At 48.6% G+C, this 57,257-nt stretch carries 57 protein-coding genes (2 of these 57 cut by a window edge); 30 read left to right on the top strand and 27 right to left on the bottom strand.

Features of this window, described 5'->3' with window-relative positions:
• The 4 genes in view from M2371_RS20280 to yihU are tightly spaced (at most 35 nt apart) and all read right to left on the bottom strand, a layout consistent with a single transcriptional unit that may run on beyond the window.
• Positions 1-1,851, bottom strand: the 5' portion of a protein-coding gene (locus M2371_RS20280) for an alpha-glucosidase (protein ID WP_259268564.1). It extends 189 nt beyond the left edge of the window; only the first 1,851 of its 2,040 coding nucleotides appear in the window; it begins with the start codon at positions 1,849-1,851; its stop codon lies off the left edge, out of view.
• 35 nt (positions 1,852-1,886) lie between these two features.
• A complete protein-coding gene (gene yihS, locus M2371_RS20275; RefSeq protein WP_259268563.1) occupies positions 1,887-3,128 on the bottom strand; it encodes a sulfoquinovose isomerase in 1,242 nt (413 codons plus the stop codon).
• 16 nt (positions 3,129-3,144) lie between these two features.
• Entirely contained in the window at positions 3,145-4,020 is an 876-nt protein-coding gene (gene yihT, locus M2371_RS20270) for a sulfofructosephosphate aldolase (protein ID WP_172896016.1), read from the bottom strand.
• Positions 4,021-4,040: 20 nt separating this feature from the next.
• Positions 4,041-4,931, bottom strand: coding sequence for a sulfolactaldehyde 3-reductase (gene yihU, locus M2371_RS20265; RefSeq protein ID WP_259268562.1), 891 nt, complete (start codon positions 4,929-4,931; stop codon positions 4,041-4,043).
• A gap of 196 nt (positions 4,932-5,127) precedes the next feature.
• Here yihU and M2371_RS20260 point away from each other — a divergent pair, with 196 nt between their 5' ends.
• The 6 genes from M2371_RS20260 (at position 5,128) to fabY (ending at position 9,948) form a co-directional block, all read left to right on the top strand.
• Positions 5,128-6,024, top strand: a complete 897-nt coding sequence (locus M2371_RS20260; RefSeq protein ID WP_259268561.1) for a sugar kinase — start codon at positions 5,128-5,130, stop codon at positions 6,022-6,024.
• A gap of 36 nt (positions 6,025-6,060) precedes the next feature.
• Positions 6,061-6,852 carry a DeoR/GlpR family DNA-binding transcription regulator gene (locus M2371_RS20255; RefSeq protein ID WP_172896013.1) on the top strand — a complete coding sequence of 264 codons (792 nt, stop codon included), beginning with the start codon at positions 6,061-6,063 and terminating at the stop codon, positions 6,850-6,852.
• A 210-nt stretch (positions 6,853-7,062) separates the two neighbouring features.
• Positions 7,063-7,659, top strand: coding sequence for a glucose-1-phosphatase (yihX, locus tag M2371_RS20250; protein ID WP_259268560.1), 597 nt, complete (start codon positions 7,063-7,065; stop codon positions 7,657-7,659).
• Positions 7,656-8,528 carry a virulence factor BrkB family protein gene (locus M2371_RS20245; RefSeq protein WP_034499965.1) on the top strand — a complete coding sequence of 291 codons (873 nt, stop codon included), beginning with the start codon at positions 7,656-7,658 and terminating at the stop codon, positions 8,526-8,528. The genes yihX and M2371_RS20245 overlap by 4 nt, the downstream gene beginning before the upstream one ends.
• Positions 8,525-8,962 (top strand): D-aminoacyl-tRNA deacylase, encoded by a 438-nt coding sequence (dtd, locus tag M2371_RS20240; protein ID WP_034499967.1) that lies wholly within the window; start codon positions 8,525-8,527, stop codon positions 8,960-8,962. Before M2371_RS20245 ends, dtd begins: the two co-directional genes overlap by 4 nt.
• A gap of 44 nt (positions 8,963-9,006) precedes the next feature.
• Positions 9,007-9,948 (top strand): fatty acid biosynthesis protein FabY, encoded by a 942-nt coding sequence (fabY, locus tag M2371_RS20235; protein WP_034499970.1) that lies wholly within the window; start codon positions 9,007-9,009, stop codon positions 9,946-9,948.
• 11 nt (positions 9,949-9,959) lie between these two features.
• On the opposite strand, the gene M2371_RS20230 is transcribed toward fabY, so the two are convergent.
• Both M2371_RS20230 and M2371_RS20225 read right to left on the bottom strand, forming a co-directional pair.
• Positions 9,960-11,642, bottom strand: a complete 1,683-nt coding sequence (locus M2371_RS20230) for an AsmA family protein (RefSeq protein ID WP_259268559.1) — start codon at positions 11,640-11,642, stop codon at positions 9,960-9,962.
• A gap of 126 nt (positions 11,643-11,768) precedes the next feature.
• A complete protein-coding gene (locus M2371_RS20225; protein WP_034499973.1) occupies positions 11,769-13,160 on the bottom strand; it encodes an NCS2 family protein in 1,392 nt (463 codons plus the stop codon).
• A 229-nt stretch (positions 13,161-13,389) separates the two neighbouring features.
• Between M2371_RS20225 and gltS the strand changes: the two genes are divergently transcribed.
• Positions 13,390-14,592, top strand: a complete 1,203-nt coding sequence (gene gltS, locus M2371_RS20220) for a sodium/glutamate symporter (protein ID WP_172896008.1) — start codon at positions 13,390-13,392, stop codon at positions 14,590-14,592.
• A gap of 3 nt (positions 14,593-14,595) precedes the next feature.
• On the opposite strand, the gene recG is transcribed toward gltS, so the two are convergent.
• The 5 genes from recG to gmk are packed head-to-tail and all read right to left on the bottom strand — an operon-like array spanning position 14,596 to position 20,459.
• Positions 14,596-16,677, bottom strand: coding sequence for an ATP-dependent DNA helicase RecG (gene recG, locus M2371_RS20215; protein WP_259268558.1), 2,082 nt, complete (start codon positions 16,675-16,677; stop codon positions 14,596-14,598).
• Between the two features lie 4 nt (positions 16,678-16,681).
• The gene (gene trmH, locus M2371_RS20210) at positions 16,682-17,371 is read right to left on the bottom strand and encodes a tRNA (guanosine(18)-2'-O)-methyltransferase TrmH (RefSeq protein ID WP_034499977.1); all 690 of its coding nucleotides are present in this window, start codon (positions 17,369-17,371) and stop codon (positions 16,682-16,684) included.
• A 4-nt stretch (positions 17,372-17,375) separates the two neighbouring features.
• Complete coding sequence (gene spoT, locus M2371_RS20205) at positions 17,376-19,487, bottom strand: bifunctional GTP diphosphokinase/guanosine-3',5'-bis pyrophosphate 3'-pyrophosphohydrolase (protein ID WP_259268557.1); 2,112 nt, start codon at positions 19,485-19,487, stop codon at positions 17,376-17,378.
• Between the two features lie 18 nt (positions 19,488-19,505).
• Positions 19,506-19,781: a DNA-directed RNA polymerase subunit omega gene (rpoZ, locus tag M2371_RS20200; protein ID WP_034499980.1), complete on the bottom strand. Its 276-nt coding sequence runs from the start codon at positions 19,779-19,781 to the stop codon at positions 19,506-19,508.
• A 54-nt stretch (positions 19,782-19,835) separates the two neighbouring features.
• Positions 19,836-20,459 (bottom strand): guanylate kinase, encoded by a 624-nt coding sequence (gmk, locus tag M2371_RS20195; protein ID WP_034499981.1) that lies wholly within the window; start codon positions 20,457-20,459, stop codon positions 19,836-19,838.
• Positions 20,460-20,714: 255 nt separating this feature from the next.
• On the opposite strand from gmk, the gene ligB reads away from it, so the two are divergent.
• Entirely contained in the window at positions 20,715-22,403 is a 1,689-nt protein-coding gene (gene ligB / locus M2371_RS20190; protein WP_259268556.1) for an NAD-dependent DNA ligase LigB, read from the top strand.
• On the opposite strand, the gene M2371_RS20185 is transcribed toward ligB, so the two are convergent.
• Positions 22,400-23,017, bottom strand: a complete 618-nt coding sequence (locus tag M2371_RS20185; RefSeq protein ID WP_034499983.1) for a trimeric intracellular cation channel family protein — start codon at positions 23,015-23,017, stop codon at positions 22,400-22,402. The genes ligB and M2371_RS20185 overlap by 4 nt on opposite strands.
• Before the next feature lie 236 nt (positions 23,018-23,253).
• Positions 23,254-24,117 carry a YicC/YloC family endoribonuclease gene (locus tag M2371_RS20180; protein WP_034499984.1) on the bottom strand — a complete coding sequence of 288 codons (864 nt, stop codon included), beginning with the start codon at positions 24,115-24,117 and terminating at the stop codon, positions 23,254-23,256.
• A 124-nt stretch (positions 24,118-24,241) separates the two neighbouring features.
• Between M2371_RS20180 and rph the strand changes: the two genes are divergently transcribed.
• Both rph and pyrE read left to right on the top strand, forming a co-directional pair.
• Entirely contained in the window at positions 24,242-24,958 is a 717-nt protein-coding gene (rph, locus tag M2371_RS20175) for a ribonuclease PH (protein WP_115631686.1), read from the top strand.
• Positions 24,959-25,096: 138 nt separating this feature from the next.
• Positions 25,097-25,738, top strand: coding sequence for an orotate phosphoribosyltransferase (gene pyrE / locus M2371_RS20170; protein WP_259268555.1), 642 nt, complete (start codon positions 25,097-25,099; stop codon positions 25,736-25,738).
• 30 nt (positions 25,739-25,768) lie between these two features.
• On the opposite strand, the gene slmA is transcribed toward pyrE, so the two are convergent.
• The 3 genes from slmA to coaBC form a co-directional block, all read right to left on the bottom strand.
• Positions 25,769-26,365, bottom strand: a complete 597-nt coding sequence (slmA, locus tag M2371_RS20165; RefSeq protein ID WP_172896001.1) for a nucleoid occlusion factor SlmA — start codon at positions 26,363-26,365, stop codon at positions 25,769-25,771.
• 120 nt (positions 26,366-26,485) lie between these two features.
• Entirely contained in the window at positions 26,486-26,944 is a 459-nt protein-coding gene (gene dut, locus M2371_RS20160; RefSeq protein ID WP_034499988.1) for a dUTP diphosphatase, read from the bottom strand.
• A complete protein-coding gene (coaBC, locus tag M2371_RS20155; RefSeq protein ID WP_259268571.1) occupies positions 26,922-28,133 on the bottom strand; it encodes a bifunctional phosphopantothenoylcysteine decarboxylase/phosphopantothenate--cysteine ligase CoaBC in 1,212 nt (403 codons plus the stop codon). Before coaBC ends, dut begins: the two co-directional genes overlap by 23 nt.
• A 177-nt stretch (positions 28,134-28,310) precedes the next feature.
• On the opposite strand from coaBC, the gene radC reads away from it, so the two are divergent.
• From radC to mutM, 4 genes are all read left to right on the top strand, one after another.
• The gene (gene radC, locus M2371_RS20150) at positions 28,311-28,976 is read left to right on the top strand and encodes a DNA repair protein RadC (protein WP_259268570.1); all 666 of its coding nucleotides are present in this window, start codon (positions 28,311-28,313) and stop codon (positions 28,974-28,976) included.
• A gap of 216 nt (positions 28,977-29,192) precedes the next feature.
• Positions 29,193-29,429: a 50S ribosomal protein L28 gene (rpmB, locus tag M2371_RS20145; RefSeq protein ID WP_034461465.1), complete on the top strand. Its 237-nt coding sequence runs from the start codon at positions 29,193-29,195 to the stop codon at positions 29,427-29,429.
• A 13-nt stretch (positions 29,430-29,442) separates the two neighbouring features.
• Positions 29,443-29,610, top strand: coding sequence for a 50S ribosomal protein L33 (rpmG, locus tag M2371_RS20140; protein WP_002208990.1), 168 nt, complete (start codon positions 29,443-29,445; stop codon positions 29,608-29,610).
• 72 nt (positions 29,611-29,682) lie between these two features.
• The gene (mutM, locus tag M2371_RS20135) at positions 29,683-30,492 is read left to right on the top strand and encodes a bifunctional DNA-formamidopyrimidine glycosylase/DNA-(apurinic or apyrimidinic site) lyase (RefSeq protein WP_172896000.1); all 810 of its coding nucleotides are present in this window, start codon (positions 29,683-29,685) and stop codon (positions 30,490-30,492) included.
• On the opposite strand, the gene coaD is transcribed toward mutM, so the two are convergent.
• Both coaD and waaA read right to left on the bottom strand, forming a co-directional pair.
• A complete protein-coding gene (coaD, locus tag M2371_RS20130) occupies positions 30,493-30,972 on the bottom strand; it encodes a pantetheine-phosphate adenylyltransferase (protein WP_172895999.1) in 480 nt (159 codons plus the stop codon).
• Positions 30,973-30,980: 8 nt separating this feature from the next.
• Positions 30,981-32,258, bottom strand: a complete 1,278-nt coding sequence (waaA, locus tag M2371_RS20125) for a lipid IV(A) 3-deoxy-D-manno-octulosonic acid transferase (RefSeq protein ID WP_034499995.1) — start codon at positions 32,256-32,258, stop codon at positions 30,981-30,983.
• Between the two features lie 401 nt (positions 32,259-32,659).
• Here waaA and rfaQ point away from each other — a divergent pair, with 401 nt between their 5' ends.
• The 8 genes from rfaQ (at position 32,660) to M2371_RS20085 (ending at position 40,963) form a co-directional block, all read left to right on the top strand.
• Complete coding sequence (gene rfaQ, locus M2371_RS20120) at positions 32,660-33,733, top strand: lipopolysaccharide core heptosyltransferase RfaQ (protein WP_172895998.1); 1,074 nt, start codon at positions 32,660-32,662, stop codon at positions 33,731-33,733.
• Positions 33,730-34,854: a glycosyltransferase family 4 protein gene (locus M2371_RS20115; protein ID WP_259268554.1), complete on the top strand. Its 1,125-nt coding sequence runs from the start codon at positions 33,730-33,732 to the stop codon at positions 34,852-34,854. The genes rfaQ and M2371_RS20115 overlap by 4 nt, the downstream gene beginning before the upstream one ends.
• Positions 34,847-35,644 carry a lipopolysaccharide core heptose(I) kinase RfaP gene (gene rfaP, locus M2371_RS20110; RefSeq protein WP_259268553.1) on the top strand — a complete coding sequence of 266 codons (798 nt, stop codon included), beginning with the start codon at positions 34,847-34,849 and terminating at the stop codon, positions 35,642-35,644. Before M2371_RS20115 ends, rfaP begins: the two co-directional genes overlap by 8 nt.
• A gap of 14 nt (positions 35,645-35,658) precedes the next feature.
• On the top strand, positions 35,659-36,675 hold the full coding sequence (gene waaO / locus M2371_RS20105; RefSeq protein WP_259268552.1) for a lipopolysaccharide 3-alpha-galactosyltransferase: 1,017 nt from the start codon (positions 35,659-35,661) through the stop codon (positions 36,673-36,675).
• 15 nt (positions 36,676-36,690) lie between these two features.
• Positions 36,691-37,686, top strand: a complete 996-nt coding sequence (locus tag M2371_RS20100; protein WP_259268551.1) for a glycosyltransferase — start codon at positions 36,691-36,693, stop codon at positions 37,684-37,686.
• A gap of 132 nt (positions 37,687-37,818) precedes the next feature.
• Positions 37,819-38,850 carry a glycosyltransferase gene (locus M2371_RS20095; protein WP_259268550.1) on the top strand — a complete coding sequence of 344 codons (1,032 nt, stop codon included), beginning with the start codon at positions 37,819-37,821 and terminating at the stop codon, positions 38,848-38,850.
• A 42-nt stretch (positions 38,851-38,892) separates the two neighbouring features.
• Positions 38,893-39,666: a glycosyltransferase family 25 protein gene (locus tag M2371_RS20090; protein WP_259268549.1), complete on the top strand. Its 774-nt coding sequence runs from the start codon at positions 38,893-38,895 to the stop codon at positions 39,664-39,666.
• A gap of 118 nt (positions 39,667-39,784) precedes the next feature.
• A complete protein-coding gene (locus M2371_RS20085; protein WP_404979416.1) occupies positions 39,785-40,963 on the top strand; it encodes an O-antigen ligase family protein in 1,179 nt (392 codons plus the stop codon).
• A 35-nt stretch (positions 40,964-40,998) separates the two neighbouring features.
• Here M2371_RS20085 and rfaC read toward each other — a convergent pair whose 3' ends face one another.
• The 3 genes from rfaC to rfaD are packed head-to-tail and all read right to left on the bottom strand — an operon-like array spanning position 40,999 to position 43,962.
• Positions 40,999-41,964, bottom strand: a complete 966-nt coding sequence (rfaC, locus tag M2371_RS20080; RefSeq protein ID WP_259268547.1) for a lipopolysaccharide heptosyltransferase RfaC — start codon at positions 41,962-41,964, stop codon at positions 40,999-41,001.
• Positions 41,964-43,013, bottom strand: a complete 1,050-nt coding sequence (gene rfaF, locus M2371_RS20075; protein WP_259268546.1) for an ADP-heptose--LPS heptosyltransferase RfaF — start codon at positions 43,011-43,013, stop codon at positions 41,964-41,966. The genes rfaC and rfaF overlap by 1 nt, the downstream gene beginning before the upstream one ends.
• A 16-nt stretch (positions 43,014-43,029) precedes the next feature.
• Entirely contained in the window at positions 43,030-43,962 is a 933-nt protein-coding gene (rfaD, locus tag M2371_RS20070; protein WP_259268545.1) for an ADP-glyceromanno-heptose 6-epimerase, read from the bottom strand.
• A gap of 217 nt (positions 43,963-44,179) precedes the next feature.
• Here rfaD and kbl point away from each other — a divergent pair, with 217 nt between their 5' ends.
• The 3 genes from kbl to M2371_RS20055 all read left to right on the top strand — a co-directional run bounded on the left by kbl (position 44,180) and on the right by M2371_RS20055 (position 47,451).
• Positions 44,180-45,376, top strand: coding sequence for a glycine C-acetyltransferase (kbl, locus tag M2371_RS20065; RefSeq protein ID WP_259268544.1), 1,197 nt, complete (start codon positions 44,180-44,182; stop codon positions 45,374-45,376).
• Between the two features lie 10 nt (positions 45,377-45,386).
• Positions 45,387-46,412: an L-threonine 3-dehydrogenase gene (gene tdh / locus M2371_RS20060; RefSeq protein WP_259268543.1), complete on the top strand. Its 1,026-nt coding sequence runs from the start codon at positions 45,387-45,389 to the stop codon at positions 46,410-46,412.
• Positions 46,413-46,503: 91 nt separating this feature from the next.
• Positions 46,504-47,451, top strand: coding sequence for a glycosyltransferase (locus tag M2371_RS20055; protein WP_259268542.1), 948 nt, complete (start codon positions 46,504-46,506; stop codon positions 47,449-47,451).
• A gap of 29 nt (positions 47,452-47,480) precedes the next feature.
• Here M2371_RS20055 and M2371_RS20050 read toward each other — a convergent pair whose 3' ends face one another.
• From M2371_RS20050 to gpmM, 3 genes are read right to left on the bottom strand one after another with little or no spacing between them, the layout of a single operon-like run.
• Positions 47,481-48,437, bottom strand: coding sequence for a divergent polysaccharide deacetylase family protein (locus M2371_RS20050; protein WP_404979414.1), 957 nt, complete (start codon positions 48,435-48,437; stop codon positions 47,481-47,483).
• Between the two features lie 3 nt (positions 48,438-48,440).
• Positions 48,441-49,724 carry a murein hydrolase activator EnvC gene (envC, locus tag M2371_RS20045; protein ID WP_259268540.1) on the bottom strand — a complete coding sequence of 428 codons (1,284 nt, stop codon included), beginning with the start codon at positions 49,722-49,724 and terminating at the stop codon, positions 48,441-48,443.
• Positions 49,725-49,733: 9 nt separating this feature from the next.
• Positions 49,734-51,281 (bottom strand): 2,3-bisphosphoglycerate-independent phosphoglycerate mutase, encoded by a 1,548-nt coding sequence (gene gpmM / locus M2371_RS20040; RefSeq protein ID WP_034500026.1) that lies wholly within the window; start codon positions 51,279-51,281, stop codon positions 49,734-49,736.
• 245 nt (positions 51,282-51,526) lie between these two features.
• Between gpmM and M2371_RS20035 the strand changes: the two genes are divergently transcribed.
• The 5 genes from M2371_RS20035 to cysE all read left to right on the top strand — a co-directional run bounded on the left by M2371_RS20035 (position 51,527) and on the right by cysE (position 54,822).
• The gene (locus tag M2371_RS20035; RefSeq protein WP_034500027.1) at positions 51,527-51,958 is read left to right on the top strand and encodes a rhodanese-like domain-containing protein; all 432 of its coding nucleotides are present in this window, start codon (positions 51,527-51,529) and stop codon (positions 51,956-51,958) included.
• Between the two features lie 25 nt (positions 51,959-51,983).
• Positions 51,984-52,235, top strand: a complete 252-nt coding sequence (grxC, locus tag M2371_RS20030; protein WP_259268539.1) for a glutaredoxin 3 — start codon at positions 51,984-51,986, stop codon at positions 52,233-52,235.
• Positions 52,236-52,295: 60 nt separating this feature from the next.
• On the top strand, positions 52,296-52,769 hold the full coding sequence (gene secB, locus M2371_RS20025) for a protein-export chaperone SecB (RefSeq protein ID WP_034461441.1): 474 nt from the start codon (positions 52,296-52,298) through the stop codon (positions 52,767-52,769).
• Positions 52,769-53,788, top strand: coding sequence for an NAD(P)H-dependent glycerol-3-phosphate dehydrogenase (gpsA, locus tag M2371_RS20020; protein ID WP_034500030.1), 1,020 nt, complete (start codon positions 52,769-52,771; stop codon positions 53,786-53,788). The genes secB and gpsA overlap by 1 nt, the downstream gene beginning before the upstream one ends.
• A gap of 212 nt (positions 53,789-54,000) precedes the next feature.
• On the top strand, positions 54,001-54,822 hold the full coding sequence (gene cysE, locus M2371_RS20015) for a serine O-acetyltransferase (RefSeq protein ID WP_034500031.1): 822 nt from the start codon (positions 54,001-54,003) through the stop codon (positions 54,820-54,822).
• Here the strand turns inward: cysE and trmL are convergent.
• The 3 genes from trmL to cpxR all read right to left on the bottom strand — a co-directional run.
• Positions 54,819-55,292: a tRNA (uridine(34)/cytosine(34)/5-carboxymethylaminomethyluridine(34)-2'-O)-methyltransferase TrmL gene (gene trmL, locus M2371_RS20010; RefSeq protein ID WP_034500032.1), complete on the bottom strand. Its 474-nt coding sequence runs from the start codon at positions 55,290-55,292 to the stop codon at positions 54,819-54,821. The genes cysE and trmL overlap by 4 nt on opposite strands.
• A gap of 89 nt (positions 55,293-55,381) precedes the next feature.
• Positions 55,382-56,752 (bottom strand): envelope stress sensor histidine kinase CpxA, encoded by a 1,371-nt coding sequence (gene cpxA / locus M2371_RS20005; RefSeq protein WP_259268538.1) that lies wholly within the window; start codon positions 56,750-56,752, stop codon positions 55,382-55,384.
• Positions 56,749-57,257 carry the 3' portion of an envelope stress response regulator transcription factor CpxR gene (cpxR, locus tag M2371_RS20000; RefSeq protein WP_034461436.1) on the bottom strand. Its footprint extends 190 nt past the window's final position, so the window shows 509 of its 699 coding nt (coding positions 191-699); its start codon lies beyond the right edge, outside the window — the gene reads right to left on this strand; its stop codon occupies positions 56,749-56,751. Before cpxR ends, cpxA begins: the two co-directional genes overlap by 4 nt.

Genomic DNA, 57,257 nt, shown 5'->3' with positions numbered 1-57,257 from the left:
CGGTGCGACCAGTAAATCGCGGCCAAACAGATACTGGTATTTCAGGATGTAGGTTTGCGGGTCGTCTTCGTAATGGAGGAATAACGGGCGCATCACGGGTAGGCCGCTTTGAGAGTTAAGCGCTACGGCGTGTTTGATATAAGGCTTAAGCGTGGTGAATACCGTCGTCATGCGGGCAAATTGCGCGATAATGTCGCTATCGTTGTCGAATTGCACATTATCGCCCGGACGGTTACCTTCATGTGTGCGCATCATCGGCGTGAAGGCGCTAAATTCGCACCAGCGCATCAGCAACTCTTTACTGCGCTTCATATCGAACAGCGTGGTGTAACCTCCGATATCGCTATGATGCAGACCGTGTCCGGTCATAGCCAACGACAACGCAGCCGGGATCACTGACGCCAGACCATCGTCCAGGCTCCAGTCCACGTTCTGATCACCAGCCCACATCATCGTCGAGTATTTCTGGCTGCCGGTATAACCCGCACGCATAAAGAACAGCACCTCGCCCAGCTTGCCGGTTTCTTCAAGCGCTTCGTAATTACACTTCGCCCACAGCGAAGGCCACGCGTTATGCATGACTTCAGCGCTAACGCCGTTATGCAGCACGGTATCGGTTGGTAAATACTCGCCAAAATCTGCCATCCAACCACCAAAACCAAGCTCGATCAGGTTGCGTTTGATGAGTTCTTTGTACCAGTCGTAGGCTTCGGGATTGGTTAAGTCGATAACGCCCGCGTAAAACTCGCCGAACTCGACGTGGTAATCCTTTCCGTCATGAGTTTTGGTCAGATAGCCGAGCTTCGATGCTTCTTCGCACTGGTCGCGATCGCTTGCCACATAAGGGTTGATGTAGGAAAGAAAACGCACGCCTTCGGCCTGCCATTGTTTGATGCGCGTATTCAGCTCAGGGTATAAATCGCCATTCCAGCGCCAGTTCCACATCACGCGTTTGCCAAACGACGTCATGCGAATACCCGACCAGTCCTGCGCCCAGATACCGTTAACTTTGACGCCGCCTTTGCGCATTACATCGAGTTTTTGCTGGCAAACTTCGGTGCCACCCTGCACGCCGAGCGTCACACCGTCATAAATCCAGTCCGGCATTTCTGGCTGGCGGCCTAATAAACCGGTGAGTTTTTCCAGCAACCGAATGTAGCTGTCGGCACATTCAAAGCGCAGCACCGCCTGGTCTTGCCAAATTGCCAGTTCATGGAAGTCTGGCGCGCTGAAATCGAAATTCATGTAGCAGCTGTTTTCAACGTGGCAGTAATACTTCTGGGTGCTGATGAACGTCGGCTGTGGGAAAAACGTCCAGTAATAATCGCCGCCCGCGTTTTCTTTGCAGTCGGCCTGCCAGGTCACATAAGTCTGTTTATTGCGCCCGACACCTTGCTCGCTGGTCCACAACGGGAACGGCTTGCCACGTAAATCGAAGTAAGAGAACTGCTCGCCACAACCATAGATATGGTCTTCTGGCTTCGCGGCAAGGCGCAGCCAGATGCGGTTATGGCTGACGCTGTCGTTTTTGAGTTTCAGCTCAAGGCGGCCTTCGGCATCGATGCCGATATGCAGCGTGGCATTCACGGTATCGCCACGTGTGAAGCGGACATTCCAGCCCGCATCTTGTGGGATGACGGCGGCTTCGGTCAGGGCAATCTTTTCATCCAGTTTGTCCTTGATGCTGAAATTGCCACGGAACATATCAATATCGGCTTCACCCGCGCCCACCCATAAGCAAGGCGTTTGCGTGGTGTGCCGCAAAATCAGGCGATTCTGCCAGCTCAGGGCAAAGCCATCATTCAACGTGGTGAGTTCAAGGCTTTCTAAATTTTGTTGTGATAAGGCCATTATTAACTCCGTAAATGTAGGGTACGTGTTGTGGTTTATTTGGCGTTGCAATCCAACAAACCAGCGGCCACGGCGGGCGCTAAACCCGGCGCTAGCGGCAGTCTTGGGATCACCAGGCAATGCAATAGATGGTAAATATCCTGCTTGCCATCCCAGACCCTGGTGGTCACTTCATTGTTGGTATCCAGCTCCTGCCACCACGAACCGTTCTCGTAATCCATCAGGTACTTAATGCAGTAATCCCACCATTTCTGATACCAGGCTTCGTACTGTGCATCTCCGGTTACGGTGAATAGCGCATATGCCGTTCCCATGGCTTCAACGATTGGCCAGCGCACACGTTCACGAACAATTGGCTCACCATCCCAACCCACGGAATATACGAAACCTTCTGCACCGTCGGGTGCCCAGGCATCGCGGATGGTCGCGTTGAACAAGCCTTTGGCGTCTTCTAGCAACCAGGCTGGAGGTGTTTCAAAACGAGCTTCAAGTGCGGCGTGAAGATGCAGCATCAGGCGGCCCCACTCAATCCAGTGGCCTGGGGTGCCGCCGTAGGCACGGAAGCGGTGAGCAGGATTGTCTTTGTTGTAATCGCGGATTGGGTTCCAGTCGGCGTCGAAATGTTCATTGACGCGATATTCGCCGCTGCGAGCCACATCATGAATAATCACCGAGGCAATTCTTTGCGCACGGTCGAGCCATTTGCGGTCATGTGTGACGTCGTAAACAATTAAAAACGCTTCTACTGCGTGCATGTTGGCGTTGCCGCCACGGTATTCTTCCGTCTTGCTGAACGCTTCGTCCCATGACTCCAGGCACATTTGTTCCTGTTCGCTCCAGAAGTACTTTTCGATGACATCGATGGCGTCATCCAGCAGTTTGCGTGCCTGAGGGTGGCCAGTGGTTACCGCACTTGCCGCGCCTAGCAACACAAAGAAATGCTGATAACCCTGCTTCGAGGCATCAATGACACCTTCGTCATTTACGCAGGCATACCAGCCGCCGTATTGCTTATCGCGCAGCGCACCATTGAGCGCGTTGATGCCATGCTCAACCAGTTGATAAGCGCCAGGACGGCCCATTGACGCAGCGACGGCGTAAACGTGCAACATACGAGCGGTGACCCACAAATGTGTGCCCATGTCCGTTTTCACCAGACCGGTATTACCGAGCCAACCAAATCCCGTTGGCACCACGGATTTGCGGCCAAAATCGAAAATGCGGTCAGTTTCTTGCTCGAGCCAGCGGTTGTGGCTCAGTGTGTTAAACCATTTCATCGTCACATTCCCTCGGTTAACGGCGAGCCATCATTTCGTCGACGATTTCGCCCAGGCGCTGCAATTTCGGTACTGAAATATCACGCAGCATCATTTCGGTATCCGGTAAACCTACAACCGATGACCAGACGGCGCGACCGGCTAAAAACCCTGATGCTCCAGCAGTCATGGCAACACTCACTGCTCGTGGGAAAAGCTTTTCATCGATGCCTGAAGAAAGGATCACCCACGGCATGTTGATTTGTTCATTGAGGAGTTGAGAAGCTTTGAGGAGTTCAGGGCGTGAGCCTTTTCCTGACAGTGGCATTTCCACTTTATAGAGATCGGAACCGCTGTCGCCTAGCTCCCTGGCGGCGTCGATAATCGCTTGTTCGCGGTCGAACTTGTCGCCACGGCGAGGTGGGCGAACAACAGGCTCAATGATGCTCAGCAGGCCGTTAGCATGGCACAACTGGTTAAAGTCCTTCACCATTTCAAGGCGTTGCTGCGCATCTTCATCGCTACGCCACAACACCAGCAGTTTTAACGCTTTGCCGCCGTTACGTTTAACGGCTTGCGGATCGACTGATTTATCAATCACCACGCTATCGACGGGAATGCCGTTACCAGGGATAAACTCATCGGCTGCAACAATCATCGCGCAGCTTTGCGCCAGCGCGTTTTGCTCAACCACCTGGCGGTAGCAAAATTGCTGGTCGACGAGAATTGCGGAGGCATAAGGAGATAAAATTTTGGCGGCGTTAACTTTGAAATCCGTTAAAACCTGGTCGGCAACCGGTGATTTACTGCCAGCGGCGGCAAACATCAGACGCATCGCTTCGCGTTGATCGACTGCCAACATGGCGAAACCGCCGCTCGGCCGGGTAATGTCTTTAAGCGTGTAGTGATTCATTTTCTATCCTTATGAAATAACTAGTTTTTGTGATTAAGCCCGGCACTGTTACGTACCTGCTCTAAAATTGCGCTCCAGTCCTGGCGGCCACGTCCGGCGGCGCGAGCCTGGTTGTAAACTTCGCGGGAGGCCGCGCCCAACGGCATCGGCACATGCAGCTGGTTGGCGACATCTAGCGCGATACCCAAATCTTTATGGGCGAGGTCAATCATGAAGGCGGGAGTGAGGTCGCCTTTCAGCACTTTGTTCGGCCAGGAAGTGGTGAAATGACCTTTGCCCGCAGGTGTTCCGCTCATGACTTGCATCGCCACTTCGAAGGAAAGACCGAGGGCCTCGCAAAGTACGGCGGCTTCGGCGGAAAGTGCATTCAAGGCGATGCTCATGTAGTTGTTGATGAGTTTCACGCGGATACCCATGCCTGGCCCGCCAGCTTCGATAAGCTCGGAACCCATCGCCATCAGCAGCGGTCTGGCGCGTTCGACTTGTTGTGGTGTGCCGCCAGCCAGTAGCAAAAGCGTTCCGGCGATGGCGTGATCGGAAGTGCGACCCACGGGTACATCCATCATGCTGAAACCACGGCTGGCTAAATCGGCAATTAGGTGGTCGGTTTGCAGTGGGTGAATCGTAGACATATCAATGATTAATGCTGATTTACACAACGTCTGACTCACACCGTTCTCGCCTAATAGCGTTTCACGAACCAGGTCGCCGTTTGGCAGCATGGTTATTACGAATTCGGCATCTTGCGCGGCCTCGGCGGCATTTTTACTGACGGTGGCACCAACCTGAACCAGTGCGTCCACGGCCTCGGCGTTTAAATCGAACACCGCTAACCGATGCCCCTGTTTGAGCAAATTGCGCGCCATTGGCGCACCCATCTGCCCTAAACCTATAAAAGCGACACTGCTCATGTATCCTCCTGGGTGAATGTCATTTTTTGTTGGTCATTGTCATTATCTGTGTCTGTTTTTGATCGTATTTGTAATTTATGGTTAAAAAATTGACAGCGATCACTTTTTTAACAATTGATGGAATTACAATAAGCCCCATGTGATCGGCGGTTGATTTATGCGCTGTCGAAGTGAAAAACAGCGAAAGGAAAGCGATGTGATTCGAATAGCGTGCGTGGGAATTGCGGTACAAGACCGGCTCTATTACTTGAACCGATTACCTGATTGCGGTGGGAAATATGTGGCGCAGCATTATCGTGAAGTGGGCGGTGGTCCAGCAGCAACAGCGGCAGTGGCTGCGGCAAGGCTCGGGGCGCATGTCGATTTCATCGGGCGCGTGGGCGATGACGCAACGGGGAAAGCTCTGTTAGATGAACTGGAGAATTGGGGGGTAAACACGGCATTTTCCCGGAGCTGTAAAAATGCCAACTCATCGCAATCAGCGATTCTGGTAGATGAACAAGGCGAGCGGATTATCGTGAATTACCCAAGCCCTGAACTGCCGGAAGACGCAAGCTGGCTGCATGAGATTGATTTCACGGTTTACGACGTGGTGTTAGCAGATGTGCGCTGGCATCAGGGAGCGAAAACAGCATTCACTTTGGCGCGGTCTGCGGGAGTCACAACGGTTCTGGATGCTGATATTACCCCGCAAGATATCTCTGAGCTGGTGGCGTTGGCGGATCACGCGGCGTTTTCTGCGCCGGGCCTGCAACGCCTGAGTGGTGAAGGTGACCTACTATTGGCACTAAAACGCGCACAAGCGATCACAAATGGACATGTTTATGTCACCCAGGGTAAATCTGGCTGTTATTGGTTAGAAAATAATGAGTTGCGCCATCATGCTGGGTTTCGGGTTGAAGTGGTGGACACGACCGGAGCCGGAGACGTATTCCACGGCGCGTTAGCAGTAAAATTAGCACAACGCATTGAGATATATGAATCGATACGCTTTGCCAACGCGGTTGCGGCACTGAAATGCACCCGTCCTGGCGGGCGGGCAGGAATTCCCGACTGTGATCAAACTGACTCTTTCATGTCACTTTTTGTATAAAATACAAATCGAGGCGGTCACTTTAGGAGAATGTGCATGAGCATCACCGAGTTAACCGGCAATCCGCGCCATGACCTGTTATTACAACTGATTGCCGAACGCGGCTATATGAATATCGACGAGCTGGCGCAATTGCTGGATGTATCCACCCAAACTGTGCGCCGGGACATTCGTAAGTTGAGCGATCAGGGGCTGATTACTCGTCATCATGGTGGTGCAGGGCGCGCATCAAGTGTTGTTAATGTGGCATTCGAACAACGTGAAGTGTCGTTGACGAGTGAGAAAATGGCCATCGCAGAAGCGATTGCTGACTACATTCCAGATGGTTCGACGGTGTTCATCACCATTGGTACCACGGTTGAACATATTGCGCGGGCATTAATGAACCATGATCGGCTGCGCATCATTACTAATAGTCTACGCGTGGCACATGTCTTGTATAAAAATCCGCGTTTTGAAGTGATGGTGCCGGGCGGTACTTTGCGTCCGCATAATGGCGGTATTGTCGGGCCAGCGGCGACCACCTTTGTGGAAGGTTTTCGTGCAGACTACCTGATAACCAGCGTGGGCGCGATTGAGCCAGATGGTGCGTTGCTGGATTTTGATGTGAACGAAGTCAGCGTGGTGAAAGCGATGATGAAGCATTCACGACATGTTTTGGTGGCGGCAGACTCGACTAAATTCCATGCGTCAGCTGCGGTAGAAATTGGCAATGTGAAACAAGCCACTGCGTTATTTACCGACCAAATCCCAGCGGCTTCATTTAAAACATTGCTGGAAAATGAGCATGTTGAGCTGGTGGTTTCTGAGTTGGGAGGGCAGGAATAGCCCGACTAACCGAGTAAGCGTCGCGAAGGTTAAAACCTGGCGACGTAACCACAAAATATCAGGTACTGGCTTTATAGCGGGGTTATCTTGCGGTCACGTTTCACTGATTAACGATCTGGCTCGCATTCGTTGAGCTGTTGTTGTAACACGCACTATCCACCTTCTTCTATTACCGCTACAGTTATTTGTCCATGCGCAAAGGAGAGGCTTATGCTGTATATCTTTGATTTAGGTAACGTCATTGTTGATATCGACTTCAACCGCGTGATGGGGGTCTGGAGCGATTACAGCAGGGTGCCACTGGCTAATTTGCAAAAAAATTTTGTGATGGGGGATGCTTTCAAGCGCCACGAACGTGGGCAGATTACCGACGAAGAATTCGCCGCAGCGGTATGTGACGAAATGGGTATGGCGCTAAGTTTTGATCAGTTCTCTGCTGGCTGGCAGGCAATTTTTGTTGGCTTGCGTCCGGAAGTTATCGCCGTCATGAACAAACTTCGTGAACAGGGGCACCGTGTCGTGGTGCTCTCTAACACCAACCGCTTACACACTTATTTCTGGCCCGGTGAATACCCGCAAATCGCCGAGGCGGCAGATAAAATCTATCTGTCTCAGGAAATGGGAATGCGCAAACCGGACGTTGAGATCTACCAAAAACTTCTCGAAACAGAAGGTTTTTCTGCGAATGAGGCGGTCTTTTTTGACGACAACGCCGATAATGTAAAGGGAGCTCAGCAGTTGGGTATCACCAGTATTTTGGTGACCGGAAAAGATACGGTGCCCGGATATTTTGCAAAAAACCTATGATAAAAGACGTTCATCGCAAAACGAGTAACCGCCTCAGGCCATGTATCGCCTGGGGTAAGTTGCTCTGGCATCGCATCGACCAGGACAATATGACCACGCTTGCGGGGAACCTTGCTTACGTGTCATTACTCTCACTGGTGCCTTTGGTTGCGGTGGTGTTTGCGCTGTTTGCGGCTTTTCCGATGTTTGCCGACGTCAGTGTTCAACTCCGGCATTTTGTTTTCTCAAATTTTCTGCCTGCCACAGGCGATATCATCCAGCGCTATATCGAACAGTTTGTTGCTAACTCCAACAAGATGACCGCGGTGGGTGCCTGTGGGCTTATCGTCACCGCTTTGCTGTTGATGTATGCCGTTGATAGCGCGCTCAATACCATCTGGCGCAGTACGCGTACGCGGCCAAAAATCTATTCGTTTGCCGTCTACTGGATGATTTTAACGCTTGGGCCATTGCTGGCGGGCGCGAGCCTGGCGATTAGTTCGTATCTGCTCTCACTGCGATGGGTGACGGGGTTTAACAGCACGATTGATATCGTGTTACGTGTTTTCCCGTTGCTGCTATCCTGGCTATCATTCTGGATGTTGTACAGCATCGTCCCCACTACTCGTGTCCCGGTGCGCGACGCACTGGTTGGCTCGCTGGTAGCGGCTCTTTTGTTTGAGCTTGGGAAGAAGGGCTTTGCCCTCTACATCACCATGTTTCCCTCTTACCAATTGATTTACGGCGTGTTAGCCGTGATCCCCATTTTATTCGTCTGGGTCTACTGGACCTGGTGTATCGTGTTGCTCGGCGCCGAAATTACTGTCACTCTCGGCGATTACCGAAGACTTCGCATAGAAGCTCAGCAGGAAGAATTGGAAGAACCATGATCGCATTAATTCAGCGCGTCACCCACGCCAGTGTCACCGTGGCGGGTGAAGTAACGGGTGAAATTGGCCCAGGACTTTTAGTGTTATTGGGTGTCGAAAAAGAAGATAACGAACAAAAAGCGAATCGTCTTTGCGAGCGGGTTTTGGGTTATCGTATTTTTGGCGATGAAAACGACAAGATGAATCTGAATGTTCAGCAAGCGGGTGGCAGTGTGCTGGTGGTGTCGCAGTTTACCCTCGCCGCTGATACCGAACGCGGTATGCGTCCGAGCTTTTCTGGCGGAGCAGCACCGCAACTAGCCGAAGAACTATATGAATACTTTGTTCAACGTTGCCGCCAGCAGGGCATTGTGGCCGAAACAGGGCGCTTCGCCGCCGACATGAAAGTCAGCCTGACCAACGATGGCCCGGTGACGTTTTGGTTACAGGTCTGAATTCGCAACTTACACGGTCCCGCGTAACAAGAGAGAGTACATGTATGTATCACCTTCGCGTACCGCAAACCGAAGAAGAGCTTGAGCTCTATTACCAGTTTCGCTGGGAGATGCTGCGTAAGCCGCTGCATCAACCTAAAGGCTCCGAACGCGATGCGTGGGATGCCATGGCCCATCACCAGATGGTGGTGGATGAAGAAGGCAATCCAGTCGCCATTGGTCGCTTGTATATCAACGCTGATAACGAAGCCGCTATCCGTTTTATGGCGGTTCACCCCTCGGTACAAGATAAGGGGCTGGGCACGCTGGTGGCGATGACACTAGAGTCTGTCGCGCGCCAGGAAGGTGTGAAACGTGTGGTGTGTAGCGCACGTGAAGATGCCGTCGAGTTCTTTGCCAAATTGGGATTTGAGAATCAGGGCGAAATCACCACGCCTTCGACCACGCCGATTCGCCACTATTTGATGATAAAACCCGTCGCTTCGCTGGACGACATTCTCCATCGTGCAGACTGGTGCGCTCAGTTACAGCAGGCCTGGTATGAACACATTCCATTAAGTGAAAAAATGGGCGTGCGCATCCTGCAATACACCGGGCAGAAATTCATTACCACCATGCCCGAAGCGGGTAATCAAAATCCCCATCAAACCTTATTCGCCGGTAGCCTGTTTTCGCTCGCTACGCTGACCGGTTGGGGGCTGATCTGGCTGATGCTGCGCGAGCGTCATCTTGGCGGCACGATTATTCTTGCCGATGCGCATATCCGATATAGCAGCCCGATCACCGGAAGGCCTGGAGCCATTGCTGACTTAGGCTCGTTGAGTGGCGATCTCGACCGCCTGGCGCGTGGCCGCAAAGCTCGCGTCGCGTTGCAAGTTGAGCTTTTTGGCGATGATACGCAAGGTGCTGTTTTTGAAGGGGTGTATCTGGTACTGCCAGCTAAACCTTTTGGCCCGCTTGAAGAGGGCGGGAACGAAGAAGAATAATAGCCCGGCACTCAAGTGCCGGGGATTTCCCCATTCTGCATGGTCTGCTGTACTTGTTTTCCGTCGGCGCTGGTGGCCTGTAATGTTCCGTTCACCGTGGGTTTCAGTGGTGTTTGAGCTGCAAGGTTACCGGTCACTGAAAGCTGCAAATTACCGTTGCCCTCAAGCGGCAACGCTGGCCATCCCCATTGCTGCAATACATTTACTGGTACCGCGCGCCCGCGCAGATTCATTGCCGCATTGCGTTGCGGAGCCTGCGAAATAGCACCCGTCGCTTCCAGCATACCTTCACCAGCAAAAGCACTAAGTTCTGTAATAGATATTTGGCTGTCAGCAGCACTCAATGAAATAGACGGTCTGCGAACATCCACACGGTTAAACGTGGCAGCTGCTGCATTAAGGGTTAAGTTTCCGCTCCACACACCCCACTGGTGGTTGCGCACCACTTCGATATTATTCGCTGTGCCGTCCAGCGCCGTGAGCTGGAACGGGAAGGCAGGATCGATATCAATAACCAGGTTTCTGTTCGCCGTGAGTTTTTTAATCGATACTGAGTTTAGCCATTCCGGTAAAGGCTCCATCCAAAGCGCTTTCCAGTCGGCAGGCAACGTATATTCCAGTCCTGCAAAAACCAGCTCGTCGAGCGCGAGTTTTTTCTCATTGCGTTGCCACTCGCCTGAAGCGCGAACCATGCCTCTTTCCCAGCGGGAAGTGAACTGGCGTAGCGAAGCGGTTTGCTGATTAAAATCGACGTTCACGATGGGGTCGTTCAAATGCAATGCGCCAATAATGAAATCACTGGCGTTCATTGACAGCCGTCCGTCATCACTTTGCCATCCGCCTTTTGCCAGCGTCAGGTTGCGCAAACTCAGATCTAAATCGGTTACTGCCCAATCCTTCCCTTCCAGTCGCGCGTCGGTGACTTCCAGGTTATCGATTTTCAGCGAAGGAACGGTGGTAAGCGGGGCCAGGAAATCGGTAATTGATTTTTCAGTTTGCAGACGAATATCGTTCAAACGCAGGCTACCAATTTGCCATGAACCGTCAGCAAGGCGATTGGCGTTACCGGTGAGCGAGCCGCGAGCCATATCTGCCCCGATAGTTGAAAGCGTCACCTGCTCGTTATTAATCGCACCCTGCAGTAACACGTTGGTCGCTGGAACACCGTTGAGCGTCATGGACCCGGCACTAAACTGAATATCTGCGGTACTTCCCAGCACTTTACCTTTCGTCGGTTGCCAGGGCTTTACACCCCCGTTGACGCGTTGGGCATGTAAATCCCATTCGGTGTTTGGGCTGTTGAGTGCCATATCACTTAATTGCAGCATGTCGGCCTGGAATGGCAGCGGGGCGGCGTCAGGGCTGATGTTTAACGTTCCGTTTTGCAACAGAATATTGTCGACGTGCATAGGCTCTGAGAACTGACGTGAGCTAAGCCCAATATCAATATTCTTTGCGACCAGCGTCGCCGGTTGGCCTTTGCGCCCGAAGGTGACATTCGTCAGAGTGACGTGCGTGGGTGATGCCCAACGATGATCCATCTCTTCAAAAGAGAAATTGTAATCACTCTTCTCATTAACCCAACTGCTAACCTGGGCGGCGCCCCAACGGGTTTGCAGTAAAAGATAAGCAGCAAGAAGCAGTACAAGTACGACAACCAATAACGCAATGATTAGCTTTCCGAGAAATTTCATTGTCTTCCGTCCCATGAAGTTTCGGTAAAGGGTTTTATGCCCCATTTACCGTTATAGCTCAAGGATGGGATTGTCAGGAGGGGTAACACGCGCTGATGAGAACAAATCACCAGCGCGTGAGATACATCAATTTTTTTCAGGCGGGAAAATCAGGTTCAAAACGATAGCGGTGATACCACCAGCTGCAATGCCAGATGAGAGCAAGGTTTTCAACCAGTCAGGCGCAAACTGCAAAATCAGCGGTTGCTGAGACACACCCATACCGACCGCCAGGGACAGCGCAATAATCATAATTGCGCGGCGGTTCAGGGGTTCACGAGAAACAATACGCACGCCGGATGCGGCGATGGTGCCGAACATCACGATAGTTGCGCCGCCCAGAACTGGTTCGGGAATGTGTTGAACAAATCCACTTACTGCCGGGAACAGGCCCAGCACAATCAGCATCAGCGCAACGACAAAACCGACATAACGGCTGGCAACGCCAGTAAGCTGAATCACGCCGTTGTTCTGGCCGAAGCAAGAGTTAGGGAAGGTATTGAACACGGCGGAAACGCAGGAATTCAGGCCGTTCGCCAGCACGCCACCTTTCAGGCGCTTCATATACAGCGGGCCAGAAACCGGCTGTTCGGAAACGTCAGACGTTGCCGTAATATCGCCGATGGTTTCCAGGGACGTCACCATAAACACCAGCATCAGCGGGATAAGCAGATTCCAGTCAATGCCCAGGCCGTAGTAGAGCGGGGTTGGCACCATGATCAGGTCTGTATTGGTTGATGGCGCGACGTTCGGCAGCATGCCCATCGCCCAAGCCAACGCATATCCTACAGCCATCGCGATAACAAGAGACGCCACACGTAAGTAAGGGTTTCGCTGGCGGTTAAGCAAGATAATGACCAGCAGCACGGCACCTGCCAGCAGCAGATTTTTCGGCGCGCCAAAGGTGTGGTCGCTCATTGCGCCGTAGCCACCGCCAATAGATGTCAAGCCAACCTGAATCAGCGACAGGCCGATAATCATCACCACTACACCAGAAACCAGTGGCGTAATAATGCGACGAGCCAGATGCAGAAAGCGCGACAACAGCATCTCTGTGCAGCTTGCCAGCATCAACGTGCCGAAAAGTGCGGCCATCATGGTCGGGACATCGGCACCGCCATTTTTCAATGCCATGCCGCCCATAATCAACGGTGAAACAAAGTTAAAACTGGTGCCCTGAATAGACAGAAGCCCAGAACCAACCGGGCCCCAGGCTTTAATCTGGATGATCGATGCTACGCCTGAGGCGAACAAAGACATGCTGATAATGTGTTGGGTATCTTCAGCCGGAAGTCCCAGCGCCTGGCAAATCAACATCGCAGGCGTGATAACCGCTACAAACATCGCTAACAAGTGCTGTCCAGCAGCAAAAAGAGTTTGTGGAAGAGGCGGGCGATCCTCGAGGCGGTAGATCAATTCACTGGAATGAGTCTTGGCAATCGGTTGCGCATCGTCTGACTCAACAGCATTAACAGACATCGGAAATTATCCCCAGGAGAAAAAACGGTGATTTTAGCGGACTGAATGGTAAAAGCAAACGTTTGCTACCGAAGTTTCATAAGATAAAAAGTGTATATAACGAGCTTTTTATATAACTTTCAGCTGTTTTTTGGTTAAAATCCAGCTGCTGACTTTTCTAAACCCTGAAATTCCAGTGAAGGATAATTAAAAGCGTCTGTGAGAAATATGCGCAAACAGGAGCACTTCTATGTTTTATCTCGACACACTTTCTACGCTTGTTGCCGCAACTCTCGTGCTGTTACTGGGCCGTAAAATGGTCCATACCATTCCGCTGTTAAAAAAATACACTATCCCTGAACCGGTGGCGGGTGGACTCTTAATCGCTCTGGCCTTGTTGGTGCTCAAAAAGAGCGTCGGCTGGGAATTTGAATTTGATATGAGCCTCAAAGACCCTTTGATGCTCGCCTTCTTTGCCACCATCGGCCTTAACGCTAATCTTTCCAGCCTGCGTGCGGGCGGCAAAGTTGTCGGTATTTTCCTGGTTGTGGTTGTTGGTTTGTTGGTGATGCAAAACGCCATCGGTATCGGTATGGCGAGCTTGTTGGGTCTTGATCCATTAATGGGATTACTGGCAGGTTCTATTACGTTATCAGGCGGGCATGGTACGGGAGCGGCCTGGAGTAAACTGTTTACCGAGCGCTATGGCTTCCAGAACGCCACTGAAGTTGCGATGGCTTGCGCAACGTTTGGTTTAGTGTTGGGCGGTTTGATTGGCGGGCCGGTGGCGCGTTATCTGGTCAAACACTCATCCACGCCAAATGGCACACCTGAAGATAGCATTGATCCCACCGCTTTTGAAAAACCGGCTGTCGGGCGCATGATCACCTCCATGGTGATGATTGAAACCATTGCGATGATTGCTATCTGCCTTACCGTGGGTAAGTTTGCGGCCCAGCTTATTCAAGGCACGAGCTTTGAATTACCGACGTTTGTTTGCGTGTTATTTGTTGGGGTTATCCTCAGCAACACACTCTCACTGCTCGGCTTCTATCGGGTATTTGAACGTGCAGTTTCCGTGCTGGGGAACGTCTGTTTGTCACTGTTCCTCGCTATGGCGCTGATGAGCCTGAAGCTGTGGGAGCTGGCTTCTCTGGCGTTGCCAATGCTGGCGATTCTGACGGTGCAGACCATCTTTATGGCACTGTATGCCATCTTCGTGACGTATCGTTTGATGGGCAAAAACTACGATGCCGCGGTACTTGCTGCGGGGCATTGTGGTTTTGGCCTGGGCGCAACGCCTACAGCAATCGCTAACATGCAGGCGATTACTGAGCGCTTTGGCCCGTCACACATGGCGTTCCTGGTGGTGCCAATGGTTGGCGCGTTCTTTATTGATATCGTCAACGCGTTGGTGATCAAGATGTATCTGATGCTGCCAATCTTTGGCTAAGCATCAGGCATTTGAATAGCGTTCCGTTTCAGGCATCCAGCGTTCAATGAGCGCGGTTGCCTGCTCGGGATAGCGTTCATGGATATGGCGCGCAAGGCGCTGTACTTCTGGAATCATCGCCTGATCGCGCAGCAAATCAGCTACTTTAAACTCGGCATTCCCCGTCTGGCGCGTGCCGAGTAATTCACCTGGCCCACGAATTTCTAAATCCTTTTGTGCAATCACAAAGCCATCATTGCTATCGCGCAACACCTGCAATCGCAGCTGCGCCGTTTTCGATAGCGGCGATTTATAAAGCAACACGCAGTGGGATGCGACGGCACCACGGCCAACACGGCCACGAAGCTGGTGGAGTTGCGCAAGACCGAGACGTTCCGGGTTTTCAATAATCATCAGGCTGGCATTCGGCACATCGACACCCACTTCAATAACGGTTGTGGCAATCAACAGATGAATCGAGCCTTCTTTGAAAGCCTGCATCACGGCCTGCTTTTCTTGAGGCTTCATGCGGCCATGAACCAGGCCAACGTTCAGATTCGGCAGGGCAGCTTTTAACTCATCCCATGTGACTTCTGCAGCCTGCGCTTCCAGCAATTCAGACTCTTCTATCAGTGTACAGACCCAGTACGCCTGGCGACCTTCATTGCTACACGCTTCTCGTACCCGTTCGATAATATCGTTGCGGCGCGTATCAGGAATCGCCACAGTGGTAACTGGCGTACGGCCTGGAGGCAGCTCGTCGATAGTTGACGTATCCAGATCAGCATAGGCCGTCATTGCCAGCGTGCGCGGAATTGGGGTGGCAGTCATGATAAGTTGATGCGGATGGAATCCCTGAATCTGGCCCTTTTCCCACAGCGCCAGACGTTGATGGACGCCAAAGCGATGTTGTTCATCAATGATGACTAACGCGAGCTGCGAGAACTGCACCTGTTCCTGGAAGATCGCGTGCGTTCCCACCACCATCGACACCTGGCCGCTGGCGATTGCGTCTTGCTGAGCGATACGGGCTTTGCCTTTCTGCTTTCCTGCAAGCCAGCCCACTTCAATTCCCAGCGGCGCAAACCACTGGCGGAAGTTATTGGCGTGCTGCTCGGCGAGCAATTCGGTTGGTGCCATCAGACCGACTTGTTTGCCATGCGCAATCGCACGCAGTGCGGCGAGTGCAGCAACCAGCGTTTTGCCCGATCCCACATCACCTTGCACCAGGCGCATCATTGGTACATCGAGCGCTAAGTCGTGTTCGATTTCTGCCACGACCCGTTCTTGCGCCTGGGTTGGTTTAAACGGCAGTGCTGCTAACAGGCGGTTTTTTAACTCGTCATGATTATGCAACGGCAACGCATGATAACGCTGGGCACCCGCACGTAACGCGAGCATGCTCAGGTTATGAGCCAGTAATTCTTCGAGGATTAAGCGCTGTTGAGCCGGGTGTTTCCCGGTTTCCAGATCGGCTAACTGCATGGTTGGCGGCGGGCGATGCAGAGTGCGCAACGCTTCTGGCAGGCTCATCATTCCCTTGCTCAAATCAGCCGGGAGCAACTCGGCAATCGCGCAGGTATCCAGCAATTCCAGAGCCTGGTCGGTCAGCTTGCGCAATGTAGCCTGGCGGATACCTTCCGTCGTGGGGTAAACCGGCGTCAGCGTTTCCTGCAATTCTGGTGTGCTGAGGTCACCCTGAATACGGTATTCCGGGTGAATCATTTCCGCGCCATGAGTTCCGCGTTTTGCTTCGCCATAGGCAAGCACGCGTTTACCGTTCGCGAGGCTGTTTTTCATTGCGGCGTTGAAGTTGAAAAACCGCATCGTCAGGATGCCGGTACCGTCAGAAATCTGGCAGGTCATCATACGGCGGCGGCCAAAACTGATATTACAGTTCAGCACTTCGCCTTCTACCGTGGCGTATACACCGGGTATAAGGTCGTTAATAGGGTAGAGATGGGTGCGGTCTTCGTAGCGAAGCGGAAGGTGGAGAAGAAGATCCTGAATGGTATACAAGCCAATTTTGGCCAGTTTACCGCTCTGGCTGGCGCCCACTCCGGCAAGCGTACTTAACGGTATGGCATCCAGCAAACGGCCTTTCATCCGACTACTCCGCAGATTGCATTGTGGCCCACCATGCGGCATCAGCTTCTATCTCACCTTGCTGATTCACATGCGGGTAGGGCAAACCTTTACGGCGAGAAACTCGCGCCAGCACCGGGTAACCGCCTTCAAACAACAGTCGCTGCTGCTCGGACTCCGGCAGGGTACTGTTTTCGCGTTGATACATTCCTGCGTTCTGACGTTGGCGCTGCGCTTCATAAAGAATGAGGGCGGAAGCCACGGAAACGTTTAGAGATTGCACCATGCCAACCATCGGAATAATGATGTCCTGGTCAGCCAGCGCTAGTGCTTCTTGTGTGATACCGGTTTTTTCCTGACCCATCAGAATGCAGGTCGGGCGCGTGTAATCAATTTCGCGAAAATCGACGGCTTTATCAGAAAGGTTGGTGGCGAGGATTTGCATCCCGTTGTTTTTCAGATGGCTAACGGCATCGCCAATATTGCGATGTGTTTTCACTTCAACCCAGGAATTACTTCCGGCAGCAGAAGAGGCCATGGTACGCATTCTGTTACCAGGCCAAACCGCGTGAACTTCATGCACGCCCACTGCATCAGCGGTGCGAATAATCGCTGAGACGTTATGAGGTTTATGGACTTGTTCCATGCAGACGGTCAGATCAGGCTGACGCCTGGCAAGCATCTCGCAAATACGCGCATAACGTTGAGGATTCATAACACTAGTTTCGGTTGCGGGTAACTTTAATGACATCCGGCATTACGCGAATTTTGCGCATAACATTGGCCAGATGAACACGATCGCGGGCAGATAAACGAATGAACGCGCTGTAAACGCGGCCATCTTTCTCTTCAGTATTCAGACTGTGGATATTCGAACCTGCGGTATTGATTGCCGCAGTCAGGTTTGCCAATGCACCCTGATGGTTGAACATATCCACTTTAATTTCAGTGAGGAATTCTTGCTCGGTCTCTTTATCCCACTCGACCGCCATAAACTTCTCGGCTTCTTTTTGGTAGCCACGGATATTACGGCAGGACTCATGGTGAATAACTAACCCTTTACCAGGGCTGACGTGAGCCACAATCGGGTCACCAGGAATTGGGCGGCAACACTTCGCGAAGGTAATCAGCACGCCGTCAGCGCCTTTGATAGGCAAGTGGCTGTGCGCGGGCGTATTTCCTTGCGCAATTACCGATGATTCACCTTGCAGATTCTTCGCCACCACTACGCTCATGGCGTTGCCTAAACCAATCTCAGCCAGCAAATCGTCAAGCGTGGCGAGCTTCATACGCTCAAGCTCACGTTGAATATTTTCCGGCGGAACTTCGGCAAGCTTGCGGCTACCACCTAATGCATGGTTCAGCAGACGGCGCCCCAGGCTGACGGAATCGTCTCGCTTGAGGTTTTTCAGCATCTGGCGGATTTTGGCGCGGGCTTTAGAGCTCACAACGAAATTCAGCCATGCGGCATTAGGGCGAGCGCCCGGTGCGGTAATGATTTCGATTGTCTGGCCGCTGCTAAGCGACTGAGACAGCGGATAGGGTTGCCTGTCGACACGAGCACCAACACAGGCGTGGCCGATGTCAGTATGCACGGCATAGGCGAAATCGACAGGTGTCGCGCCCGCCGGCAATTCGACAATGCGCCCTTCCGGGGTGAAAACGTAAATCTCATCCGGGAACAGATCGGATTTCACGCTCTCGATAAATTCAAATGAGCTGCCTGCGCTTTGCTGGAGTTCCAGCAAGCTTTGCATCCAGCGCTGGGCGCGGATTTGCGCGGTAGTACTACTTTCACCTTGCTCTTTATAAGCCCAGTGAGCGGCAACACCCATTTCTGCCATCTGGTCCATATCTTCGGTACGGATTTGCACTTCAACTGGCACACCGTGTGGGCCAATCATTGAAGTATGCAGGGACTGATATCCGTTCGCTTTTGGAATGGCGATATAGTCTTTAACCCGGCCTGGACGGGGCTTGTAGAGACTATGCATCTGCCCAAGAACGCGATAACAGGTATCCATATCGTGAACAATTACGCGGAAAGCGTAGATGTCCATAATCGAGTGGAAACGCTGCTCTTTAAGCGTCATTTTGCAGTAGATGGAGTAAAGATGTTTCTCGCGGCCACTGACGCGGCAGGGAATGCCTGCTTCTTGCAAACGCCCGTCGATTTCCGAGAGGATTTTTTGAATCATCTCTTTGCGGTTACCACGTGCGGCTTTCACGACTTCTTTAATGACGCGATAGCGGTTCGGGTAAAGCGCTTCAAAGCCCAGTTCTTCAAGCTCGGTTTTCAGGTGATGAATACCAAGACGGTGTGCCAGGGGGCTATAAATTTCGAGGGTTTCGCGAGCAATGCGGCGACGCTTATCAGGGCGCAACGCCCCAAGAGTGCGCATGTTGTGCGTACGGTCAGCGAGTTTGATCAGAATGACGCGGATATCTTGCACCATCGCCATGATCATTTTGCGGAAGTTTTCAGCCTGAGCTTCTTTCTTATCGCGGAATTTCAGTTTGTCGAGCTTAGATACCCCTTCCACCAGTTCGGCAACGCTTTTGCCAAACAGTTGTTCCATATCCTGGTAGGTGGCAGGGGTGTCTTCAATCACATCATGCAGTAGAGCGGCCATCAGCGTTTCATAGTCGAGTTTCATCTCGGCCAGAATGCAGGCAACAGCTACGGGATGGGTGATATAAGGTTCACCGCTTGAACGTGCTTGTCCCTCGTGAGCATCACGCGCAACAAGGTATGCTTGCCGAAGTCGCTTAATCTGCTCCTCGGGCAAGTATGTTTGAATCAGTTGATTCAGGCTTTCAAACAGATACAAGGGCTACCCGCAGGCTAATTAACGACGACCTTCAGCAATAGCGGTAACGGCCTGCAATTCTGCGGCTTCCTGCTCTTGCTGTTCCTGGCGATCACGAACATCGAGAATCTGGTTGGTGATCAACCCTTCTTCGATTTCTCGCAGTGCGATTACAGTCGTTTTGTCGTTTTCTTCAGCAACGAGTGGATCTTTACCACCAGTTTGCATCTGACGAGCGCGACGTGCGGCGACCAGAACCAGGTCAAAACGGTTACCAATTTTCTCAACAGCGTCCTGAACAGTTACGCGTGCCATAATTAAAATGCTCCACAGATGAAGAAATGACTGGGCATGATACTGAAACTGGGCTCAGTCTGCCAATAGTTTGCTGATTAAAGCGTCATGTCGCGCTTTTTGGCGACCCATTCGTAGACGCTCGGCACGAATGATAATTTTTAAATCTGACAGTGCGGTGTCAAAATCGTCGTTGACGATTAAATAGTCATATTCAGCGTAATGGCTCATTTCTGCAACAGCCTGTTCCATACGCTTCGTGATAACTTCTTCACTATCTTGTCCGCGACCACGCAGGCGTCTGTCCAGCTCGTCTTTTGACGGTGGCAGAATAAAGATACTGCGGGCTTGCGGCATTTTCTCACGGATTTGCTGCGCACCTTGCCAGTCAATGTCCAGGAAAACGTCAACGCCCGTTGCCAAAACTTGCTCAATGGCATGGCGAGATGTGCCGTAGTAATTACCGAACACTTCTGCATGTTCAAGGAATGCGTCTTCAGCAATCATCTGCTTAAACTCTTCCTTTTCCACAAAGAAATAGTGCTCGCCATGTTTCTCTCCCGGTCGAATACCACGAGTGGTGTGGGAAATAGAAACTTGCGTGTCGTACAGCGGTTGTGTCTTTAACAAAGCCTGGATGAGGCTGGATTTTCCTGCTCCACTTGGAGCGGAAACAATATAAAGCGTGCCTTGAGCCATGAGTTCTAACTTATTCGGTAAGCATAAAAAGAAGTGCGTATACCGGCCTATTATACACGGCGTCTTCCCGTCACGGTGAATTTGTCACGTTCAATGGCAATATTTCTGCCATTTTGCGTAATACTTTCCAAAGATCACATCGTGTTACTGCAACAAATTAACTTCCTGTGAAAGCCCCTCGCATACTGCTGAATCATCATTCGTCATGCTCACTTCCTGGCGTTATACCTTCCTGAGTTTGAAATGGAGGGATTTATGTTGTGGATAACAAAACTTATCGGTTTGCTGGTTTTGCTCAGCTCAGTGGAATCAGCAACCTGCCCTGACTGGTCGCCTGTGCACGCCCAGAAGGAGATGGGAAAACTGAACGAAAAGCTAACAGAATGGGATCGGGCCTATTACCAACAAGGTACCAGTATTGTCAGTGACGCGACCTACGATGGGCTACGCAGTCAGTTTAATGAATGGCAGCATTGTTTTAACCCTGCGGAGCAACCGCAAGAACCTCAGCTTTTCACGGAGGGGAAAGTGCTGCACCCGATTGCTCATACCGGTGTTAAAAAACTTCCGGATGCTGCGGCTGTTGCACAGTGGATAAATGGCAAGTCAGATCTTTGGGTACAGCCCAAAGTGGATGGCGTTGCGGTAACACTGGTTTATCAACAGGGTCGTTTGCTCAAACTCCTTAGCCGTGGCGATGGCGAGAAAGGACAGGACTGGACGGCAAAAGCCAAAATGATTGATGCCATTCCTAAAGTGCTTTCCGGACCGCTGGCCAACAGTGTTTTACAGGGCGAGATTTTCTTGAAAAGGGAAAATCATGTACAGAAAACAATGGGGAGTATCAGTGCCAGGGGAAAAGCCGCCGGTGCCATGATGCGCAAGGGGGATGCGGGATTACTCAAGGAATTGGGGATATTTATTTGGGCGTGGCCTGATGGCCCCGCTGATATGAACCAAAAGCTAAACGCGCTTGAGAAAGCTGGTTTCTCACTGACTAAAACATGGTCAAAACCTATTAAATCCATGAGCGATATTGCCACACTACGGGAGTCCTGGTTTGCGGGCTCCCTACCGTTTGTGACGGATGGGATTGTCATTCGCCAATCCCAGGAATCGGCCGGGAAGTATTGGCTTCCTGGCAAAGCGACATGGGTGATAGCCTGGAAGTTTCCACCGGCACAGCAACTTGCAGAAGTTAAAGATATTCAATTCTCGATTGGACGCACTGGAAAAATTGCCGTTGTCCTAAACCTGAACCCTTTACAGATTGACGATAAACAAGTTAAACGCGTCAACATCGGTTCAGTTAAACGTTGGCAGACTATGGATATCGCGCCTGGTGATCAGGTGATGGTGAGTCTTGCTGGGCAAGGGATACCACGAGTTGATGAAGTGGTTTGGCGCGTCAGTCAGCGTAATAAGCCGCAACCTCCATCAAAAGAGATGATTACGCCTTTAAGTTGCTTGTATTTCGAAACCCGGTGCCGTGAGCAGTTTATTGCTCGACTGGCATGGATAAGCTCTCCCGCTGTTTTGAATATCAATGGTGTGAGCGTAAGTTCCTGGCAGCAACTCCAACAAAAATTGAGCCTGGAACATATCTTTTCCTGGTTGGCGCTCACGCAGGAAGAATTATCTAAAATTAGCGGTTTCTCTTCAGCTAAAACCGTGCAACTTTGGCAGCAATTCACGAAAACACGGCAGCAGCCGTTTAAACAATGGTTGATGGCATTTGGTCTGCCGCTACCAAGAGCAGTACTCACGACAATGCCGGATTCACAATGGCTGCATTTAGTCGCCCGGGATGAACTAAGCTGGCAAAAGCTTCCCGGTATTGGTCCCGGGAGAGCTAAAAAGTTGGTGGAGTTTGTGAATCACCCCCAAATCGCGGCCCTTGCGGCTTTTCTGGCGCAGCAGGGAATTCAGGGGTTTAGCAACTAGTGATCCGCGTGCTTGTAATGAAACACGGGCAAGCCAAGGCGCAGGCGCAATGCCAGCAAACGCGTGGTGAATCCAAATATCAATGTGGAAATGATAACGACGTCCTGGTTGGAAACGTAGTGCTGCAAAACGATGTAAAGCACCGCAGAGGCGAACGCAATGCCTGCATACAATTCCTTCTGAAACACCAGTGGGATGCGTTTACAGAACATGTCGCGTAGAACACCGCCAAACACACCCGTTACCACGGCTGCAATTATTGCGATGATTGGCCCTTCGCCCATATCCAACGCAATTTGCGCACCGATGATCGAGAACACAACCAGACCCAAGGCGTCCAGCACCAGAAAAAGACGGCGCAGGTGAGGCATTACAGGAGCAAACACTGTTGTGAGTACCGCCGCGACGGCAACAATGATGACATATTCAGGATGCTTCACCCAACCCAGAGGGTAGTGCCCCAGGAGGATATCGCGTACTGAGCCCCCCCCAAGAGCCGTGGCTGTTGCGATGATAATCACACCGAAAGTATCCATACGACGGCGGCCAGCCGCTAACGCGCCGGTCATTGCCTCGGCAGTAATGCCGACCAAATAAAGAATATGTAACAGCATTGATACCCCCAATTTAAACGCTGGGAGGGTAACGTTTTGCGAATGACATCACGATTGAGTTTTTTTAAAGCGAAGCGGTTTCGATAACATTTACTAATGCAAAAATGTTTTTATCGGCAGTTATATATGGGTTTTTATTGCTGGATGGATTTAAAATGGATTAGTTAAATTGTTGCTTAAAGAGAGCTCAACTAACAAAAGCCCGCATGGCGCGGGCTTAAAGTTCAATATGAACATTACTCGATGTTCTGGATCTGCTCGCGCATCTGCTCAATCAGCACTTTCAATTCAATAGCTGAATTGGTGACATCTGAATTGATAGATTTTGACGCCAGGGTGTTCGACTCGCGGTTGAACTCTTGCATCATAAAGTCGAGGCGGCGGCCAACAGCTTCTTTTTTCTTCAGAATGTTGTACGTCTCTTTAACGTGCGCTTCGAGGCGGTCCAGCTCTTCAGCGACATCTACACGCTGAGCCATTAACACCAGTTCTTGTTCAAGACGGTTATTTTCAAGCTGAACCTGAGCGTCTTCAAGTTTGGCAACTAAACGCTCGCGCTGCCATTTCAGAACTTCTGGCATTTGCGCACGAACTTTAACGACTTCACCGCTCACACCTTCAAGGCGTTGCTCGATAAGTTCTTTCAGTGCCTGGCCTTCTGTTTCACGCGCAATAATGAAGTCATCCAGCGCGCCGTCCAATGCGGCAAGAATTTCAGCGGTAATGGCATCAAGATCCTGCTCTTGAGCAGACATCACACCAGGCCAGCGTAGAATATCAACCGGGTTGATTTCGCCTTCGTCGCTTTGCATTTTTACCCAGTTCGCAGCTTCAACCAGCTGTTTAGCCAGTTTTTCATTGAGCAGCAAAGAGCTTTGAGAACGAGCATCGGGTTCGAAACGCAGGTTACATTCGACTTTCCCACGGGTTAAGCGAGTACGAATACGCTCGCGAGCCACAGGTTCGAGGCTACGGAATTGCTCCGGCATGCGGATGTAAGTTTCGAGATAACGCTGATTTACCGAACGTAACTCCCAGGAGGCGCTGCCCCATTCGCCTTTAACTTCACGTCGGGCATAGGCGGTCATACTGCGGATCATATTTCGTAACCGTATTCTGTAATAGATGTGGGGATTATAGCCATGCCTGGCCTGACAGGATAGGAATAAGCGAGCGAAGTCCGTATAATGCGCAGCCACATTCGTTTTAGCCGGAGATAACCCCATGCGTCCATCAGGTCGTAGCGCCGATCAAGTGCGCCCAGTCACCCTGACCCGTAATTACACCAAACACGCAGAAGGCTCCGTGCTGGTCGAGTTCGGCGATACTAAAGTACTTTGTACCGCCACCGTTGAAGAGGGTGTTCCGCGCTTTCTGAAAGGCCAGGGACAAGGTTGGATCACTGCTGAATATGGTATGTTGCCGCGTGCAACCCATAGCCGAAATGCTCGTGAAGCAGCAAAAGGTAAGCAGGGCGGCCGTACTCTTGAGATTCAGCGCCTGATTGCTCGTTCACTGCGTGCAGCAGTGGATTTGAAAGTCCTCGGCGAATACACCATTACTCTGGACTGCGATGTTTTGCAGGCAGACGGCGGCACTCGCACAGCATCTATTACGGGTGCATGTGTTGCGCTGGCTGATGCTCTGAACAAACTGGTTGCTGCTGGGAAATTAAAAACCAACCCAATGAAAGGGATGGTTGCAGCAGTATCAGTCGGTATCGTTAAAGGCGAAGCTCTGTGCGACCTGGAATATGTTGAAGATTCCGCAGCAGAAACCGACATGAACGTCGTGATGATGGAAGATGGGCGCATGATTGAGGTTCAGGGCACCGCAGAAGGCGAGCCGTTCACCCATGAAGAGTTGTTGGCGCTACTGGCGCTGGCGCGAGGGGGAATTGAATCAATCGTAACGGCGCAGAAGGCGGCGTTAGAGAATTAATTTTAGGCGACTCTGAGAGTCGCCTTTTTTATACCCGTGATACTTCAAGTTGCATTGCCGTTGGCAGTATTCGCTCGCCATGACGTAACTCGAATTATTTCAGGTAAATGTACAAATGAAATTTATAGGAGCAAATCCATGAAACCGTATCAGCGCCAGTTTATTGAGTTTGCGCTTAACAAGCAGGTACTTAAGTTCGGCGAATTCACGCTGAAATCTGGCCGCACCAGCCCTTATTTCTTCAATGCAGGGCTGTTCAATACCGGGCGTGACCTGGCACTGTTGGGTCGTTTTTATGCCGCCGCGTTAGTCGATTCCGGGATTGAGTTTGATTTGCTGTTTGGGCCGGCTTACAAAGGGATTCCAATTGCGACGACTACGGCCGTTGCGTTGGCCGAACATCACGAGCTTGATCTGCCATATTGCTTTAACCGCAAAGAAGCAAAAGATCACGGTGAAGGCGGTAACCTGGTCGGTAGTGCACTGCAAGGGCGCGTGATGCTGGTGGATGATGTGATCACCGCAGGGACGGCAATCCGTGAATCAATGGAAATCATTGCTGCGAACAATGCATCCCTGGCGGGTGTGCTAATTTCTCTGGACCGCCAGGAACGTGGCCGTGGCGAAATTTCAGCTATTCAGGAAGTTGAGCGTGATTACCAGTGCAAAGTGATTTCAATCATCACTCTGAAAGACCTGGTTGAATACCTGGAAGAAAAACCTGAGATGGCCGTGCATTTAGCGGCTGTTCAGGATTACCGAACTCAGTACGGCGTATAAGAAAAAGGGCCTTTTAAAGGCCCTTTTCAATTAACGAAGCTGTGCGGCAACCAGCGGCCAGCGGGTATCAAAATCATCGGTCGGTAAATAGCGGAATTCGCTACGTACAAAACGCGACAGCGTCCCTTCACAAAATGCCAGAAGAAGACTTGCCAGCAGTGATTCATCGGTAATGAAACCTTCACCTTCACGCATCTTTTTTTCGCGCATGACCTGGCGCAACTGGACTTCGATGCGCTCAAAAAGCTGATTGATCCGGCCTTGCAGTCGGTCTTGTTCAAACATCAATGCATGACCGGTAAGAATGCGAGTCAGGCCAGGGTTACGTTCGCCAAATCCCAGAATCAAGAGAACGATTAAACGTAAACGTGCGTGGGTATCTTTCTCATCTTTCAGAATAAGATTGATACGGGTAATCAGAGTGTCTTCAATAAACTCGATAAGGCTATCGAACATCTTCGTTTTACTGGGAAAATGTCGATAAAGTGCAGCTTCGGAAACGCCAACAGTTGCCGCGAGCTTGGCGGTTGTGATTCGTTGGCTGCCATCACTGGATTCAAGCATTTGGGCCAGAGACTGAAGTATTTCTTCGCGACGATTCCGTTTCGCAGTTTGTTTTTCTGCCATGTTCTAAAATACCCCTGAAATAACGCACTTGTCAGGCAAGTAGCCACACAGCGCTCGCAAACTTAAAGTTTGCGGTTTTTTCACATTTTTTACGCTGTGGGGTTACGTGTATAAACGAAGTTACTGACGGCCTGAATGGCCGAAACCACCTTCGCCGCGGTCGCTGGAGTCAAAATCTTCAACCAGGTTGAATTCAGCCTGTACGACAGGCACAAACACCATTTGAGCAATACGCTCACCGGGTTCAATAGTGAAGTGGTCTTGTCCACGGTTCCAGACTGAAACCATCAACTGACCCTGGTAATCGGAGTCTATCAGCCCAACAAGGTTGCCTAAAACTACGCCATGCTTATGACCAAGACCTGAACGAGGCAGAATGACTGCCGCCAGAGACGGATCGGCGATATGGATAGCCAGCCCCGTTGGAATCAGCTTGGTGACACCAGGAGCTAGCTCTACAGCATCATCCAGGCAGGCACGTAGATCAAGACCCGCAGAGCCGGAAGTTGCATAAGTCGGCAGTGGGAACTGTTGGCCAACGCGTGGGTCCAGAATCTTAACGTCGATTTTTTTCATCATAACGGGTAACTATCTCGTTCAGTAAAAGATGGCCAAGGAGTTCCTTACGCTCGAGAGGTAAGACTTTATCTCCATCCTGCCAGAAAAGGTGTAATGCATTGTTTTCGCTGTTAAATCCTTGTCCTGCTTGTGAAACATCATTTGCACAAATCAGGTCGAGGTTTTTACTCAGGCGTTTTTGCTGGGCGTATTCTTCCACATTATTTGTTTCGGCGGCAAACCCAACAACATAAGGACGATGAGTTAAAAGTGCTGCGACCCCGGCAACAATATCCGGGTTTTTTATCATTTTTATTGTAATTTCATCGCCTTGCTTTTTGATTTTTTCGTCTGCAACGATTGCGGCACGATAATCTGCAACGGCCGCACAGCCAACGAAAATTTGTTGCGTCTGGACATGTTGTTGCACTGCGGCTTCCATTTCCAGAGCGGTGGTGACATCAACACGTTTTACCCTGGCTGGAGTAGGCAAAGAAACTGGGCCAGAGATTAATGTCACATTTGCACCACGCGCGGCCGCTGCCGCTGCAATCGCATAGCCCATTTTGCCCGAGCTATCATTGGTGATGTAGCGCACCGGGTCCAGACGTTCACGGGTCGGGCCTGCAGTAATCATGACATTAAGATGTTGCAGATCTTTGATGACAGAAAAATGTTGAATGGCCATTTCAACAATCGTTAGAGGGTCAAGCATTCTACCCGGGCCAACATCGCCACAAGCCTGGCTGCCGCTGTCTGGGCCCCATATCAGTAAACCGCGCGAAGCGAGAGTTTCAAGATTGTGCTGAGTTGCAGTTGCCCGGTACATTTGCTGATTCATGGCAGGCACGACCGCAATGGGAGAGGGGGTTGCGAGACATATTGTACTCACAAGGTCATTTGCCATGCCTGCGGTAATGCGAGCAATTAAATCCGCTGTGGCAGGTGCCAGGATGACTAAATCTGCCCATTTTCCTAATTCTATATGACCCATTGCCGCTTCTGCTGCGGGATCCAGCAAGCTATCTGACACAGGATAACCCGACACGGCTTGTAAACTCAGAGGCGTAATAAAGGCTTTGGCTGCCTCTGTCATAACCACTCGAACCTCCGCGCCGCGTTCACGCAGACGGCGTACCAGCTCTGGTGTCTTATAGGCAGCGATTCCGCCGCTCACACCCAGAACAATTTTTTTGCCAGAAAGCCCCATCATGATTTTTCCACCAGAAGTCACAGTCATCTGGCTATTTTACCACACTCATTCGGTATCGACTTTTTGCTGTTTGCGAGACATCCCGCATGGAGTAAATCTGCATGTCGAATGTGTTTGATGAGTTGTGCACAATGACTGCCAGAGAAGGGCAAGGAGGTTCTGGTGGAAGAAATAATGGAATTGGATAAGGCGAGTATGCCGCGTGAAAAGCTGCTGAAATTTGGTGCCAGCGCATTATCCGATGTGGAGCTTTTGGCACTCTTTTTACGCACTGGCTGCAATAATATGAATGTACTCGCGTTCGCGCACAGTTTGCTGGAGCAGTTCGGTTCACTTAGCAGGCTGTTGTCGGCAGATTATTCACAATTCAAGGATGTGAAGGGTATTGGTGCAGCGAAATATACGCAACTCAACGCCATTGCGGAGTTGGCGAGGCGTTATTACTACTCGCGTGGAGTTGAAGAACTAACCCTTAAAGGGCCAGATTCAGTCAGGGAGTTTATTCAGAGCCAACTGACGAATGCAGAACGCGAGATCTTTATGGTGATTTTTCTGGATAACCAGCATCGGGTGATTAAACATTGCCCAATGTTTTCTGGAACGCTGAACCATGTAGAGGTCCATCCAAGAGAAATTGTGCGCGAAGCGATGAAATCCAATGCAGCGGCGTTAATACTCGCGCATAATCACCCGTCTGGTCGAGCAGAACCGAGCAAAGCTGATCGTGTTATTACCGAACGCATCATAAAAGTTTGCCTGTTTATGGAAATACAAGTGCTCGATCACCTTGTTATTGGCCGTGGAGAGTACGTTTCTTTTGCCGAACGTGGGTGGATTTAGAACGAATTAGGCGATCCTTGGGGATCTTTGTCTGTTCGGGACTTGAGCACATGCGTTATGCAGCGTATACTACGCCACCTTTGAGAATCTCGGGTTTTGGCATTATGCGCCTGGCACTGTGGTTCACATTGAACCGCCAGGGACCAGGCTTGCGGCCTGACGAGGCGCCATAACCCTATACGAAGCTCGAGCTAATTTGATTTTTGGAGAATAGACATGTCCCGAGTCTGCCAAGTTACTGGCAAGCGTCCGGTGACCGGTAATAACCGTTCCCACGCAATGAACGCGACCAAACGCCGTTTCCTGCCGAACCTGCACTCTCACCGTTTTTGGGTTGAGAGCGAGAAGCGTTTTGTCACACTGCGTGTATCTGCTAAAGGTATGCGTGTAATTGATAAGAAGGGTATCGAAACGGTCTTGGCCGATATGCGTACCCGTGGCGAGAAGTACTAAGAGGAACTAAGTCATGGCTAAAGGTGTTCGCGAGAAGATCAAGCTGGTTTCTTCTGCTGGTACTGGTCACTTCTATACCACCACGAAGAACAAGCGTACTAAGCCGGAAAAACTGGAACTGAAAAAGTTCGATCCAGTTGTCCGTCAACACGTACTGTACAAAGAAGCTAAAATTAAATAATTTTAGTATCTTTGATGAAAACCTCGCTTCGGCGGGGTTTTTTTGTTTTAGGGTTTTGAGCCTGGAGGAGAGATGCCTGAATTACCTGAAGTAGAAACCAGTCGCCGAGGTATTGAACCGCATTTGGTTGGCGAAACCATTCTGCATGCGATTGTGCGAAATGGCCGTCTGCGTTGGCCTGTCTCTGATGAAATTCATGCGCTTAGCGATAAACCTGTTCTGAGCGTACAGCGCCGCGCCAAATACCTTCTGCTGGAGCTTCCGGACGGTTGGATTATTATCCATCTCGGAATGTCTGGCAGCTTACGCATCCTCCCTGAAGATTATCCCGCTGAAAAGCATGACCACGTGGATTTGGTCATGAGCAATGGCAAAGTACTACGTTATACCGATCCGCGCCGTTTTGGTGCCTGGCTGTGGGCGAAAGAGCTAGAGGGCAGTAATGTTCTGGCGCATCTTGGACCGGAACCTTTAAGCGACGAATTTTCGGCTGAGTATCTGCGTGAAAAATCCGCGAAAAAGAAAATGGCGATTAAGCCCTGGCTGATGGATAACAAGCTGGTCGTCGGTGTCGGTAATATTTATGCCAGCGAATCGTTATTTGCTGCGGGGATTCACCCTGACCGTGCTGCTCTGTCGTTGTCAAAAAACGAATGCGAATTACTGGTCAAAACGATTAAAGCCGTACTGCTACGTTCGATTGAACAAGGTGGGACGACATTGAAGGATTTTTTACAGTCGGATGGTAAACCTGGATATTTCGCTCAGGAACTACAGGTTTATGGCCGTACAGGGGAACCGTGTCGGGTGTGCGGTGCGCCAATTGTCATCAGCAAGCACGGGCAACGCAGCACTTTTTATTGCCGCCATTGCCAGAAATAATCACTTTAGTTTTTCAAGCAACGCCTGGTGTACTTGTTCCGGTAAGAAGTGTGCGACGTCACCTGCGTGGCGCGCGACTTCTTTCACCAATGATGAAGAGACAAAAGACCACTCTTTTGATGGCATCAGGAAGACGCTTTCCAGCTCTGGCATTAAGTGACGGTTCATATGAGCCAGTTGCATCTCATACTCGAAATCAGCCGCTGTACGTAACCCTCTTACCAGAATGTTGGCTTGTTGAGTTTTGGCAAAATTCGCCATCAGATCGCCAAATCCGACCACTTCTACATTAGGCAAATGGGCTGTAACGCCTTGCGCAAGATGCACTCTTTCTTCAAGGGTGAACATGGTTTTTTTGTGCGGGCTGTTAGCAATTGCCAAAATTAGGGTATCGAACATCTTCGATGCGCGAGTCACGATGTCCAGATGGCCGTTGGTGATTGGATCGAAAGTTCCTGGATAGATAGCCCGCTTTTGCATGTCAGACCTTAATGTGCTTTAAGTGGCAAATAGGGTTCCAGCAGTTGCAACAAACGTTGTAGGGCGCCCTGATTTTGATAGAGCACTTCCACTGCATGGCGACCATAGAAGTTTCGATAATCTTCGTCAGTAAGTAAAGAGCTAATCTCTTTAGTCAAAGAAGCGGTATCCGTCACGGTGATCAGGCCGCTTGCCTGTGACAGTCGGGCGCAAATATCTTTAAAGTTAAAGGTATGTGGGCCCATCAACACAGGAATCGCGTGAGCTGCTGGTTCAAGAGGATTATGTCCACCGCGTTCAACCAGCGAGCCGCCGACAAATGCAAGGTCAGCAATTCCATATAACAGCATAAGCTCGCCCATGGTATCGCCAATGACAACCTGAGTGCTGGCAGAAGGAACATCACCAGAAGAACGAGTAATAAAGCTTAGCGCTTTCTGGCGAGCCAGATTAATCGCATCAGGGAAACGTTCAGGATGGCGAGGAACCAGTATCAGCAGCAAATCTGGGAACTGTTTTAGAAGCATCTGATGTGCATCCAGCACCACGTTTTCTTCACCTTCATGCGTGCTGGTTGCAATCCACACAGGGCGATGAGGCGCCCATTGGCGGCGCAGTGTGACGGCACGAGCAGCGAGTTGCGGCGTTACTGAAATATCAAATTTGAGGCTGCCAGTAACGGTTAACTGGCTGCGTTTTGCGCCTAAAGCTATGAAACGCTCGCCATCTTCTTCATTCTGAGCCGCAATGAGTGTGATGCGGCGTAACAAGGAACGAATGAATTTGCCCAACCGGGCATAGCCCGCAGCTGAACGAGCAGACAATCGTGCATTGGCAATGACTAGCGGAATATGGCGTTTATGCAATGCTGATATAAGGTTCGGCCATAACTCGGTTTCCATAATCAGAACCAGTTTAGGGTCTACCTTATCAAGAAAGCGATTAAGCGAGCCGGGGAGATCATAAGGCAGGTAAAGATGTTGGACGTCACCGCCAAATGCTGACATGACTCGTTCAGAGCCGGTCGGTGTCATTGTTGTTACGGTTATCGGTAATTCAGGGTAGCGATGACGGAGTGCACGAACCAGCGGTATAGCCGCCAGGGTTTCGCCGACGGAAACGGAGTGCAACATAATGCCGCCAGGCTTTAGCGGCTTACGATAAAAACCGTAGCGCTCACCCCAACGTTTACGATACGCAGGAGCCTTACGACCACGCACCCACAAGCGCACCCAAATGAGTGGCTGAATGAGATAGAAAAGTGTGGTGTAAAACAACTGGAGCATTGGACGTAACTGACTTATGAATGTGCTGGGGATTCTATGTATTTAACTGCGGCTTTACCAACACTTTTGCCCCATTTGCTTTAAATCGCGCAAACTGGCGTTAAAAAGCTTCAATATTATTAAATATTTGGATTTTTACAGAAATAGTTGAAGGGTTTTATCAGTTGCTTTCCAGATAATTAACGAGATGCGTATCTATCGATGCGTTCGTTTATCTTATTGTAATAGATGTGATTTTTACCTTTATAGGTGAAAAAACATTCGTATCGGATCACACATTAAGAAATGGTACACTATTGCGAAAAATTGAGTGCGTTTTCAGTCTTCGGGTAGCTGTTGAGCCTGGGGCGGTAGCGTGCAAATTTGATATCTTTAGCATTATCAACAATTAAGAGCTGCGCGTGGAAAAACCATCATTTAGAAGAATTTTAGTCATTAAGATGCGTTTTCATGGGGATATGCTGCTGACGACTCCGGTCATTAGCACGCTAAAAAGAAACTACCCGGAAGCGAAGATTGATGTGCTTCTATATCAGGATACGATCCCCATACTGTCTGAAAATTCAGAAATAAACATGCTGTATGGGCTGAGTAATAAAGGCGCTGGTTCTATAACCAAAATTCAGAATTTCCTGTTCCTTTTAAAAACACTACGCGCCAATAAATATGATTTGGTTATCAACCTTACTGATCAAAGGGTTGTTCCGTTTTTTGTGCGCCTCCTGAACGCAAAAATGAGCATTTCCCAGGACTATAGCTACCGACAATCGGCTTTCTGGAAAAATAGTTTTACTCATCTGGCGCCCATTTCAGGCGAGCACATCGTAGAACGTAATTTATCTGTTGTGACCCCATTGGGAATAACAGATATCTGCAAAGAAACGACAATGCCTTATGACCCAAAAAATTGGGTCAAAATGCAAAATTTGTTGAGAGAGTTCGGGGTCGATAACCACTATGTTGTCATTCAGCCCACTGCACGCCAGCAATTCAAATGCTGGGACAACGATAAATTCTCAAAAGTTATTGATGCATTACAGGCCAGAGGTTACAGCGTAGTTTTAACATCTGGCCCTTCTGCTGAAGATTTAGAATGTGTGGAAGATATTGCTCGGGGATGTCAATTGAGACCAGTGACAGCTCTTGCGGGGAAAACACGATTCCCTGAATTAGCCGCCCTCATTGACCATGCAGATCTATTTATCGGTGTCGATTCCGCTCCGGGTCATATTGCCGCGGCGGTAAAAACCCCCATCATTTGTCTTTTTGGGGCTACCGATCATGTTTTCTGGCGCCCGTGGTCAAATAATGTGATTCAGTTTTGGGCGGGTGACTATGAGCCAATGCCTGTCCGCGACGAGCTTGACCGAAATAAGAAATACATGTCAGTCATTCCAGCTGAGGATGTCATCGCTGCCGCTGAAAGGATGTTACCCGATGCGGCGAATGACATTAAAACGAGCGGGTCAGTATGATTATTGCCTTTTGTTTGTATAAATATTTTCCGTTTGGCGGCTTACAGCGTGATTTTATGCGCATCGCACAAACGGTTGCTGCTCGCGGTCATCACGTGCGTGTTTACACGCAATCCTGGCAAGGTGAGCACCCAGAAGAATTTGAATTAATTACGGTGCCGGTTACTTCCCGTACAAACCACGGACGTAATGCTGAATATTATCGCTGGGTGCAGGCTCATCTTCAGCAACATGCTGTAGATAAGGTTGTCGGTTTTAATAAAATGCCTGGTCTGGATGTCTATTACGCTGCTGATGTTTGTTATGCCGAAAAGGTGGCTCAGGAAAAAGGATTCTTTTATCGCCTGACATCCCGCTATCGGCATTATGCTGAGTTTGAACGCGAAGTTTTTGAGCACGGCAAACCCACTCAGTTATTAATGTTAACAGACAAGCAGATAGCCGATTTTCAAAAACACTATCACACTGAATCTGAGCGTTTTCATATTCTGCCGCCAGGTATTTACCCCGATCGAAAATATAGCCAACAGGCACCCGGTAGCCGCTCGCGGTATCGTGAAAAAAATGGAATTAGCGAACAACAAAATCTGATGTTACAGGTCGGTTCAGATTTTCGTCGCAAAGGTGTTGATAGAACGATTAATGCACTGGCGTCGCTACCTGAAAAGGTCCGGGATAACACCGTATTAATGGTCGTTGGTCAGGATAAACCAGGACGCTATGAAGCTCTGGCAGAAAAACTTGGTGTCCATAAAAACGTCCATTTCTTTGCCGGGCGTAACGATGTCGCTGAATTGATGGCTGCGGCCGATGTGCTTATGCATCCGGCGTATCAAGAAGCTGCAGGGATTGTGCTATTGGAAGCGATTGCTGCAGGTTTACCAGTCATTACGACTTCAGTGTGCGGCTATGGGCATCATATTGCGGCTGCGGAATGCGGTGTTGTCATAAACGAGCCGTTTGATCAGCTAAAATTGAACAGTGCGTTGTATACAGCATTAACAGAACGCGAGCGCCTGAATGAGTGGGCGGCAAATGCACGCCACTATGCAGATACGCAAGATATCTACAGCTTGCCTGAAAAGGCCGCTGATATTATTACGGGTAAAGTTAATGGTTGAGTTGAAAGAACCACTTGTAACCTTATGGCGTGGAAAAGATCCCTTTGCTGAAGTTGCAAAATTGCACGGTGAAGTTTTCCGGGAGCTTGAGACTCGCCGCACATTACGGTTTGAGTTAGCTGGGAAAAGTTACTTTCTGAAATGGCATCGAGGCACTGCATTTAAAGAAGTAGTGAAAAATCTTATCACCTTGCGCATGCCGGTATTAGGTGCCGATCGGGAATGGAAGGCAATACACCGACTCTATGAATTAGATGTTGATACCATGCATGGGGTTGGCTTCGGAGAGAAGGGATTAAACCCAATCAATAAAGAATCCTTCATTATTACTGAAGATCTTACACCGACAATAAGTCTGGAAGATTATTGTGCCGACTGGGCAACTAACCCGCCCTCGCCACGTACAAAGCGAATGCTGATTGATAGGGTTGCAACAATGGTTCGCAAAATGCATCAGGGTGGAGTTAATCACCGTGACTGCTATATCTGCCATTTTCTACTACATCTCCCTTTTGCAGGAGATGAAGACAACCTGAAAATCTCTGTTATTGATCTCCATCGCGCACAAATTAGAAGCTCTGTACCAAAGCGCTGGCGGGATAAAGATTTAATTGGTTTATATTTTTCATCTTTGAATATCGGGCTGACTCAACGCGATCGTTACCGCTTTATGAGGGTTTATTTTTTGACATCTCTCAGAGATGCGATAAAAAAAGAATACAATTTACTATCTGAAATGAGGGGCAAGGCAGAAAAAATTCAGGAAAGGACAATTAGAAAATCGTTGTGATTCGGGGATAAAATATGAAGTATCAGTATTTGAATGCTGATGAGATGATCAGAAGAACGATTATTTTGAATGAGAGTCGAGCAAATCCCAGTAAATCACCATTGCATATTGCATATGGTATTGATAGAAACTTTCTTTTGGGCTGTGGAGTATCAATCACTTCTATACTCCTTCATAATAGGGATATTAATTTCGTTTTCCATGTTTTCATTGATGAAATTTATGAAGATGATGAAAAGCGGTTTTCTGAATTAGCTACATCCTATAATACTTCCATTCAGGTACATATAGTAAACTGCGATAGATTAAGATCGTTTCCTACGACGAAAAATTGGTCTATAGCAATGTACTTTAGGTTTGTGATTGGAGACTATTTCATTGGATTAGAAGAAAAAATTCTTTATCTGGATGCGGATATAGTCTGTCAAAATAAAATCGATGAATTGACGACAATAGACTTAGGTAGTTATGTTGCTGGTGTAGTTCCCGAAAGGGATGAAAAGTGGTGGGCTTTACGTGCAAAAAGCCTTGATTGTGATGATATTGTAAGTGGGTACTTTAATTCAGGTGTCTTACTTTTAAATATTCCGGCATGGTCAACTGAATTTGTTTCCAAAAAAGCAATATCTATGCTAGCCGATAGGAAACTCACGGCCAAGTTAACCTATATGGATCAAGATATTTTAAACCTCATTTTGTTGAGGAAGGTTAAATTCATTGATGGAAAATATAACACCCAATTCAGTTTAAATTATGAATTAAAAGAAAAGTATATTAGTCCTATTAGTGAAAGAACTGCTCTGATTCATTATGTTGGTCCAACGAAACCTTGGCATTCATGGGCTAGCTATCCTAGTTCAGAGCCCTTTTTGAATGCAAAGCAATTATCCCCATGGAAAAACACCTCATTAATGAGGCCTAATACTTCCAACTATGCTCGATATTGCGCGAAACATAATTTTAAGCAGAATAAAATTATGCATGGAATAATTAATTATATTTATTATTATTATTTGAAGGTTGTCAAATAATTTATAAGGTTTACTATGAATGAATTTATTAAAGAAAGGTTCTTTTTTGAGGGTGAAGAAAGGAAGCTTAACGTCCCTGAACTCAACGTCTCTTATGGTATAGATAAAAACTTTCTTTTTGGCGCAGGCGTTTCTATTTCATCAGTCTTATTAAATAACCCAGATATTAATTTTATTTTTCATGTCTTTACTGATTATGTTGATGACGATTATTTAGAAACATTTAAAAAAACAGCTCAACAGTTCAGTACTTCTATTATAATATATCACATTGATCCAAAGTATTTCATCACACTTCCAACTTCTGCTTTTTGGTCGTATGCAACTTATTTTCGAGTTCTTTCATTCGAGTATTTAAGCAAGAGCATATCCACATTACTTTATCTTGATGCTGATGTAGTGTGTAAAGGTAGTCTTAGGATGTTCACAGAGATAACTTTTAATAATGAGTTTGCCGCTGTTATTCCTGACAACGAATATACACAGACTGCAAGTGCTGAACGTTTAAATATCCCTGAAATGAATGGGCATTATTTCAACGCTGGCGTCCTATATGTCAATCTTAAAAAATGGCATGAATCAAAACTGACGCCTTATTTATTAAAACTTTTACGAGGGGAAACAGACTATGGGTTATTAAAGTATCTTGATCAAGATGCTCTCAATATTGCATTTAACATGAATAACATATATCTATCGAAAGATTATGATAGAATTTACTCATTAAAAAATGAGCTATATGATCGTACTCATCAGGAGTTTAAGAAAACCATTACTGATGATACTGTTCTAATTCATTATACTGGAATCACAAAACCATGGCATAGTTGGTCTTTATATCCATCAGCCATTTTTTTCAATATTGCACGTGAAAGTTCACCATGGAAAACATATCCATTAAAAGAAGCGAGAACGGTCTCTGAGATGCAAAAAAAATACAAGCATCTTTTTGCACATGGTAAGTATGTTAAGGCTGTTTTTTCTTTGTTAAAATATAAAATCAAGAAGTGAAACTAACAATTATTTGAAGCTATGCTGAATGTTACTCCCTAAAGTATGAACTTCAGTGTGTTCATATGTTTTCGATTTTGGTGAAGGGGTGGTATTTATGAGAAACTTGCGATCTTACTCAGGGACTGATATATGGAATTGATAACCGACGTTATTAATGAGGTTATTACTTCAGGTAAAATATGTAACAATGAAAAAGTACTAAACATAGCTTATGGGATTGATCGTAAATTTTTGTTTGGTGCTGCCATTTCGATGCAATCAGTAGTCATGCATAATAAGAAAATAGCTTTAAGATTTCATCTTTTCACTGATTATTTAGACGCTGACTATTTAAATAAACTTGAATCATTCACACAAAAAAATAAAAATGTAGAAGTTTGTGTTTATAAAGTGTCACGGGTTTTTATAGACATTTTTCCGAGTTTAAAACAATGGTCATATGCGACATTTTTTAGGTTTGCGGCATTTGAATATCTTAGTGATAAGATAAGTCATTTACTTTATATTGATGCGGATGTTGTATGTAAAGGGCCGCTAGATGAACTGCTGAATATTTCTTTTGATGATGATAAATATGCAGCTGTTATCAAGGATGTACCATTTATGCAGGATAAACCAGCAAAACGGTTGGGCGTTGATGGACTTCCGGGAATGTATTTCAATGCTGGTGTCGTTTTCCTTCGGTTAGATGCTTGGCGGCTTAATAGCTTTATGAATAAAGCTATTGAAATGTTGAGGAGTGATCCCGAATTAAATAAATTCAAGTGTCTTGATCAGGATATATTAAATATACTTTTTTTTGGGCATTGTATATTTATAAGTGGTGAATATGATTGTTTTTACGGCATTGATTATGAACTTAAAAATCAAGCAAATGAGACTTATCAAACATTCATTACTGAGAGCACTAAGCTTATACATTATGTTGGCGTAACGAAACCTTGGAATAACTGGACTAACTATCCCTGCCAAAAATATTTTAATGATGCATACCAGATTTCTTGCTGGAATGATGTACCGTTCATGCCAGCAACCGATGAAAATCAATACTATTTTAAGTATAGACATGCTATTAAAAATAATGAGTACATATCTGCTACATTGAGTTATTTAGAATATTTCCGGAGAAAGATCTCACGAAAATATTTCAATAAGAAATAATGGTTTGTCATTTTTTATTGATGTCACAGTTAAGGCTTTTTAATGAAAACTCCTGTTTATGTTATCTCTTTGTTGCGTGACGAAGAAAGAAGAAATAGAATAAATAAAGAATTCTCCAGTTTAGGTATTGAGTTTCGTTTTTTTGATGCTGTTGATGCAAAGGATTATAATAATAAAAATATAATCGAAAAAATGAGAGCTAATGGTGTTGGTCCCGAAATGACTGATGGAGAGATAGCATGTGCCTTGAGTCATCAATTTGTTTATCATGATATGATATTGAATTCTTGTAAATGGGCCGTTATTCTTGAAGACGACGTGATTGTTGACAATAAATTCAAGAAATTCTTATCATCACTTGATGAGGCAGAGCAAAGCAAACTTAGACTAGATAATCTTTATCTACTTGGTGGACAGAAAGGCTTGCATGAATATCCTGTATTAGGTTTAAGTCTTTTTAATTCTTTAAATGTTGCAGGAGTGACTTTTAGACGAGTTAATTATAATAAAAATAAGATTCGTAGAACTTGCTGTTATTTAATGAACAGTAAAATGGCTCAGCAGTTAATCGATCTGACCGCATCTTACGGGACTTATCGTGCAGATAGCTGGCAACTCATGAATCAGAAAAATATTATTAATGATTTTTATCTGAATGAATTTATCTTACATCCAATATTAAATGAATTTAATAGTCATCTCGAAGGTGAGAGAATATTAATATCTAAAATAAAAAAACCTCGAAGCCAAATTCAAAAAAGAATGAAACTTTTTCGCTCCTGGTTTAGGGTCTTTTTTTTCTATTTATTAAAATAGACCTTCTAGTTAATTTTTAATTTTATGTGAGTAATTCAAAGTGAACTTAAAAGTAAACAGATTTAGAGATTTTTTGTGTGATTTTATATTTTTGACATACTTGGTTGGGCTTGTTTTTATTCCAATCGATCTTCATATGACAAATAAGATAATAAATACAGTAGGTTTTATATCTTTCTTTTTATTATTTTCAGAGAAGTTTACTAAAGGTGAGAGGAATATATTTATTTTGTTTATTGGTTTGATTATGTTAGGTGCACTTGATCTTACCTGGTATGAGTTTTACAAGAATAATGATGTGATTTATAGAAATGCGTATAGAGGGTATTTGGAAGCAGGAAAAATGCTTGTGTTTAGTTCATTTACATTTTTGTTGTTAAGCAAAAACCATGTTAGAACTAATATTAAATTTCATTTAATTGCTGCGATTTTAACTCAGTTAATAGTGTTCTCTCGTGCATTTTATCAGAATATGGATCTAAATGCTGCCAGGATTTCTTTATCGGCGATGAATGGTAATATTGGTCAAATGGGAGCAGCCACAATTGCTGCTTACATAATCACTTTTTGTTCCTTATATGCATCCATTCTTTTTATTAAACTGGATTCAAAATATAAATGGTTTCTTTTTTATATTAATTTTGCGCTCACATGCGCCGCAATAGTAATGACTGGCACTCGGGCTGCCATTATCACTTACCCATTATTAATAGTTGTTATATTGTTTATTCAACATCGAGATCAAAAGATTTTCTTGGCCAAAGGTTTGACAGGGGTTCTGGCCTTACTTCTTGCATGCGGAGTATTATTTAGCAAAGAAATAGAAATTCGCATTAGTCAATTTAAAAGTGATGTTATTACATACACAACTCAAAATAATAGTCTGTCCTCGGTAGGGGCTCGTTTTTCTATGATTCAGGCGGGGATTAACGGTGCGCCAAAGGGATTGGAATGGCAATCGCTTGAAACACGTGCTGATAATATAAAAATATTGAGCAAAGAAAATAGCATTTATGCCGGCGCAACAGAGTTTTTGGGTGTTCATATGCACAACGAAATTGTCGAAGCTCTGTCAACCAAAGGTATTTTTGGAGTTGTGGTTCTTTTATTCTTTTATGTAACATTAATATATTATTGCTTGATTGAGAAAAAACTCTTATTACTTGTTTTTCCAATATCAATTATATTATTTGGATTAAGTGATGTCATTACTCATGATAAACCAATACCTGCTGCGTGGATTGTATGTTTGTTCCTTTCCATTTCATTACTAAGCAAAAAAGAAGAAATTAAATAATATTATAGTTGAGTGGGTTTAATACCCACTCATTATTATTTGGCTATTTTATTGATATAATCTGCAACAATAGAAGAGTTAAGCAAGTCTAAATTCTTATCTGGTGAGCAACACACCACTTGATTCTGTCCGTAACCGCCAATCAATCCAGGGTCTGTTGGGCCATACAAAGTCACATTTGGCCTATCCAGAGCGGCTGTCAAATGGCTTAAACCAGTATCCACTGACACCACAAATTCCGCACCTGCTAGTACCCGCGCAATTTCTTCCAGGCTCATTCTTGGCAGCACTTCTACAAAGCTAAAGCCTTCAGCCAGCCTGTTTGCTCGTTCTTGCTCATGCGGAGCGCCCCACGGAAGTTTGATCTGTATTCCTGAATCCTTCATCATTCCTATCAATTCACGCCAGTGTGATTCTGGCCAGTGTTTATCATCACGAGTTGTCGCATGTAAAAACACTGCGTAACGGGCATTGTCAGTATTTGGGTTATTTAGAAAATGACCCGAAATAGCATAGTCGCCCTGTGATGAAGGCTTTTTGTAGTTCAAACTTTTCGCGAACAATTCTCGCGTGCGCTCAACAGCATGTTGTTGTTTAGCGATTGAGTGGCGACGATTGTAAAATAGACTGGCCAGTGGCTCACGAGCGCTGCTCCAGTCCATACCGTGCTTAAATCCTCGCGCTTTTCGCGTAACTAATGCTGCACTTTTGATAAGACCTTGCGCATCAATAATCGCATCGTATTGCTCGGCGCGTAACGCCTGAACAAACGCTTTGCGCTCGGCTTTTATCGGGGCTGAAAACCAATTCTTACGCCAGCGGCGGATCGCCACGGGAAGAACTTTATCAACTGTGGGATGCCAGGTGGGAATTTGCGCGAAACCTTCTTCAACGGCCCAATCAAAGCGGATACCAGGAATAGCCTGCATTGCATCCGTCAGGGCTGGCAGCGTGTGCAGGACATCACCCATTGATGATGTTTTTACGATCAATACCCGCATTACGCTTCCTTCTCAGCTCGTAACAGATCCGCTAGCTCTTCAATCACGCGCTCTGGCGTTATATCAATCAAACTTTGATGATAACCTTCCGCGGCATTGCCTTTACGCACCTTGTGGTAGCCAGTGATCAGACGAATCACCCGCGCCTTATGGGACAGCGGCGGTGTAAAGTCCGGGCTACTTGGGCCATATAACGCGACAAGTGGGCGGTTAAGTGCCGCTGCAACGTGCATCAGGCCAGAATCGTTTGAAACCACGGCCTGACAAGCCGCAATTAAAATAACCGCTTGCTCAAGTTCAGTGTCTCCCGCCAGATTGCGGCAATACGCTTGCTGCTGAGTCGTCAATGCAGCGACGATGTCATTCCCGGCGTCTTTGTCTTTAGCAGAACCGAATAAGACAACTTGATAGCCGTCATCAATGAGTTTGCCGGCCAGAGTCGCGTAGTGATAATGCGGCCAGCGCTTGGCTGGGCCGAACTCAGCGCCAGGACAGAAACCAATAATTGGTCGTTGTACATCGAGGCTAAAAGCTTCGCACGCCTGAACTTTTTCCCCATCGTTAACTTGCAACTGGGGCCACAGTAACGGCTGAGGAAGATCTTTTGCCGACTGCATCCGTCCTTTTTCGTAAGCCAGAGCAATGTAGCGCTCGACCATCAAAGGCCAGGCTTGTTTATCCAGAACGCGTGCATCGTTGAGCAATCCGTAGCGCATTTCGCCGCGCCAGCCGGTGCGTTGTGGAATATTGGCAAAGAAGGGGACGAGTGCGGACTTGAACGAATTTGGCAGCACATAGGCCTGATCGTAACGCTTCTCGCGCAACGCGTGTCCGAGACGGCGTCGTTCACCAATCTCAAGAGCACCATGGCCGAGTGGCATCGCCAGCGCTTCGTTAACTTCCGGCATACGTGATAATAATGGACGGCACCAGGCCGGTGCCATCACATCAATTATTGCCTGGGGATAGCGCGCCTTGAGCGTGCGATAAAGACTTTGCGACATCATCATGTCGCCTACCCATGACGGGCCAATCACCAGTATTTTCATGCGTCAGACTACCTGCTTATGCGTCACGGTTCAGCCAGGCCATATATTCTGTTACGCCTTCGGCAACAGTTTTAAATGGCTTGTCGTACCCTGCGGCACGCAGATTGGTCAAATCAGCCTGAGTAAATTCTTGGTAGCGGCCTTTGAGTTTTTCCGGGAATGGAATGTACTCAATGCTGCCTTTTTTATGGAACGCCAGCGCTGCATCGGCAATAGCCTGGAAAGATTCTGCACGGCCGGTACCACAGTTATAAATACCGGAAGCGCCATTCTGCCAGAACCACAGGTTAACGGCGGCGACATCTCCAACATAGATGAAGTCACGTTTAAAACTGTCGCTGCCTTCAAACAGTTTTGGATTTTCACCGTTGGTGAGCTGGGTGTTCAGATGGAATGCAACGCTCGCCATGCTGCCTTTGTGGCCTTCACGTGGTCCGTAGACATTGAAGTAGCGGAAGCCGGTAATCTGGGAATTTGCTTCTGGCAGGATTTGACGCACGTATTCATCGAACAAGAATTTCGAGTAACCGTAAACGTTTAGCGGCTGCTCATATTCACGCGACTCGATGAAATCGCTATTGCGACCGCCGTAGGTTGCAGCAGAAGAGGCATACAGGAACGGGATTTCACGTTCCAGGCAATAATGCAGGATTTCTTTGGAGTACTGATAGTTGTTATCCATCATGTACTTGCCATCCCACTCGGTGGTGGAAGAGCATGCGCCTTCGTGGAAGATGGCTTCGATATCGCCGAACTCTTCACCCGCCATAATCTGGATTAAGAAGTCTTCTTTATCCATATAGTCGGCGATATTTAAATCTACGAGGTTGGCGAACTTGGTGCCATCCTTCAGGTTGTCTACCACCAGAATATCTGTATGGCCAATATCATTCAGGGACTTAATGATGTTGCTGCCGATAAGGCCAGCACCGCCGGTGACAATAATCATGAGCGAAACCTTAAACAAAAAGAGGGCCGTAAGGCACGATACCTCACGCGCTAATGGCTCTTATCATACCATTACATTCATTGACCCGCCTAATCAGAGGAAGTTTCTGATACTCGTGATTTATGCTGCAAAAATCAATTTCATTGAAGCGTCATCTCGTGTCCTGGTATAGGTTTGGGTAATATGTGCCGAAATTAGCCATGCCTGGAGAATCGCAATGCGCGGAGATTTTTACCAACAGTTAACAACCCAACTTGAAACCGCACGAGCGGAAGGGTTGTTTAAAGAAGAACGTATTATTACTTCTGCTCAACAAGCAGATATTACCGTTGCTGACGGTAGTCACGTCATCAACTTCTGCGCCAATAACTATCTCGGCCTCGCTAACCACCCAGAGCTTATCAATGCTGCTAAACAAGGCATGGATACGCATGGCTTTGGGATGGCCTCTGTGCGTTTCATTTGTGGAACACAAGACAGCCACAAAGAGCTGGAAGGCAAACTGGCCGGCTTCCTCGGAATGGAAGATGCCATTCTTTATTCCTCGTGTTTTGATGCCAACGGCGGTCTGTTTGAAACACTGCTTGGCCCGGAAGATGCGATTATCTCCGATGCGCTGAACCACGCATCTATTATTGATGGCGTGCGCTTGTGCAAGGCAAAGCGTTATCGCTACGCCAACAATGACATGCAAGAACTTGAAGCCCGCCTGAAAGAAGCGCGTGCGGCAGGTGCTCGCCATATCATGATCGCAACAGACGGCGTGTTCTCTATGGATGGCGTGATTGCGAACCTGAATGGGGTTTGTGATTTGGCTGACGAATATGATGCTCTGGTCATGGTCGATGATTCTCACGCGGTAGGTTTTGTGGGTGAAAACGGTCGTGGCACGCATGAATATTGCAACGTGATGGATCGTGTAGACATCATTACCGGAACATTGGGCAAAGCGCTTGGTGGTGCATCTGGCGGTTATACCGCAGGTCGCAAAGAAGTGATTGAATGGCTGCGCCAGCGTTCACGCCCGTACCTTTTCTCTAACTCATTGGCTCCGGCTATTGTTTCTGCATCCATTAAAGTTCTGGAGATGCTGGAAACTGGCGCTGAAATGCGCGATCGCCTGTGGGCGAATGCCAGCCTGTTCCGCGAGAGAATGACCGCCGCTGGCTTTACTCTGGCCGGTGCCGATCATGCCATCATCCCTGTGATGCTGGGTGAAGCTGTGGTTGCGCAGAACTTTGCTCGCGAGTTGCAAAAAGAAGGCATTTACGTCACTGGATTCTTCTATCCGGTGGTTCCAAAAGGGCAGGCGCGTATCCGTACTCAGATGTCTGCGGCTCACACGACTGAACAAATTGAACGTGCGATTGACGCATTTACGCGTATTGGCAAACAGTTGGGCGTCATCGCCTAAGGGAGCGGTCATGAAAGCATTAGCAAAACTGAAAGCAGAAGAAGGCATCTGGATGACGGATGCACCCACGCCGGAAATGGGTCATAACGATCTGCTGATCAAAATTCGTAAAACTGCCATTTGTGGCACCGACGTGCATATCTATAACTGGGATGAATGGTCACAAAAGACTATTCCGGTTCCAATGGTTGTCGGACATGAATATGTCGGTGAAGTTGTTGGTATTGGCCAGGAAGTTAAAGGCTTTAAAATTGGCGACCGTGTTTCCGGTGAAGGCCATATCACTTGCGGCCACTGCCGTAACTGCCGTGCCGGTCGTACTCACTTATGCCGTAACACGACAGGCATTGGCGTAAACCGTCCGGGTTGTTTCGCAGAATACCTGGTGCTGCCTGCTTTCAATGCTTTCAAAATTCCTGACAACATCTCCGACGATTTAGCCTCTATCTTTGACCCGTTTGGCAACGCCGTTCACACCGCGCTGTCTTTCGATCTGGTCGGTGAAGATGTGCTGGTTTCTGGTGCAGGCCCAATCGGCATTATGGCTGCGGCGGTGGCTAAACACGTTGGTGCGCGTAATGTCGTTATCACCGATGTGAATGAGTACCGTCTTGAGCTGGCTCGCGAAATGGGTGTCACCCGCGCGGTTAACGTCAGCAAAGAAAACCTGACCGATGTCATGAAAGAGTTAGGCATGACCGAAGGTTTCGACGTAGGTCTGGAGATGTCTGGTGCTCCGCCAGCGTTCCGTACCATGCTCGACACCATTAATCATGGTGGTCGCATTGCAATGTTGGGTATTCCGCCATCAGACATGTCTATCGACTGGACGAAAGTCATCTTTAAGGGACTGTTCATTAAGGGAATTTACGGGCGTGAGATGTTCGAGACATGGTACAAAATGGCTGCATTAATCCAGTCAGGTTTGGATCTGTCACCGATTATCACGCACCGTTTTGGTATTGATGACTTCCAGCAAGGCTTCGATGCCATGCGTTCTGGTCAATCCGGCAAAGTCATTCTTAGCTGGGATTAACAGTAAAAAGGCCCAAAAGCAGAATTTGGGCCTTTTTTTTCCTGGTTTTTTAGTATTGTATTGATTCTTTGTGTTCGCGAAAAGGTTGAAGATGAGTCATCCGCCGATAGAAGTCAGCGTTATTATCCCTGTCTACAATGGTGAAGAAAACATACGTCATCTGGTCGAGAGTGTTCTCGTGGAAACGCGTATAAATTTAGAGCTTATTGTTATTAATGATGGCTCAACGGATAAGACACGCGAGATACTTAATTCAATTCAGGATGAAAGGTTGGTCATTATTGAGCAACCAAATAGCGGAGTCTATATTGCGCGCAATGCCGGGTTGGCAGCGCATCGTGGGAAGTGGTTAATTCTGCTGGATGCTGATGACGCCATCACACCCGACATGATTTTTAATCGCTACACTAAGGCTGAACAGCATAATTGTGATGTGCTGATATGCAACGGCTGGCGCGGAAACCCCGGGCAGAAGTTGGCTGGATGGGAAGTCCATCGGCAACAAATTTACAACCGCATGATTTCCGGTTTCGAATGGATTAAACATGCTGTCAAAGTGCGAGAATGGCCGCATTATATTTGGTTGCAAATTGTAAGTTCGAAATATATTAAAGAAAATAATATTAACTTCCACGTGGGCACCAGTCATAAAGATATTTTATGGTCCACGGAACTGGCTCTGGCTAATGGGCGGTTTTATATTTCACCAGAACCAGATTATTACTATTCAAAGAACACATCTTCTATTACCAATCACGGTCGTTATTACGATCCTCGCGCTTATAGTTACATTGATATCATCAATAAGTTAATTAATTACGCAAAATCTCCTGAATATGCAGCCGTTAGTCGCCCGCTTTATATTCATGCTTTGAGAGAAACCGGACACCTTTCAGGTCTTTACCGCAAGAAGATTAAAGATCGTGCTGCAGTTCGAAAGTCATTTCATGACCATATCCGCTTCACTGATTTAGCAAAAGGGGTCAGCGGAATTCATGAAGCCTGGTTTTTGATCCGGCTGTGGTTCCGATTGCGTTAAAAAAATGCCAGGAATATCCTGGCATCTTATTAGCTTTTCTTGACAGTTGTATCCCAGCCTTGCCATTGGTGCTGCATGTATTTCAGCAACTGGCTTTGGCTGATGCTTTCACTTAACACCGTGAAGAAAGTGGTTGCATAGACCGGTTGCAACGGCTGTTTAGGCTTGCAAAGGTTCACACCTTTGAATGGGTTACGCGGTTGCTCAACAGGTTTCCCCGGTGCAGTTGGGCGCGTGTTATTAGGCCTTGAAGTATCAACCTGAGGTTCGTTGAGCAAACTGCTCGGGCGCACCAGCGTAATATCCGCAGGTAGGTTATAGACCATTTGTTGCAGTACGCGAACGGTCGTTGGATGCGGGTGGCCGATGGCAACCGCTGAACCATTCCGGCGCGCCAGCTCAACGGCACGATTAAACTGGAAACGTATATCCGCTTCGTTTTGGGTGTCGTCGAGGAACACTTTGCGTTTGATAACTTTGACGTTAGTGCCTGCCGCCGCACGCATCGACTGGCTATTGCCAATCGTCATGCTATCGAGAAAATAAAGATTATATTGCCCCAGCGCCTGCATAACCTTCTGCATGCCAAACAGGCTGGATGTCATCGCACTACCCATGTGGTTATTGAGGCCCACGGCATAGGGAACATCATTCACCGCTTCGCGAATAATACGTTCGATTTCGCCGCTGCTCATATCCGGGCGCAGCGTGTCTTTTTCCAGCGGCTGTTTGCTGAGTGGAGCCATCGGTAAATGGATCAGCACTTCATGCCCGGCGTTATGTGCTTTGGTTGCCATTTCACGGGCGTGAGGAGCGTTGGGTAAAACTGCGACGGAAATATTTGCAGGCAGGGCGATAACTTTGTTTTCTTGCGCGGGGCGATAACCGAAGTCATCTATCACTATTGCCAGTTTTCCGGCGTAAACGGGAGCTGTCAGCATAAGTGTGCTGACGAAAAAGAAAGACACACGACGGAATTGAAGCAAAACTTATCTTCCCAACCACGGTTGTGGATTGACGGCCTGGCCCTGGCGACGGATTTCAAAATAAAGTGACGGGCGGCCCTGACCACCACTGTTGCCCACCAGTGCAATCGCCTGGCCGGCGCGAACTTGTGTACCCACATTAACCAACGCGCTTTGGTTGTAACCATACAAACTCATATCGCCTTTGCCGTGTTCAACCACGACGACAAGGCCATAGCCCTGCAACCAGTCGGCGAGAATGACACGTCCGTCAGCAATGGCTTTAACTTCAGTGCCTTCACCCGCAGCGATAACTATCCCTTTCCAACGTAGCTCACCCTGGAGCTGTTCGCCATAGCGATGCAAAATTGAACCACGTACCGGCCAGAAGGCTTGTCCGCGCGGAGCGCCGAGGCCACCCGTACGCGAAATCAGTGAACGTTCGCTTTCTGTTGGTTTATAGGTGCTACCTTTGCTGGTCGCTTCCTTTTGGCGAGTTTTAACTTGCTCAGCTTCACGGGCTTCTTTTTCAGCTCTCGCTTTCGCAGCGGCTTCCGCACGGGCAATTTGCCCCTGGAGACGCGACTGGTTCTGGCGCATTTCACTCAGCTTTTGCTGGTCTTGCTGCAAAGAAGACTCGAGAGTAGACAGTGTTTTCTTACGCTCGTTACGCGCGCTTTCAAGCTTAGCTTGCTGAGCTTGTTGCTCGTAGAGAAGGGTCTGCTGCTCGGTTTGCTTAGATTCCAGACTGGCTTTTTGCTCATCAACTTCAGCTTTAGTTTGCTTAAGCTTTTCGATAGTTTCCTGACGCGCTGCGTTCAGGTAACCAAAATATGCCTGCAAACGTTGCCCACGCTGGCTTTCTTCGCCGCTTAAAATCAGCTGAATGCCGGTATGTTGGCCCTGGCGAAAAGCAGCATCAAGTTGAGCCGCCAGATTGCGCTCCTGCGAGGCCTGCTGTTTTTGCAGTTTCGCGAGTGAAGCATTCATGGTGTCGATTTGGCGGTTGAGATCGGCAAGCGTATTTTGCGTGTCGCGTAGCTTGCGGCTGGCTTCGGCGATAGCTTTTTCTTGTGCCTGGAGTTGAGCGAGTAATGTAGAGCGTTGTTGCTGTTGCTGACGTACCGCACGTTCTTGAGTCGCAATATTCTGCTGAATAGATTTCAACTCAGCGCGATCGTCGGCATGGCTGATCGAGGGGCATAACAATACGCCAGCGCTTAAAACGCTGGCGTACATCATAGGCCTGACTGAAAACAGTTTCGTTTTCACGGCCCATGTTATTGAAAAAATCGCCTTTCCCCTCATGGGGAGGGATTATTCCACGATGAACAGCGGCTTGCCAGTCATCTCTTGCGGGATTTCCATCCCCATTAGGTTCAGCATCGTTGGTGCGATATCAGAAAGCTTGCCGCCTTCAACCGCTTTCACGTTACGGGAACCGACATAAATCAACGGAACTGGCAGGCTGGTGTGCGCAGTGTGCGCCTGGCCTGTTGCCGGGTCAGCCATCTGCTCTGCGTTGCCGTGGTCAGCGGTGATAAGCAATTGCCCACCGACATTTTCAACCGCAGCAACAACCTGAGCAATACACTGGTCCAGCGCTTCGATTGCCGCAATAGCCGCTTCGTAAACACCGGTATGGCCGACCATATCACCATTTGGATAGTTACAAATGATGGTGTCGTATTTGCCGCTGTTGATAGCTGCCAGCAGTTTTTCAGTCAGTTCGACAGAACTCATTTCCGGCTGCAAATCGTAAGTAGCAACTTTCGGGGAGTTAATCAGAATGCGGTCTTCGCCAGCGAACGGCTCTTCAACGCCACCGTTATAGAAGAAGGTCACGTGAGCATATTTTTCAGTTTCGGAGATACGCAACTGAGTTTTGTCATGCTTCGCCATCCACTCACCGAAGGTATTGGTCAGTGAAGCTGGTGGGTAAGCACAAGCGGCTTTGATGTCTGCTGCATATTCGGTCAGCATCACGAAATCGCCGAAGTTAACCACTTTCTTACGGGCAAAACCGTCAAAGTCAGCGTTAACAAAAGTACGGGTAATTTGACGAGCACGGTCAGCGCGGAAGTTCATGAAGATCAGCGCGTCGCCGTCGTTCATTGCGGCATCCGCTTCGCCTTCTGCACGAATCACAGTCGGTTTAACGAATTCATCGTTCTCGTCGCGAGCGTAAGCTGCTTCCAGACCTGCAACAGCAGTTTCTGCCTGGAATTCACCTTGAGCCAGAGTCAGCAGATCGTAAGCCAGTTCAACGCGATCCCAGCGGTTGTCGCGGTCCATAGCGTAGTAACGGCCTATCAGGGAGGCAACGCGGCCTTTGCCCAGAGCGGCGAATTTGTCGGCAAATTTCTTCAGGGAAGATTCTGCGCTGCGTGGCGGTGTGTCACGACCATCCAGGAATGCGTGCAGGTAGATTGCTTCTGCGCCACGCTCTGCGGCCAGTTCAATCATTGCCAGAATGTGTTCTTCGTGGCTGTGAACGCCGCCGGCTGATGCCAGGCCCATGATGTGTACTGCTTTGCCAGCAGCAACCGCTTTGTCTACTGCCGCAGTCAGCGTTGGGTTTGCGAAGAAAGTACGTTCTTTAATTTCAACGTCCAGGCGAGTCAGATCCTGGTAAACAATACGGCCTGCGCCGAGGTTTACGTGGCCAACTTCGGAGTTACCCATTTGGCCGTCTGGCAGACCGACTTCCAGGCCAGATGCGTTGATCAACGTGTGTGGACGCTGCGCCCACAGGTTATCCATAACCGGGGTTTTAGCATTCAGAATAGCGTTATCTTGCTGCTCTTCGCGGTGGCCATAGCCATCCAGAATCACCAGAACCATAGGTTTTTTAGTAACTGACATTGCGACAACCTCTAAGTCAAAGACAAAATTTGCGTAATTTTACTACAGGCCACGGGGTAAATAGCCGCAGAAGATCAAAGAAAGAGGCTGGATTGTGATCGGTTTTACGTCGTTAAGGTAATTTTTTTCGTAACAGGCCGCAGAATCCACATTACCTGGCGCAGACTGGCTGTATTTGCCACAACGCAAATGTATACTCCTCACCTGGTTTTTTCATATTACTTAGTCGGGAGTTACACCCCCCCATGCAAGAAATTATGCAATTCATTAGTCGCCATCCCATACTTAGTCTGGCGTGGGTTGGCTTACTGGCCGCCGTACTTTTCATGACCTTTAAAGGCTTAACCTCTAAAGTTAAAGTTATCACGCGTGGCGAAGCGACACGTCTGATCAACAAAGAAGATGCTGTTGTGGTTGACGTACGTTCGCGTGATGACTATCGCAAAGGCCATATCGCTAACTCATTGAACGTGTTGCCTGCTGACATTAAAAGTGGCAACTTCGGTGAGCTGGAAAAACATAAAGCACAGCCGGTGATCGTGGTTTGTGGCAACGGTGTTTCTTCTCAAGAATCAGCAGCGCTGCTGACCAAAGCTGGTTTTGAGCAAGTCACTTTGCTGAAAGAAGGGATTGCTGGCTGGAGCGGGGAAAACCTGCCGTTGGTTCGCGGTAAATAAATCGAGACGCACACTGGGGATGACCATGGCGAATATTGAAATCTACACCAAAGCAACCTGTCCGTTTTGCCATCGTGCAAAAGACCTGCTTAAAAGCAAAGGGGTCGCGTTTCAGGAATTAGCGATTGATGGCGATGCCGTTAAGCGTGAAGAGATGATTAAACGCAGTGGGCGCACCACAGTGCCGCAGATTTTTATTGACGCACAGCACATTGGTGGTTGCGATGACTTGTACGCACTCGATGCTCGTGGTGGACTCAATCCCCTGCTGCGCTAGTGCAGTTCCTTTGTCGCATACTGCCGTTTAAGGACGTATTAATTTTTTAAGGGTTTAACAATGTCAGAACAAAACAACACAGAAATGGCTTTCCAGATTCAGCGTGTTTACACCAAAGACATCTCTTTTGAAGCGCCGAATGCACCGCATGTATTCCAGAAGGACTGGCAGCCAGAAGTTAAACTGGATCTCGATACGGCTTCCAGCCAACTGGCAGATGACGTTTATGAAGTTGTGTTGCGTGTGACTGTGACCGCAACACTGGGCGAAGATACTGCATTCCTGTGCGAAGTTCAGCAGGCGGGTATCTTCTCCATCGGTGGGATCGAAGGTCCGCAGATGGCACATTGCCTGGGTGCGTACTGCCCGAACATTCTGTTCCCTTATGCACGTGAAGCAATTACTAGCCTGGTTTCTCGTGGCACCTTCCCGCAGCTGAACCTTGCACCGGTTAACTTTGATGCGCTGTTCATGAGTTATCTGCAGCAGCAATCTGGCGAAGGCGAAGGTGCTGAAAACCATCAGGATGCCTGATGAACAGCCTTAATGCTTCAATGACTGTGATCGGTGCCGGTTCTTACGGCACCGCTCTTGCCATCACCCTGGCGCGTAATGGCCACCATGTCGTATTGTGGGGCCATGACCCTAAACATCTTGCTGTATTGCAGGCCGATCGCTGCAATGCTGCATTTCTTCCTGACGTTCCTTTTCCAGACACTCTTCACCTTGAAAGCGACTTAGCAAAAGCATTGGCTGCCAGCCGCAATATTCTGGTTGTCGTGCCGAGCCACGTTTTCGGCGAAGTGCTGCGTCAAATTAAGCCACTTATGCGTAAAGATGCGCGTATCGTGTGGGCGACTAAAGGTCTGGAAGCTGAAACTGGACGTTTGCTACAAGACGTTGCGCGTGAAGCGCTAGGGGACGAAATCCCATTAGCGGTGATTTCCGGCCCGACGTTTGCCAAAGAGCTGGCGGCAGGTTTGCCAACGGCGATTGCACTTGCAGCAACGGACGAAACTTTTGCTCAGGATCTTCAGCAATTGCTGCACTGTGGCAAAAGCTTCCGTGTTTACAGTAACCCGGATTTCATCGGCGTGCAGTTGGGCGGCGCGGTGAAAAACGTGATTGCGATTGGCGCGGGGATGTCTGACGGCATTGGTTTTGGTGCTAACGCTCGAACGGCATTGATCACGCGTGGCCTTGCGGAAATGACGCGTCTTGGCAGTGCCTTGGGTGCAGATCCTGAAACCTTTATGGGAATGGCAGGGCTAGGCGACCTGGTACTGACTTGTACCGATAACCAATCACGTAACCGTCGCTTCGGCATGGCGCTGGGGCAGGGTGCGGACGTGGATTCGGCACAGCAGAAAATCGGCCAGGTTGTTGAAGGCTATCGCAATACCAAAGAAGTGCGGGAACTGGCGGCGCGTGTAGGCGTCGAAATGCCAATAACCGAGGAAATTTATCAGGTATTGTATTGCGGAAAAAACGCTCGCGAGGCAGCATTGACTTTGCTTGGTCGTACTCGCAAGGATGAGCGGAGCGGTAGTTAATACCCATCATACTTCAAGCCGCATCTTTGTTGGCTGCGTGAACTCACCCGAATCACTTACTTATGTAAGCTCATCGGAATTCGTTCTCTTGCCGCCGCGATGCAACTCGAATTATTTTGGGTGTAGCTACAATTGATGGAACAACACAACCGCAATAACTGAAGCGTTCCGGTACTTTGTGCCGGGCGCTGTTTTTCTGTCTGGAGAGAGCAATGTCGTCTGAAGAACTGGATCTGGTGTGGAACAACATTAAAGCCGAAGCGCGAGCGCTTGCCGATTGTGAACCGATGTTGGCCAGTTTTTACCACGCAACTCTCCTCAAGCACGAAAACCTCGGCAGCGCGCTGAGCTATATGCTCGCCAATAAGCTAGCCTCCCCGATTATGCCCGCTATTGCGATTCGTGAAGTTGTCGAAGAAGCTTACGCGGCAGAACCACAAATGATTGCCTCCGCCGCCTGCGATATTCAGGCCGTGCGCACCCGTGACCCGGCGGTCGATAAATATTCTACTCCGCTGTTATACCTGAAAGGTTTTCATGCGCTGCAATCCTACCGAATCGGCCACTGGCTGTGGAAAGAGGGCCGCCGCGCGTTAGCGATATTCCTGCAAAATCAGGTTTCTGTGTCATTTCAGGTAGATATTCACCCGGCTGCGAAAATTGGCTGTGGGATCATGCTCGATCACGCCACCGGTATTGTGATTGGTGAAACGGCTATCGTTGAAAATGACGTGTCGATTTTGCAGTCGGTAACGCTGGGTGGTACGGGCAAAACCAGTGGCGATCGCCACCCTAAAATTCGTGAAGGCGTGATGATTGGTGCCGGAGCAAAAATCCTCGGCAACATTGAAATTGGGCGCGGCGCGAAAATTGGCGCAGGTTCTGTGGTGTTACAACCGGTGCCGCCTCATACCACGGCGGCTGGGGTTCCTGCGCGGATTGTGGGTAAACCTGAAAGCGATATGCCTGCCATCGATATGGATCAGCACTTTAACGGAGCCAACAATGGCTTCGAATACGGCGACGGAATCTAGCTTCTCAGAACGGCGCCGGGATAACCCAACTGGCGCCACGCTTCGTACACTACCACCGATACTGCGTTCGACAGATTCATGCTGCGGCTGTCCGGCATCATTGGGATGCGGATTTTTTGCTCAGCTGGCAGAGCATCAAGAATCGTTGCAGGCAGGCCACGCGTTTCCGGGCCAAACACCAAATAATCCCCATCCTGATAGCTTACAGCACTGTGCGCAGGCGTTCCCTTTGTGGTCAACGCAAAGATTCGCTGTGGGTTTTCGGCTTCCAGAAAAGCGCTGTAGTCTTTATGGCGGTTAACGGCGGCGAACTCGTGATAATCCAGTCCTGCGCGACGAAGACGCTTATCATCCCAGCCAAAGCCTGTCGGCTCGATAATGTGCAACCGGAAGCCGGTGTTGGCACAAAGACGGATGATATTCCCGGTATTCGGTGGGATTTCAGGTTCAAACAACACGATATTTAGCATACGGCCCCCATAAGACAAGGCGCGCAGAATATCAATTTATCACCAGAAGGAAAACAGGCCCCGAAGGGCCTGGTCTTTACGATGATTAATTAACGATGATAGAGCGGCAGCCAAAGAACCAGCCGCAACCCGCCTAACGGGCTGTCGTCAGCTTTCACCCAACCACGATGCTGCTGAACAGCCGTTTCTACAATCGCTAATCCCAGCCCTGTTCCACCAGATTCGCGATCGCGCGCTTCGTCTGTGCGATAGAAAGGACGGAATATTTGCTCACGATCTTCCGGGCTAACGCCTGGACCGTCATCATCAACCGTGATAGTAATGCCTTGATTATCAACGGAGAAATTAACAGCTATTTTCGTATGCGAGTAGCGTAAGGCGTTGCGGACAATATTCTCCAGCGCGCTTTCCAGCGAGTTAGGGTTGCCGTACATCAGCCACGGACCAGGCGGGTAGGTCACTTCCAGTGATTTACCCATTTGCTCCGCTTCGAAAGCCGCGTTATCCAGCACTTCAGACCAGATCTGATTCGCTTTCATTGTCTCACTCGCCAGCGCATTTTTTTGCTGATTGCGGGACATCACCAGCAGGTCGTTGATCATGCTGTCCAGGCGCTGAGCTTCGGTTTCGATGCGTTCCAGCTCCTTACTTTCACCCGCTTTACGGCGCAGCAAAGCCGTGCCTAATTGCAAACGGGTTAACGGTGTACGCAGTTCATGGGAAATGTCAGACAACAGCCTTTGTTGGCTCGTCATCATTCTTTCCAGCGCGGTAATCATCTGGTTAAAACTGGCACCAGCTGCGAGAAATTCTTGCGGTCCGGATTCGAGTTCAGGATGTTGACGCAAATTCCCCTGCGCCACCTCATCGGCAGCATTTTTCAACTTACGTGCAGGTTTTGCCAGGCTCCACGCCAGCCATAACAGCAGCGGTGAACTGACCAGCATAGTGACTATGAGTAACAGTAAAGGTCTATCAAACAGCAGGTTAATAAAATCAGATTGGGAGTTACTTGCGGGACGAATCAGGTAGAGCTGGTAGTTATCTTCGCCATCTCGCACGGAGAATGGCCCAACCAATTCGACACGACCATATTTTTTCTTTTGCGGATGATCCGAGTTATCGGACTGGCCGATAAAGTTACGGATTATCTGCATTTCATTGCGTTGGGCGCCAATCACTCGCCCTTCGCTGGTCACGAGTAACAAACGCTGCCCGGGTGGTGCCCATTTATCAATGGCCCGGAACAAACGACGCCACCACATCAGGTCGTTGGGTGGATCGTTTTCAAGTTCCGCTTCGACATGCTGTTCAATCATGATGCCTTGACGTTGCTCATTTTCCATCAGTTCGGTCATTTGACGCGAATCCAGTTTAGGCAGCATCAGCACTAGCATCAGCACTAACGCCAACGTTAACCAGAAGATGGCAAAAATACGCGCGGTAAGGCTACTTATCATGAAGCAGACACCATCAGGTAGCCGCGGCCACGTAATGTTTTAAACCACGGATGACCGTCTTTGCGATCCGGTAACTTACGACGCAAATTGGAAATATGCATGTCGATTGCGCGGTCGAAAGGTGTCAGGCGTTTACCCAGAACTTCCTGGCTTAAGTGTTCGCGAGAAACCACCTGGCCCAAATGCTGCGCCAGCAAATAGAGCAGGGTAAATTCGGTACCGGTCAAATCCAGCGCTTGCCCATCAAAGCTTGCTTCCTGGCGACCAGGATTGAGGCTTAAGCCGTCAACTTCAACGGTTGGCGAGCCACTGTCACTGTTTTGCTGCTGCTCACTCCAGTGTGAACGACGCAAAATAGCGCGTATACGCGCCACCAGTTCACGATCGTTAAATGGTTTAGGCAAGTAGTCATCTGCACCCAGTTCGAGGCCGAGAACGCGATCCAGCTCGCTTCCTCGAGCTGTAAGCATAATGACTGGAGTCTGGTGTGACTGGCGCAACTCTT

The organism is Buttiauxella sp. BIGb0471 (genome assembly GCF_024807715.1).
GTDB lineage: Bacteria > Pseudomonadota > Gammaproteobacteria > Enterobacterales > Enterobacteriaceae > Buttiauxella > Buttiauxella agrestis.
The sequence above is the reverse complement of the archived record's forward strand: the minus strand, read 5'-3'. Positions and strand labels throughout refer to the sequence as shown.

Bases quoted from the DNA above. Each gene is read 5' to 3' on its own strand.
- grxC (WP_259268539.1), top strand. From the start codon at position 51,984: ATGGCGAATATTGAAATCTACACCAAAGCAACCTGTCCGTTTTGCCAT.
- trmL (WP_034500032.1), bottom strand. From the start codon at position 55,292: ATGCTAAATATCGTGTTGTTTGAACCTGAAATCCCACCGAATACCGGG.
- waaA (WP_034499995.1), bottom strand. From the start codon at position 32,258: ATGCTCCAGTTGTTTTACACCACACTTTTCTATCTCATTCAGCCACTC.
- pyrE (WP_259268555.1), top strand. From the start codon at position 25,097: ATGAAACCGTATCAGCGCCAGTTTATTGAGTTTGCGCTTAACAAGCAG.
- waaO (WP_259268552.1), top strand. From the start codon at position 35,659: ATGAAGTATCAGTATTTGAATGCTGATGAGATGATCAGAAGAACGATT.
- slmA (WP_172896001.1), bottom strand. From the start codon at position 26,365: ATGGCAGAAAAACAAACTGCGAAACGGAATCGTCGCGAAGAAATACTT.
- M2371_RS20035 (WP_034500027.1), top strand. From the start codon at position 51,527: ATGCAAGAAATTATGCAATTCATTAGTCGCCATCCCATACTTAGTCTG.
- gmk (WP_034499981.1), bottom strand. From the start codon at position 20,459: ATGGCTCAAGGCACGCTTTATATTGTTTCCGCTCCAAGTGGAGCAGGA.
- rpmB (WP_034461465.1), top strand. From the start codon at position 29,193: ATGTCCCGAGTCTGCCAAGTTACTGGCAAGCGTCCGGTGACCGGTAAT.
- radC (WP_259268570.1), top strand. From the start codon at position 28,311: ATGGAATTGGATAAGGCGAGTATGCCGCGTGAAAAGCTGCTGAAATTT.
- M2371_RS20095 (WP_259268550.1), top strand. From the start codon at position 37,819: ATGGAATTGATAACCGACGTTATTAATGAGGTTATTACTTCAGGTAAA.
- dut (WP_034499988.1), bottom strand. From the start codon at position 26,944: ATGATGAAAAAAATCGACGTTAAGATTCTGGACCCACGCGTTGGCCAA.
- gltS (WP_172896008.1), top strand. From the start codon at position 13,390: ATGTTTTATCTCGACACACTTTCTACGCTTGTTGCCGCAACTCTCGTG.
- envC (WP_259268540.1), bottom strand. From the start codon at position 49,724: ATGAGGGGAAAGGCGATTTTTTCAATAACATGGGCCGTGAAAACGAAA.
- M2371_RS20225 (WP_034499973.1), bottom strand. From the start codon at position 13,160: ATGTCTGTTAATGCTGTTGAGTCAGACGATGCGCAACCGATTGCCAAG.
- cysE (WP_034500031.1), top strand. From the start codon at position 54,001: ATGTCGTCTGAAGAACTGGATCTGGTGTGGAACAACATTAAAGCCGAA.
- M2371_RS20115 (WP_259268554.1), top strand. From the start codon at position 33,730: ATGATTATTGCCTTTTGTTTGTATAAATATTTTCCGTTTGGCGGCTTA.
- secB (WP_034461441.1), top strand. From the start codon at position 52,296: ATGTCAGAACAAAACAACACAGAAATGGCTTTCCAGATTCAGCGTGTT.
- rpoZ (WP_034499980.1), bottom strand. From the start codon at position 19,781: ATGGCACGCGTAACTGTTCAGGACGCTGTTGAGAAAATTGGTAACCGT.
- recG (WP_259268558.1), bottom strand. From the start codon at position 16,677: ATGAAAGGCCGTTTGCTGGATGCCATACCGTTAAGTACGCTTGCCGGA.
- rph (WP_115631686.1), top strand. From the start codon at position 24,242: ATGCGTCCATCAGGTCGTAGCGCCGATCAAGTGCGCCCAGTCACCCTG.
- yihS (WP_259268563.1), bottom strand. From the start codon at position 3,128: ATGAAATGGTTTAACACACTGAGCCACAACCGCTGGCTCGAGCAAGAA.
- rfaC (WP_259268547.1), bottom strand. From the start codon at position 41,964: ATGCGGGTATTGATCGTAAAAACATCATCAATGGGTGATGTCCTGCAC.
- rfaF (WP_259268546.1), bottom strand. From the start codon at position 43,013: ATGAAAATACTGGTGATTGGCCCGTCATGGGTAGGCGACATGATGATG.
- M2371_RS20180 (WP_034499984.1), bottom strand. From the start codon at position 24,117: ATGATCCGCAGTATGACCGCCTATGCCCGACGTGAAGTTAAAGGCGAA.
- gpsA (WP_034500030.1), top strand. From the start codon at position 52,769: ATGAACAGCCTTAATGCTTCAATGACTGTGATCGGTGCCGGTTCTTAC.
- M2371_RS20090 (WP_259268549.1), top strand. From the start codon at position 38,893: ATGAAAACTCCTGTTTATGTTATCTCTTTGTTGCGTGACGAAGAAAGA.
- rfaD (WP_259268545.1), bottom strand. From the start codon at position 43,962: ATGATTATTGTCACCGGCGGTGCTGGCCTTATCGGCAGCAACATCATT.
- M2371_RS20245 (WP_034499965.1), top strand. From the start codon at position 7,656: ATGATAAAAGACGTTCATCGCAAAACGAGTAACCGCCTCAGGCCATGT.
- trmH (WP_034499977.1), bottom strand. From the start codon at position 17,371: ATGAATCCTCAACGTTATGCGCGTATTTGCGAGATGCTTGCCAGGCGT.
- yihU (WP_259268562.1), bottom strand. From the start codon at position 4,931: ATGAGCAGTGTCGCTTTTATAGGTTTAGGGCAGATGGGTGCGCCAATG.
- kbl (WP_259268544.1), top strand. From the start codon at position 44,180: ATGCGCGGAGATTTTTACCAACAGTTAACAACCCAACTTGAAACCGCA.
- cpxA (WP_259268538.1), bottom strand. From the start codon at position 56,752: ATGATAAGTAGCCTTACCGCGCGTATTTTTGCCATCTTCTGGTTAACG.
- M2371_RS20230 (WP_259268559.1), bottom strand. From the start codon at position 11,642: ATGAAATTTCTCGGAAAGCTAATCATTGCGTTATTGGTTGTCGTACTT.
- coaD (WP_172895999.1), bottom strand. From the start codon at position 30,972: ATGCAAAAGCGGGCTATCTATCCAGGAACTTTCGATCCAATCACCAAC.
- gpmM (WP_034500026.1), bottom strand. From the start codon at position 51,281: ATGTCAGTTACTAAAAAACCTATGGTTCTGGTGATTCTGGATGGCTAT.
- M2371_RS20185 (WP_034499983.1), bottom strand. From the start codon at position 23,017: ATGCTGTTACATATTCTTTATTTGGTCGGCATTACTGCCGAGGCAATG.
- coaBC (WP_259268571.1), bottom strand. From the start codon at position 28,133: ATGGGGCTTTCTGGCAAAAAAATTGTTCTGGGTGTGAGCGGCGGAATC.
- ligB (WP_259268556.1), top strand. From the start codon at position 20,715: ATGTTGTGGATAACAAAACTTATCGGTTTGCTGGTTTTGCTCAGCTCA.
- tdh (WP_259268543.1), top strand. From the start codon at position 45,387: ATGAAAGCATTAGCAAAACTGAAAGCAGAAGAAGGCATCTGGATGACG.
- M2371_RS20100 (WP_259268551.1), top strand. From the start codon at position 36,691: ATGAATGAATTTATTAAAGAAAGGTTCTTTTTTGAGGGTGAAGAAAGG.
- yihT (WP_172896016.1), bottom strand. From the start codon at position 4,020: ATGAATCACTACACGCTTAAAGACATTACCCGGCCGAGCGGCGGTTTC.
- yihX (WP_259268560.1), top strand. From the start codon at position 7,063: ATGCTGTATATCTTTGATTTAGGTAACGTCATTGTTGATATCGACTTC.
- rpmG (WP_002208990.1), top strand. From the start codon at position 29,443: ATGGCTAAAGGTGTTCGCGAGAAGATCAAGCTGGTTTCTTCTGCTGGT.
- M2371_RS20055 (WP_259268542.1), top strand. From the start codon at position 46,504: ATGAGTCATCCGCCGATAGAAGTCAGCGTTATTATCCCTGTCTACAAT.
- mutM (WP_172896000.1), top strand. From the start codon at position 29,683: ATGCCTGAATTACCTGAAGTAGAAACCAGTCGCCGAGGTATTGAACCG.
- rfaP (WP_259268553.1), top strand. From the start codon at position 34,847: ATGGTTGAGTTGAAAGAACCACTTGTAACCTTATGGCGTGGAAAAGAT.
- M2371_RS20255 (WP_172896013.1), top strand. From the start codon at position 6,061: ATGAGCATCACCGAGTTAACCGGCAATCCGCGCCATGACCTGTTATTA.
- fabY (WP_034499970.1), top strand. From the start codon at position 9,007: ATGTATCACCTTCGCGTACCGCAAACCGAAGAAGAGCTTGAGCTCTAT.
- dtd (WP_034499967.1), top strand. From the start codon at position 8,525: ATGATCGCATTAATTCAGCGCGTCACCCACGCCAGTGTCACCGTGGCG.